This is a genomic window from Nocardia sp. NPDC057440 (genome assembly GCF_042802915.1).
Taxonomy (GTDB): Bacteria; Actinomycetota; Actinomycetes; order Mycobacteriales; family Mycobacteriaceae; genus Nocardia.
Window position 1 is genome coordinate 1 of the sequence record NZ_JBHVDF010000004.1, and the last position, 57101, is coordinate 57101.

General features: G+C 66.6%; 53 protein-coding genes. 30 read left to right on the plus strand and 23 right to left on the minus strand.

Going from position 1 to position 57101, the window contains the following annotated elements:
- Positions 1-463: 463 nt before the first annotated feature.
- On the minus strand, positions 464-1972 hold the full coding sequence (locus ACFU4Z_RS09035) for an aldehyde dehydrogenase family protein (RefSeq protein WP_379060896.1): 1509 nt from the start codon (positions 1970-1972) through the stop codon (positions 464-466).
- 181 nt (positions 1973-2153) lie between these two features.
- On the opposite strand from ACFU4Z_RS09035, the gene ACFU4Z_RS09040 reads away from it, so the two are divergent.
- Positions 2154-2963, plus strand: coding sequence for an SOS response-associated peptidase (locus ACFU4Z_RS09040; protein WP_379060897.1), 810 nt, complete (start codon positions 2154-2156; stop codon positions 2961-2963).
- Between the two features lie 35 nt (positions 2964-2998).
- Here the strand turns inward: ACFU4Z_RS09040 and ACFU4Z_RS09045 are convergent, their stop codons facing one another.
- On the minus strand, positions 2999-3310 hold the full coding sequence (locus tag ACFU4Z_RS09045; protein WP_379060898.1) for a hypothetical protein: 312 nt from the start codon (positions 3308-3310) through the stop codon (positions 2999-3001).
- Positions 3311-3384: 74 nt separating this feature from the next.
- Entirely contained in the window at positions 3385-3879 is a 495-nt protein-coding gene (gene ybaK / locus ACFU4Z_RS09050; RefSeq protein ID WP_379060899.1) for a Cys-tRNA(Pro) deacylase, read from the minus strand.
- 261 nt (positions 3880-4140) lie between these two features.
- Between ybaK and ACFU4Z_RS09055 the strand changes: the two genes are divergently transcribed.
- Together ACFU4Z_RS09055 and rsrA are read left to right on the plus strand one after the other, a co-directional pair.
- Positions 4141-4785, plus strand: a complete 645-nt coding sequence (locus ACFU4Z_RS09055; RefSeq protein ID WP_379061648.1) for a sigma-70 family RNA polymerase sigma factor — start codon at positions 4141-4143, stop codon at positions 4783-4785.
- Positions 4786-4858: 73 nt separating this feature from the next.
- A complete protein-coding gene (rsrA, locus tag ACFU4Z_RS09060) occupies positions 4859-5152 on the plus strand; it encodes a mycothiol system anti-sigma-R factor (RefSeq protein WP_379060900.1) in 294 nt (97 codons plus the stop codon).
- Between the two features lie 84 nt (positions 5153-5236).
- On the opposite strand, the gene ACFU4Z_RS09065 is transcribed toward rsrA, so the two are convergent.
- Positions 5237-5311, minus strand: a complete 75-nt coding sequence (locus ACFU4Z_RS09065) for a 50S ribosomal protein bL37 (protein WP_022597109.1) — start codon at positions 5309-5311, stop codon at positions 5237-5239.
- 90 nt (positions 5312-5401) lie between these two features.
- Here ACFU4Z_RS09065 and ACFU4Z_RS09070 point away from each other — a divergent pair, with 90 nt between their 5' ends.
- Both ACFU4Z_RS09070 and ACFU4Z_RS09075 read left to right on the plus strand, forming a co-directional pair.
- Entirely contained in the window at positions 5402-5617 is a 216-nt protein-coding gene (locus ACFU4Z_RS09070; protein WP_379060901.1) for a biotin/lipoyl-binding carrier protein, read from the plus strand.
- Between the two features lie 24 nt (positions 5618-5641).
- Positions 5642-7156, plus strand: coding sequence for a sensor histidine kinase (locus tag ACFU4Z_RS09075; protein ID WP_379060902.1), 1515 nt, complete (start codon positions 5642-5644; stop codon positions 7154-7156).
- A gap of 513 nt (positions 7157-7669) precedes the next feature.
- Here ACFU4Z_RS09075 and ACFU4Z_RS09080 read toward each other — a convergent pair.
- Both ACFU4Z_RS09080 and ACFU4Z_RS09085 read right to left on the minus strand, forming a co-directional pair.
- On the minus strand, positions 7670-7924 hold the full coding sequence (locus ACFU4Z_RS09080; protein ID WP_011211115.1) for a WhiB family transcriptional regulator: 255 nt from the start codon (positions 7922-7924) through the stop codon (positions 7670-7672).
- Positions 7925-8176: 252 nt separating this feature from the next.
- Entirely contained in the window at positions 8177-9121 is a 945-nt protein-coding gene (locus ACFU4Z_RS09085; protein WP_379060904.1) for a diacylglycerol/lipid kinase family protein, read from the minus strand.
- An 89-nt stretch (positions 9122-9210) separates the two neighbouring features.
- On the opposite strand from ACFU4Z_RS09085, the gene ACFU4Z_RS09090 reads away from it, so the two are divergent.
- Positions 9211-9648 carry a hypothetical protein gene (locus ACFU4Z_RS09090; protein ID WP_379060905.1) on the plus strand — a complete coding sequence of 146 codons (438 nt, stop codon included), beginning with the start codon at positions 9211-9213 and terminating at the stop codon, positions 9646-9648.
- 12 nt (positions 9649-9660) lie between these two features.
- On the opposite strand, the gene ACFU4Z_RS09095 is transcribed toward ACFU4Z_RS09090, so the two are convergent.
- The 5 genes from ACFU4Z_RS09095 to ACFU4Z_RS09115 form a co-directional block, all read right to left on the minus strand.
- Complete coding sequence (locus tag ACFU4Z_RS09095) at positions 9661-10341, minus strand: endonuclease V (protein WP_379060906.1); 681 nt, start codon at positions 10339-10341, stop codon at positions 9661-9663.
- A gap of 29 nt (positions 10342-10370) precedes the next feature.
- The gene (locus ACFU4Z_RS09100; RefSeq protein ID WP_379060907.1) at positions 10371-10868 is read right to left on the minus strand and encodes a GNAT family N-acetyltransferase; all 498 of its coding nucleotides are present in this window, start codon (positions 10866-10868) and stop codon (positions 10371-10373) included.
- Positions 10865-11476, minus strand: coding sequence for an acid phosphatase (locus ACFU4Z_RS09105; protein ID WP_379060908.1), 612 nt, complete (start codon positions 11474-11476; stop codon positions 10865-10867). Before ACFU4Z_RS09105 ends, ACFU4Z_RS09100 begins: the two co-directional genes overlap by 4 nt.
- 126 nt (positions 11477-11602) lie before the next feature.
- Positions 11603-12841: a hypothetical protein gene (locus ACFU4Z_RS09110; RefSeq protein WP_379060909.1), complete on the minus strand. Its 1239-nt coding sequence runs from the start codon at positions 12839-12841 to the stop codon at positions 11603-11605.
- A 27-nt stretch (positions 12842-12868) separates the two neighbouring features.
- Positions 12869-14641, minus strand: coding sequence for a DEAD/DEAH box helicase (locus tag ACFU4Z_RS09115; RefSeq protein WP_379060910.1), 1773 nt, complete (start codon positions 14639-14641; stop codon positions 12869-12871).
- Between the two features lie 417 nt (positions 14642-15058).
- On the opposite strand from ACFU4Z_RS09115, the gene ACFU4Z_RS09120 reads away from it, so the two are divergent.
- The 3 genes from ACFU4Z_RS09120 to ACFU4Z_RS09130 are packed head-to-tail and all read left to right on the plus strand — an operon-like array spanning position 15059 to position 17731.
- Positions 15059-15916, plus strand: coding sequence for a hypothetical protein (locus ACFU4Z_RS09120; protein ID WP_379060911.1), 858 nt, complete (start codon positions 15059-15061; stop codon positions 15914-15916).
- 56 nt (positions 15917-15972) lie between these two features.
- Positions 15973-17028 carry an alpha/beta fold hydrolase gene (locus ACFU4Z_RS09125; RefSeq protein ID WP_379060912.1) on the plus strand — a complete coding sequence of 352 codons (1056 nt, stop codon included), beginning with the start codon at positions 15973-15975 and terminating at the stop codon, positions 17026-17028.
- A 22-nt stretch (positions 17029-17050) separates the two neighbouring features.
- Positions 17051-17731 (plus strand): ferritin-like fold-containing protein, encoded by a 681-nt coding sequence (locus tag ACFU4Z_RS09130; RefSeq protein WP_379060913.1) that lies wholly within the window; start codon positions 17051-17053, stop codon positions 17729-17731.
- Positions 17732-17736: 5 nt separating this feature from the next.
- Here ACFU4Z_RS09130 and ACFU4Z_RS09135 read toward each other — a convergent pair whose 3' ends face one another.
- Positions 17737-18573, minus strand: a complete 837-nt coding sequence (locus ACFU4Z_RS09135; RefSeq protein WP_379060914.1) for a helix-turn-helix domain-containing protein — start codon at positions 18571-18573, stop codon at positions 17737-17739.
- A gap of 100 nt (positions 18574-18673) precedes the next feature.
- Here ACFU4Z_RS09135 and ACFU4Z_RS09140 point away from each other — a divergent pair, with 100 nt between their 5' ends.
- Both ACFU4Z_RS09140 and ACFU4Z_RS09145 read left to right on the plus strand, forming a co-directional pair.
- Positions 18674-19225 carry a YceI family protein gene (locus ACFU4Z_RS09140; RefSeq protein ID WP_379060915.1) on the plus strand — a complete coding sequence of 184 codons (552 nt, stop codon included), beginning with the start codon at positions 18674-18676 and terminating at the stop codon, positions 19223-19225.
- Positions 19226-19369: 144 nt separating this feature from the next.
- Entirely contained in the window at positions 19370-19597 is a 228-nt protein-coding gene (locus tag ACFU4Z_RS09145) for a DUF3107 domain-containing protein (RefSeq protein ID WP_379060916.1), read from the plus strand.
- A gap of 166 nt (positions 19598-19763) precedes the next feature.
- On the opposite strand, the gene ACFU4Z_RS09150 is transcribed toward ACFU4Z_RS09145, so the two are convergent.
- Positions 19764-20429: a TetR/AcrR family transcriptional regulator gene (locus tag ACFU4Z_RS09150; RefSeq protein WP_328405286.1), complete on the minus strand. Its 666-nt coding sequence runs from the start codon at positions 20427-20429 to the stop codon at positions 19764-19766.
- A 322-nt stretch (positions 20430-20751) separates the two neighbouring features.
- Between ACFU4Z_RS09150 and ACFU4Z_RS09155 the strand changes: the two genes are divergently transcribed.
- From ACFU4Z_RS09155 to ACFU4Z_RS09185, 7 genes are all read left to right on the plus strand, one after another.
- The gene (locus ACFU4Z_RS09155; protein ID WP_379060918.1) at positions 20752-21741 is read left to right on the plus strand and encodes a DUF3152 domain-containing protein; all 990 of its coding nucleotides are present in this window, start codon (positions 20752-20754) and stop codon (positions 21739-21741) included.
- Between the two features lie 130 nt (positions 21742-21871).
- On the plus strand, positions 21872-23056 hold the full coding sequence (gene moeZ / locus ACFU4Z_RS09160) for an adenylyltransferase/sulfurtransferase MoeZ (RefSeq protein ID WP_379060919.1): 1185 nt from the start codon (positions 21872-21874) through the stop codon (positions 23054-23056).
- A gap of 120 nt (positions 23057-23176) precedes the next feature.
- The gene (locus ACFU4Z_RS09165) at positions 23177-24028 is read left to right on the plus strand and encodes a TIGR02569 family protein (protein WP_379060920.1); all 852 of its coding nucleotides are present in this window, start codon (positions 23177-23179) and stop codon (positions 24026-24028) included.
- Between the two features lie 311 nt (positions 24029-24339).
- On the plus strand, positions 24340-26196 hold the full coding sequence (locus ACFU4Z_RS09170; protein ID WP_379060921.1) for an SCO2524 family protein: 1857 nt from the start codon (positions 24340-24342) through the stop codon (positions 26194-26196).
- Positions 26197-26200: 4 nt separating this feature from the next.
- Entirely contained in the window at positions 26201-27118 is a 918-nt protein-coding gene (locus ACFU4Z_RS09175; protein WP_379060922.1) for an SCO2523 family variant P-loop protein, read from the plus strand.
- 32 nt (positions 27119-27150) lie between these two features.
- Complete coding sequence (locus ACFU4Z_RS09180) at positions 27151-28206, plus strand: SCO2522 family protein (protein ID WP_379060923.1); 1056 nt, start codon at positions 27151-27153, stop codon at positions 28204-28206.
- A 1-nt stretch (position 28207) separates the two neighbouring features.
- The gene (locus ACFU4Z_RS09185; RefSeq protein WP_379060924.1) at positions 28208-29194 is read left to right on the plus strand and encodes an SCO2521 family protein; all 987 of its coding nucleotides are present in this window, start codon (positions 28208-28210) and stop codon (positions 29192-29194) included.
- Positions 29195-29199: 5 nt separating this feature from the next.
- Here ACFU4Z_RS09185 and ACFU4Z_RS09190 read toward each other — a convergent pair whose 3' ends face one another.
- The 4 genes from ACFU4Z_RS09190 to ACFU4Z_RS09205 form a co-directional block, all read right to left on the minus strand.
- Positions 29200-30060 (minus strand): hypothetical protein, encoded by an 861-nt coding sequence (locus ACFU4Z_RS09190; protein WP_379060925.1) that lies wholly within the window; start codon positions 30058-30060, stop codon positions 29200-29202.
- A 37-nt stretch (positions 30061-30097) separates the two neighbouring features.
- Positions 30098-30667 (minus strand): GNAT family N-acetyltransferase, encoded by a 570-nt coding sequence (locus ACFU4Z_RS09195; protein ID WP_379060926.1) that lies wholly within the window; start codon positions 30665-30667, stop codon positions 30098-30100.
- A gap of 159 nt (positions 30668-30826) precedes the next feature.
- Positions 30827-32311 (minus strand): MFS transporter, encoded by a 1485-nt coding sequence (locus ACFU4Z_RS09200; RefSeq protein WP_379060927.1) that lies wholly within the window; start codon positions 32309-32311, stop codon positions 30827-30829.
- A 148-nt stretch (positions 32312-32459) separates the two neighbouring features.
- Complete coding sequence (locus ACFU4Z_RS09205; RefSeq protein ID WP_379060928.1) at positions 32460-33146, minus strand: FadR/GntR family transcriptional regulator; 687 nt, start codon at positions 33144-33146, stop codon at positions 32460-32462.
- 65 nt (positions 33147-33211) lie between these two features.
- On the opposite strand from ACFU4Z_RS09205, the gene ACFU4Z_RS09210 reads away from it, so the two are divergent.
- From ACFU4Z_RS09210 to ACFU4Z_RS09235, 6 genes are all read left to right on the plus strand, one after another.
- Positions 33212-34474: a CynX/NimT family MFS transporter gene (locus ACFU4Z_RS09210; RefSeq protein ID WP_379060929.1), complete on the plus strand. Its 1263-nt coding sequence runs from the start codon at positions 33212-33214 to the stop codon at positions 34472-34474.
- Positions 34475-34804: 330 nt separating this feature from the next.
- On the plus strand, positions 34805-36301 hold the full coding sequence (locus ACFU4Z_RS09215) for a nitrate/nitrite transporter (protein ID WP_379060930.1): 1497 nt from the start codon (positions 34805-34807) through the stop codon (positions 36299-36301).
- Between the two features lie 26 nt (positions 36302-36327).
- The gene (gene nirB / locus ACFU4Z_RS09220; protein WP_379060931.1) at positions 36328-38877 is read left to right on the plus strand and encodes a nitrite reductase large subunit NirB; all 2550 of its coding nucleotides are present in this window, start codon (positions 36328-36330) and stop codon (positions 38875-38877) included.
- Positions 38878-38941: 64 nt separating this feature from the next.
- Positions 38942-39355 carry a nitrite reductase small subunit NirD gene (nirD, locus tag ACFU4Z_RS09225; protein ID WP_379060932.1) on the plus strand — a complete coding sequence of 138 codons (414 nt, stop codon included), beginning with the start codon at positions 38942-38944 and terminating at the stop codon, positions 39353-39355.
- Positions 39352-40572: a uroporphyrinogen-III synthase gene (locus tag ACFU4Z_RS09230; protein WP_379060933.1), complete on the plus strand. Its 1221-nt coding sequence runs from the start codon at positions 39352-39354 to the stop codon at positions 40570-40572. Before nirD ends, ACFU4Z_RS09230 begins: the two co-directional genes overlap by 4 nt.
- Positions 40572-41345, plus strand: a complete 774-nt coding sequence (locus tag ACFU4Z_RS09235; protein ID WP_379060934.1) for a sirohydrochlorin chelatase — start codon at positions 40572-40574, stop codon at positions 41343-41345. Before ACFU4Z_RS09230 ends, ACFU4Z_RS09235 begins: the two co-directional genes overlap by 1 nt.
- 246 nt (positions 41346-41591) lie before the next feature.
- Here ACFU4Z_RS09235 and ACFU4Z_RS09240 read toward each other — a convergent pair whose 3' ends face one another.
- Complete coding sequence (locus tag ACFU4Z_RS09240; protein ID WP_379060936.1) at positions 41592-42551, minus strand: GlxA family transcriptional regulator; 960 nt, start codon at positions 42549-42551, stop codon at positions 41592-41594.
- A gap of 140 nt (positions 42552-42691) precedes the next feature.
- Here ACFU4Z_RS09240 and ACFU4Z_RS09245 point away from each other — a divergent pair, with 140 nt between their 5' ends.
- The 4 genes from ACFU4Z_RS09245 (at position 42692) to ACFU4Z_RS09260 (ending at position 46357) form a co-directional block, all read left to right on the plus strand.
- Positions 42692-43633, plus strand: a complete 942-nt coding sequence (locus ACFU4Z_RS09245) for a saccharopine dehydrogenase NADP-binding domain-containing protein (RefSeq protein ID WP_379060937.1) — start codon at positions 42692-42694, stop codon at positions 43631-43633.
- Between the two features lie 115 nt (positions 43634-43748).
- Positions 43749-44573, plus strand: a complete 825-nt coding sequence (locus tag ACFU4Z_RS09250; RefSeq protein WP_379060938.1) for an AMP-binding protein — start codon at positions 43749-43751, stop codon at positions 44571-44573.
- A 396-nt stretch (positions 44574-44969) separates the two neighbouring features.
- On the plus strand, positions 44970-45947 hold the full coding sequence (locus ACFU4Z_RS09255; RefSeq protein WP_379060939.1) for an alpha/beta hydrolase: 978 nt from the start codon (positions 44970-44972) through the stop codon (positions 45945-45947).
- A 74-nt stretch (positions 45948-46021) separates the two neighbouring features.
- On the plus strand, positions 46022-46357 hold the full coding sequence (locus ACFU4Z_RS09260; RefSeq protein ID WP_379060940.1) for a TfoX/Sxy family protein: 336 nt from the start codon (positions 46022-46024) through the stop codon (positions 46355-46357).
- A gap of 9 nt (positions 46358-46366) precedes the next feature.
- Here the strand turns inward: ACFU4Z_RS09260 and ACFU4Z_RS09265 are convergent, their stop codons facing one another.
- A complete protein-coding gene (locus ACFU4Z_RS09265; RefSeq protein ID WP_379060941.1) occupies positions 46367-48070 on the minus strand; it encodes a metallophosphoesterase in 1704 nt (567 codons plus the stop codon).
- Between the two features lie 208 nt (positions 48071-48278).
- On the opposite strand from ACFU4Z_RS09265, the gene ACFU4Z_RS09270 reads away from it, so the two are divergent.
- Positions 48279-48725, plus strand: coding sequence for a cupin domain-containing protein (locus ACFU4Z_RS09270; RefSeq protein WP_379060942.1), 447 nt, complete (start codon positions 48279-48281; stop codon positions 48723-48725).
- 118 nt (positions 48726-48843) lie between these two features.
- Positions 48844-49293, plus strand: coding sequence for a VOC family protein (locus tag ACFU4Z_RS09275; protein WP_379060944.1), 450 nt, complete (start codon positions 48844-48846; stop codon positions 49291-49293).
- Positions 49294-49391: 98 nt separating this feature from the next.
- Here ACFU4Z_RS09275 and narI read toward each other — a convergent pair whose 3' ends face one another.
- Genes narI through ACFU4Z_RS09295 form a run of 4 tightly spaced genes read right to left on the minus strand, consistent with a single transcriptional unit; the run spans position 49392 to position 56278 of the window.
- Positions 49392-50132: a respiratory nitrate reductase subunit gamma gene (gene narI, locus ACFU4Z_RS09280; protein WP_379060945.1), complete on the minus strand. Its 741-nt coding sequence runs from the start codon at positions 50130-50132 to the stop codon at positions 49392-49394.
- On the minus strand, positions 50129-50809 hold the full coding sequence (gene narJ, locus ACFU4Z_RS09285) for a nitrate reductase molybdenum cofactor assembly chaperone (RefSeq protein WP_379060946.1): 681 nt from the start codon (positions 50807-50809) through the stop codon (positions 50129-50131). The genes narI and narJ overlap by 4 nt, the downstream gene beginning before the upstream one ends.
- The gene (narH, locus tag ACFU4Z_RS09290; RefSeq protein WP_379060948.1) at positions 50806-52521 is read right to left on the minus strand and encodes a nitrate reductase subunit beta; all 1716 of its coding nucleotides are present in this window, start codon (positions 52519-52521) and stop codon (positions 50806-50808) included. Before narH ends, narJ begins: the two co-directional genes overlap by 4 nt.
- 1 nt (position 52522) lies before the next feature.
- A complete protein-coding gene (locus ACFU4Z_RS09295) occupies positions 52523-56278 on the minus strand; it encodes a nitrate reductase subunit alpha (protein WP_379060950.1) in 3756 nt (1251 codons plus the stop codon).
- Positions 56279-57101: the final 823 nt, after the last annotated feature.

Consider the following 57101-nt stretch of genomic DNA (forward strand, 5'->3'; position numbering starts at 1 on the left):
GCTGATGCCCTTCGGCTGTTGCGGGGTGGGGACGAGCCGCGAACTCTAACGCTCGGATTTCGCTGCGCTCGGAAGGTGTCATCGTGCCTGGTGGGTGTGTTGGTAGCTGAGCGTGCGACCTTGGCTGATGCCCTTCGGCTGTTGCGGGGTGGGGACGAGCCGCGAACTCTAACGCTCGGATTTCGCTGCGCTCGGAAGGTGTCATCGTGCCTGGTGGGGGCGTGGGTAGCTGAGCGTGCGACCTTCGTTGATGCGCTTCGGCTGTTGTGGGGTGGGTAGGGCCGCGAGCTCTAGTGCTGGGTTCCGCTGTGCACGGAAGGTGTCATCGTGCCTGGTGGGGGCGTGGGTAGCTGAGCTTGCGACTTTGTTGGGTGCTGTTCGGTCGCCTCGGCACCCGCCGGCTCGGTGAGTGGCCGCCCGGCCACGGGCTTGTCTGTGGCCGGGCGGGTATCCAGGAGTCGGCTTACTTGTGGCGGCCGTGGAGGAGCGGGACTAGTTTGCGCAGCAGCTTCATGGTGGAGTCGGTGCGCGAGTAGCTCAGCAGCGCCATGCCGGGGATGGCGAAGCGCTGCACGGCGATCGAGTGCGGGCGGGAGAATTCGCGCAGGCCGGGCTCGCCGTGGATGCGGCCGATGCCGGAATCGCCCACGCCGCCGAAGGGCAGGCCCGCGATGGCGGCGAAGGCGAGCACGGAGTTGACCGAGGTGGCGCCGACGCGCAGCCTGCGGGCGATCTCCAGGCCGTTCTTCTTGGAGTACACCGCCGAGGACAGGCCGTATTTGGACTTGTTTGCCAGCTCGACCGCTTCGTCGATGCCGTCCACGGTGCGGATGGTGATGGTGGGGCCGAAGGTCTCCTCGCACACCGCTTCTGAGGTCTCGTCCACATCGACGAGCACCACCGGCTCGATGAACGGCGCCTTGACCGATTCGGGGCCGCCGAGCACCGCGGTGCCGCCGTTCTTCAACGCGTCCTCGATATGGCGGCGCACGATGTCGACCTGGCTCGGCATGGTCATCGGGCCGTAGGCGGCGCCCGCACCGGATCCGGGCTCGATGTCGGTCAGAATGCGCTTCACCTCGGCGACGAACGCGTCGCGCACCGAACGATCCACGTACACCCGCTCCACGCCCGCGCAGGTCTGGCCGCTGTTGGCGGTGGCGCCCCAGGCGACCGCGTCGGCCGCGGCCTTGATGTCGGCGTCACCAGCGACGATCACCGCGTCCTTGCCGCCGCATTCCAGCAACACCGGGGTCAGCGAGTCCGCTGCCGCGGCCATGATGCGCTTGCCGGTGGCGGTGGAGCCGGTGAACGCGAGCTTGTCCACGCCGGACTTGACCAGCGCCGCGCCGGTCGCGCCGAAACCGTTGATGGTCTCGAAAACGCCTTCCGGCAGTTCCGGATTGGCCTTCTTGAACGCCTCGGAGAGGAAATTGCCGATGCTGGTGGAGAATTCGCTCGGCTTGAACACCACGGTGTTGCCCGCGGCGAGCGCATAGGCGATGGAGCCGTTCGGGGTGTAGACGGGGTAGTTCCACGGGCCGATCACGCCGACGACGCCCAGCGGGCGCTGCTCGAGGCGGGCGGAGAAGTTCGACATCAACATGCCGGGAGAGATCTTCTTCGGCGAGAGGATCTTCTTGGCGTTCTTCGCCGCCCATGCGATGTGCTCGAGTGCGAGCATCAGCTCGAGAAAGGCGTCGTCGAGCGGTTTGCCGTTCTCCTTGTGGATCAGCGCGCAGAACTCGTCGGAACTCGTGACCAGCTGGGTCGACCAGCGCAGCAGGTGCTTGCGGCGCTCGTCGAAGCTCAGCGTTCCCCAGGTCGCGGCGGCGGTGCGGGCCTTTGCCACTGCCGCGCGCACCGCGTCTTCATCGGCGACGGTGTGCGTGGCGATGACCTCGCCCGTGGCAGGGTCGACCGACGTCAGCGCCGTGTCTGGCGCGGCCGGGGTGGTCTCGATGGTGGTCACGGTGGGTTTCTCCTCTTGCCGATAACGGCGGCCGGACGTGGCGGTCGGTGCGCATGCCGGAACGGGCGACGTAAGTTACCGTCCATTCCTTGAGAGAATGCTATGCCAGAACTCTCACGAGGTCACCTACTACCTCTCAATTGTTCCCGACTCTGTCGGCCCCCGGTGGGAGTATCGACATATGTGCGGACGATATGCGACGACCACCGATCCCGGCAGGCTTGCCGTCGAGCTGGACGCCATCGATGAGACCGATACCGGAACCGACGCGCGGACCGGCGGCTTCGCCAACTACAACGTCGCACCGACCACCCAGGTGTTCACGGTCGTCGAGCGGCATGCGCACGGAAACACAGACGACGATCCGCGGCTACGGATCCGGCGCATGCGCTGGGGCCTCATCCCGACGTGGACCAAAGCCGCCGAGCCGGGGGTGCCGGTCAAGGGCAAGCCGCTGTTCAATGCCCGCGCCGACAAGGCCGCCACCACCGCCTCGTTCCGCGATGCGGTGAAGTACCGGCGCTGCCTGGTGCCGATGGACGGCTGGTACGAATGGGTCGTCGAGCCCGACGCGCTCGCCGGGGCCAAAGGGAAGGTGGCCAAGCATCCGTTCTACATGTCGGCGGCCGACGGTTCCCGGTTGTACATGGCCGGTCTGTGGTCGGTGTGGCGCGATCGAACGCAGCCCACGAGCGAGTCGCTGTTGTCGTGCACGATTCTGACCACGGACGCGGTCGGCGAGCTGACGCGCATCCACGATCGGATGCCGTTGCCGATGCCGAAGCAACACTGGGACGCCTGGCTCGATCCGGACCATCCCGCGCCCGCCACCCTGCTGGAGACCCCCGGCGTCGACACGGTGTCCGGCATCGTGGCACGGTCGGTGCCGGATCTGGTCAACAGCGTGCGCAACAACGGTCCGGAACTGCTGGCCCGGGTATCGGGTGCGGCGGCGGACAACGAGCAGGCCGGGCAGATCAGTCTGCTGTGATCGCCCGGCCTGCGCGGTGTATCGCTAGCGGTGATTCAGAGCTGGCACTTGACGCTGGGCGTGGCGATATTCAGCCCGCACTTGATGACGCCGGTGATCAGGTCGATGATCTTGGTGGCGACTCCACCGCCGAGTTTCTCGGCCTTATCGGCCTTTTCATCCTTCTTCGGGGTGCTCTCTTTGCTCGGTGCGTCATCGGCGCCGAGCCCGTCGAAGGGGAAGTCGGCGATCTGAGTCGCCGAGGGACGGTCCGGGGCGGCGGCCGCCGCGGGGGCTTGTAGCGCCACCGAACCAAAGGCTAGGACCAGCGCACCGAACAGGGAGACGATCATGGTGCGCAGAGACATTTCGCATCACATCCTCGGGTCGGACGAATCTGGGTTCGTCCAGTAACGCACAGGTAGCCCGGAATTCGCGCCAATTACACCGATGTGACCGGCGCGGTGACCGCATTGGTCAGCCGAACCAGGTCACCGGGCGACACCTCGATCTCCAGCCCCCGTCGCCCCGCGCTGCACAACACCCGATCCCAAGTCAGTGCGGAGGCGTCCACCACGGTGGGCAACAGCTTGCGCTGTCCGAGTGGTGAGATGCCGCCGAGCACGTAACCGGTGACCCGTTCGGCCTTCGCCTTGTCCGCCATCGCCGCCTTCGGTGCGCCGAGCGCCGCGGCAGCCGCCTTGAGCGACAACGTATTCGGCACCGGAAGCACCGCGACCGCCAATGTTCCTGTCGACAGCTCGAGCACCAGGGTCTTGAAGATCTGCGCGGCGTCGATGCCGAGTTCGCCGGCCAGCGCGTCGACCGCTTCGATGCCGTAGGAATCGGCGCGCGGGTCGTGGGCGTAGGCGTGCACATGGTGGGCGACTCCGGCCTTGGTCAAGGCGCGGATCGCCGGGGTCGAGGCTCCTGCCATGCCGGACACCCTAGTGGTGTCACGGCACGGGAGGACAACGGCTTTTCGATGCCGTGACGTTGCCGTGGGAACACAGTCGGGGCCATGTCTGTTGAGCCAAATACACAAGCAGCCTTGTGCACGACGCGAAGGAGAAGTCGGGTGCCCGTTCTGATCGAGGAACGTCCGGTATGGACCGAGGTGTCGCCGACGAATGACCGGTTCCCGTTCGAAATGCCGCTGCCGGTAGATTTGGCAGGTACGGCGATCGAAGGGACACGTGTGACGAGCGACGACGATGTGGTGACCGACGGTGAGGTCGGCGCCGCGGTCGACGAAACCGCGCTGGCGCAGCGGTTCGAGCGGGACGCGCTCCCGATGCTCGACCAGCTGTACGGTGCCGCGCTGCGCATGACCAGGAACCCGGCCGACGCCGAGGATCTGGTTCAGGAGACCTACGTCAAGGCATTCCAGGGATTCAAGTCCTTCAAGGAGGGCACCAACCTGCGCGCCTGGCTGTACCGGATCCTGACCAACACCTACATCAACTCCTACCGCAAGAAGCAGCGTCAGCCCGCGCAGTACCCGACCGACGAGATCACCGACTGGCAGCTGGCGGCAACCGCCGAGCACACCTCGCAGGGTCTGCGTTCGGCCGAGGTCGAGGCGCTGGACGCGCTGCCGGACGACGACATCAAGGCCGCATTGCAGGAGTTGCCGGAGGAATTCCGGATGGCGGTGTACTACGCCGACGTGGAGGGCTTTCCGTATAAGGAAATCGCCGACATCATGGGTACCCCCATCGGTACGGTGATGTCCCGGTTGCATCGCGGTCGTAAACAGCTGAAGGGTTTGCTCGCGGACGTGGCGCGTGAACGTGGATTCAACCGCACCGAGGCGGAACGCCAGGAGGTCAAGCAGGCATGAGCGAGCGTAGCGAGCGAATCACAAGCACAGCACCTTCCGGTGCGACGGAGCCGAGCGCCAGCGAGGTGCAGTCGTGACTGAGCGCGACCCCGATATGGAGCTCGACTGCACGGCGGTGCTCGCCGATGTCTGGTTGATGCTCGACGGTGAATGTGACGCCGCGACCCGAGCCCGGTTGCAGCATCACATGGATCACTGCTCGCCCTGCATCGAGGCCTACGGCATCGAGGAGAAGATCAAGGGCCTGCTGAGCCGCAAATGCGGTGGCGACCGCGCACCGGACTCGCTGCGCGACCGGCTGACCGTGGAGATCCGGCGATCGGTGACGATCACCCAGATCGAATCGCCGCAGGCGACCGAATCCTGATCGCGGGCGACCCCCGAAACGACTGAGCGGCACGCTCTTCCGTCCTGGAGGAGCGTGCCGCTCATGTTCTGTCAGCAGAACGGCTCAGGCGTTAGGCCTCTTGCCATGGTTTGCTGCGTTGCCCTTGCGGCTGCGCTTCTTACGACCACGCTTACCCATCGGTAGTCTCCCTTCTGTTGAAGGCCATTGTTTCACGTGTGGTTGGCTGTACCTTCAGCGGATACAGCGCCGACTAGTGAATGGGGTGTCATGGCCGAGGAAGTGCGTGCGGAGATGGTGTCGACAGTGCTGACCGTGGAAGTGGCCATCGGCGACAAGGTGCAGGTCGACCAGACCCTGGTGCTGCTCGAGTCCATGAAGATGGAGATTCCCGTGCTCACCGAGGTCGAGGGTGAGGTCACCTCGATCGGCGTCAAGCCCGGCCAGGTCCTACAGCAGGGCGATCTGATCGCCATCATTTCCTGAGCGAACCGAAGCGGTAGACCGAACATGGCGACACTGAGCGAGCTCCTTGCCGAGCACACCGATCTACCCGGCGTCGCCGTAGACCATCTGCAGCGGGTGGTGGGGGACTGGCAGCTGCTCGCCGATCTCTCCTTCGCCGATCTGCTCCTGTGGGTCGGTGCGGGTCCCATCACCGACGGCGCGGACATCGTCTGTGTCGCGCAGTGCCGTCCGACGACAGCGCCCACCGTGCATCCAGAGGATCGAGTGGGCGGGCTTGCCCTCCAGGCCGAACATCCGCAGGTGTTCGACGCATTGGTGACCGGCAAGATCGTGCGCGCCGACAGCGATGTCGAAGCCGAAGGCGTCTACCACCCGCATCCGGTGCATGCCATTCGTGAGGCCATCCCGGTGCGTTGTGGCGACGACGTGATCGCGGTGCTGAGCCGCGACACCGACCTGCAGCGTTCCCGGGTGCGCAGCACCCTGGAGATCGCGTATGTGGCCTGCGCGGACGACCTGTGCCAGATGATCGCCGACGGCACCTTCCCGACCACGGAGGATCGCGCCGCGACGCACTCCAGTCCCCGCGCGGGCGACGGTTTCATCCGGCTCGACACCGAAGGCATCGTGGTTTACGCGAGCCCGAATGCGTTGTCCGCCTATCACCGTATGGGTCTGCAGGCGGATCTGGCAGGTCAGGATCTCGCTGTCACCACACGGTCGCTGATCACCGATCCGTTCGACGCCCAAGAGGTGGTCGGCGATATCCAGGCCGCGCTCGCAGGGCGGACCGGGCGGCGGATGGAGGTCGAGGCCCGCGGGGCGACCGTGCTGCTTCGCACGCTCGTGCTGCGCCCCCACGGCGAGCTGGCCGGCGCCGCGGTGCTGGTGCGTGACGTCACCGAGGTCAAACGCCGCGACCGGGCGTTGCTCAGCAAGGACGCGACCATCCGCGAGATCCACCACCGGGTCAAGAACAATCTGCAGACCGTGGCCGCGCTGCTGCGGCTGCAGGCGCGTCGCACCGAGAACGAGGAGGCGCAGGTCGCGCTGACCGAGTCGGTGCGCAGGGTTACCTCGATCGCGTCCGTACACGAGATGCTGTCGATGTCGGTGGACGAGGAGGTCGATCTCGATGAGGTCGTCGACCGGCTGCTGCCGATCATGGCCGATGTCGCCACCGTGCACACCGCGCGAATCAAGGTGCGCAGGACAGGCTCGCTCGGCGTCTTTTCCGCGGAGCGGGCAACGCCGTTGGTGATGGTGCTGACCGAGCTGGTGCAGAACGCCATCGAGCACGCCTTCGATTCCGGCGAGAACGGTTCGGTGACAATCCGTTCCGAGCGATCGGCGCGCTGGCTGGATGTGATCATCAGCGACGACGGCCGCGGCCTGCCGCCCGGCTTCAGCCTGGAATCCTCCGACCGTCTCGGCCTGCAGATCGTGCGCACCCTGGTCACCGCCGAACTGGGCGGTTCGATCGGCCTGCACCCCGGCGCCGACGTCGGCACGGACGCGGTGCTGCGAGTCCCGTTGGGCCGTCGCTCAGGTCGCTGACCTGGACAGTGACGTCAAACTCCCGGCGATCCCCTTGACAATCAACAACTTTCGATCCCTCCATGATCAACATCGGCCATTCGCAACCCGCCTCGCGATCGACGCAAGCACATCCAACAAGGTCAACCACCCTGACCGGGCACGTTGACGTCTTTCGAGCAAAGGCGAGAGCCGTCGGCCCGTCCCACCCGCAACAGGCCGAAGCACATCCATCACAGTCGCAAGCTCAGCCACCGACACCCCCACTCGGCACGATGATGTCTTCCGAGCGCAGCGAGACCGAGCCCTAGAGTTCGCGGCCCGTCTCGCTTCCGAGCGGCCGAAGCGCACGCGCCGAAGGCGCAAGTCTCGGCCGCTCGGAAGCGAGACCAAGGGGGCCGCGAACACGCAGCGCCGCAGGCGCTGCCAAAAAGACACTGCAGAAACAAATCAGCCCGGCACCTCGGAAGGTGCCGGGCTCAATGCGTTACCGGTCCGGGCTGAATGGCCCGGTAACGCTGGTCGTCTCGAGAATCAGACGACAGTGCGGGTGCGGGTGCGCGCGTTGCGACGCTTGAGCGCGCGGCGCTCGTCCTCGCTCATGCCACCCCACACGCCGGCATCCTGCCCGGACTTCAGGGCCCAGGACAGGCAGTCGGCGGTGACGGGGCAGCGAGCGCAGACCAGCTTGGCATCGGCAATCTGCGCGAGCGCAGGACCACTGTTACCCACCGGGAAGAACAGCTCGGGGTCCTCATCGCGACAGATGGCCTTGTGGCGCCAGTCCATTCCTCTGCTCCTTTGCTGGGCGCCGCAAAAAGGGCGCCTACGGTTTGTGGATCGTTCACTTGTGCGACTCGAATGTTTCCGCACGGTTGCTTGTGAATGCTTTCACGAACACCGTAGATGTCAATAGGTATCTGGTGCACCGTGGGGAAGCTCACGCTCTCAAGGTCCCCCTAGGGGAACCTGCCGGGTCCTTTGTACTCGCTCTACCCAGTTTTCGCAGCGCAAACGCGATGTTTTCCGCGCGTTTCGTGCTCAGGAAGGTCGGGGAGCGACGACATCGAGCACGTCGGGCACAGCTGTGAAATCCACCATGTTGCGTTTTCCGATAAAGTCGCCATCGATTTGCAGGCCGATGGGCTCCGCGGCGACGATCCGCACCGACGGAACATCGTCCTCGCGGAACAGGTTGCGAGACTTGGGGTCTCCATCGGTTGCCAGCAACTGGCGCGCGAGCAGGAGAGTCGGGACCACCGCCATCGACCGCACAGCGAACACGCCGAGGCCCGTCTCGAAGGTGGTGCCGGGGTTGGTGTGCACCGGCGTGGAGTTCAGGTAGGTCCATGGACTGGCGTTCGTTACGAATGCGTAATGGACACCGTCCACCGGCGCGTGTCCCGGGATCTCGATCCGGACGCTCGGCTCCTTGCCTTTTGCGCGGAAGAATTGGCGCACGGTGGTTCGCACGTAGTGTCCGGGCGTCGCCGCTCGGCCGTCGGCGCGGCTGGCGTCGATCGCCTCACACACATCGGCGTCGAGGCCGACCCCGGCGCTGAAGGTGAACCAGCGGTCGTCGGCGATGCCGAGGCCGATCTTGCGGTCGCGATCGAGTGTGAGCAGATCGATCAATTGGTTGGTCGCGGTCACCGGATCCGGCGAAATGCCGAGCGCCCGCGCGAAGACATTCGCCGAGCCGCCGGGGATCACGCCGAGCCGAGGCAGCCATGCCTGGCCGTCGTTGAGCTCGGGCAATGGCAGGAAGCCGTTGATGGTTTCGTTGACCGTCCCATCGCCGCCGTGCACCACGATCAGATCCATCTGATTGGTCGATGCCCACTGCGCCAATTCCGCCGCGTGCCCGCGATGCTGGGTATGCGCAACGGTCAGCTGGGTCCGGCTCTCCAGGGCGTGTGCCAGCAGATCCCGTGTCGCCGGTGTAGTCGAGGTGGCATTGGGATTCACGATCAGCAACGTCCGCACGCTTCGAAGCCTAATCGGGCGCTGTCGGAGGTGGTCCGGCGACAGCCTTGCGCTCGGGCGCGCGGACGGAGGCCGTTTAGGCTTGGCGCGTGGCTGAGACCGACAAGGGCGAGTTTTCCGGTGTGCCGACCACGGTGCGCGGTGCGGGTGGATTGGTGACGCTGGAGGGCAGCGTCGCGGTGATCGCGGCGATCGTGCTGGTGGTGCGCGGGCTGCTCGGGCACGACCAGAGCGCGACGAGCGGTTACGGCACCGCGGCGTGGTTCGCCATCCTCGGCGGCGCCGTGCTCGCCGCGGGCATCGGGTTACTGCTCGGCCACCGGTGGGGCCGGGCGATCGCGGTGATCGCGCAGCTGTTGTTGCTGCCGGTCAGCTGGTCGTTGCTCACAGACTCGCACCAGCCGGTCTACGGAGTCCTGCTCGGCGTCGTGGTGATCGTCACGCTGGTGCTGTTGTTCGCACCGCCCTCGTCGCGGTGGATGGCCCAGGAGTACGGCATCGATAGCGACGGGCCGCGGACCGGATAGCGGTGGCGCTGCTCAGGCTCCGGTGGCGGCGCGCAACGCCTGCCTGCAGAGCTGATCGGCCTGCCGAGTCGTCTCGGGTTGCCGGTAGCGCGGGGTGAGCGCCAGCACCTGGGCGCAGGCCGTGTCGAGATCGATGAGATGGCCGACCGATACGAAGAGCGGCTTGACCCCGCTCCTGGTGCGCAGCGCGCGGCCGACGATCTGCCCGTCGATGGTGATGTCGGAGGTCGCGCCGCGTTCGAGCCCCGGCTCGGTGTAGTCGCCCCACGCCGACTTGGCCACTCCGATGGTCGGCAGTCCGGTGAGCACACCGACGTGACAGGCCAGTCCGAACTGTCGCGGATGCGCGAGGCCCTGGCCGTCGCAGACCAGTAGATCCGGTGTGGTGGCGAGCTTTTCGAGTGCCGCGATGGTGGTCGGCAACTCGCGGAACGCGAGCAGGCCGGGCACATAGGGGAAGTTGACGGTGCCGTGTGCCACCGCGGTGTCGACGGGTTCCAATGTGGCGCTGTCCAATACGACGACGGCGGCGGCGAACGCGCCATTGTCGTGATAGGCCGAGTCCAGCCCGGAAACTGTCCGAAACTCAGCTGCACCAAGGTTTTTCGTGATAACCGACGGACGAAGCTCGTCCTGCATCGCCACTGCCTCGGCTGCCGTGGTCGGCCACTCGGCCGGGACGGTCACCCGCATACCGGTCCTGCTCTCGCCCCGCCGCGCGACTACTTGCCGCCGCGCCCGAGTGCGTCCAGTGCCTCGCTCTCGAGCCGGTAGCCGACCCACTCGTCCTGCCCGACGGCGCCGAGCGACTTGTAGAAATCGATGGACGGGGTGTTCCAGGTCAGCACCGACCAGTCGACCCTGCCGTACCCGTTGGCGACGGCTTCCTCGGCGAGCGTGGTCAGCAGTGCCTTGCCGTACCCCTTGCCGCGGGTCTCCGGCTTGACGTACAGGTCCTCCAGGTAGATCCCGTGCACACCCTTCCAGGTGGAGAAGTTCAGGAACCAGATGGCGCAGCCGACCAGTCCGGCGTCCTCCTCGACCACGTGCGCGAACAGGGCAGGCGTCGGACCGAAGAGCGCGGTGTGCAGCTGCTCAGCGGTCAATGTGCACTCGTCCCTTGCCTTTTCGTACTCGGCGAGGTCGTAGACCAGTTCGACGAGACCGGGCACGTCGGCGGGCGTCGCGCGGCGGATGACGCCGTCTCCGGATCTAGTCACAGGGTTGCTCCATTCGGTGCGGGAACGAGGTTGTGCGCCAGGATGGTTCGCACGTCGTGTTCGTAACCGAGGACGGTGATCGCCCCGGTCGACATGGTGAAGCGGCGGCCCTCCCCGAGGTCCAGCTCGGCCCAGCGGGCGATCAGCGCTCGGGAGAAGTGTCCGTGCCCCACCAGCACGATATCGCGGTCGGTCAGCGCGGGTTCCACGGAGGTCAGCACCCGGTCGGCCCGTGCGCGCACCTGGTCGGCGGGCTCGCCGCCGGGCACCGGACCGGTCCAGATGGTCCAGCCCGGGACGGTTTCGCGGATTTCCGCGGTGGTGCGGCCCTCGTAGTCGCCGTAGTCCCATTCGGCCAGATCGTCGTCGACGGCGGTGGCGGTGAGCCCCGCCAGCGCGGCCGTGTGCACGGCGCGTTGTCGTGGGCTGGTCAGCACCAGCGGATCGCGCAGCTTCAGCTCGGTCAGCAGCTGACCGGCTCGGCGGGCTTGCTCTTCGCCGCGCTCGGTGAGCGGCAGATCGGTGCGCCCGGTATGGCGGCGCTGGGTCGACCAGGTGGTTTCCCCGTGCCGGAGCAGCACGAGCCGAGCGTCATCGAGTGCAGACATGGTTGCTTCCCGCCTCTCCGCGTCTTCAGGCCAGACTAGCTACCGCGCCGGTGGCGTCGGCGCCCGGCGGTGCGGGTGCGTCGGCCGGTACCCGATGAGTTGCCCATGTGCTCGCGAAATCGGTTGTCACTGGCCGAGGGCGTACAGCTGCGTGCCGCGCTTTTCCAGCACCGTGGTGCCGAGTACGGCGAGCGAGATGGCGGAGTTTTCGGAGCCCTGGCGATTCACCGGGATGCGGGCCAGTTCGGAGCCCGAAGCGGGATCGAGGGCGGCGAGCGCTCCGGTCACCGGCACGAGCAGCCTGCCGGCCATGAACGCGGGTCCGCCGAGGGCGTTCGGCGTGGTCCACAGTGGGTCGAAAGTGCTGGCACTCAACGCGATCACGCTGTTGCCGGTGAAAACGAAGAAGGCCGAGCTGATTCGGGTTGTCGTCGCCTTGTCGGTCAGCGGCGCGGAAAGCTGGTGCACCATCAGTGGATTCCCGGTGCCGTCGTAGACGGCGAGCCGTGGTGTCGCGGCTTCCACACCCGGGGCCGCGGGCCCGCCGGGTAGGTACAGCACAATTCGGTTGTCCGACACCGCGATCACCCGGGCGTCGGCGGAATCGGTGCCCGGCCCCATCAGCACGTGCGAGCCGTGTTCCTCGGGGACGGTGTTGTCTTTCGGCGCCGGGTTGAGCACGGTCAGCCGGTCGGCAGGGTCTTCTGGGCAGCGTTCCAGCACCGCGAGTCGGGAGGCGCTCGACCCGGCCGACAGGAGCGAGCAGCCCTTGCGCGGTTGAGTTTTCACATTCACCGGCGCGTCGACGTAGCCGTATTCGAGGGTGCGCACCAGATCCGAGCGCCACATCTCCAGCCGCTGCGGTCCCTTGGCCAGCACGTAGGTGCCGTCGACGGACAATCGCAGCGTCTCGTCCATGTAGCTGCTGCGGGCGGTGCGCCGCGAGCCGTCCTCGCCGGCGAGCAGGGTGGCTTGGCTGCAGCCTCGCTGATCCCGGTACACCGCGACCACCGTGCCGAATTGCGACTCCACCCCGCACAACGGCATATCGCGGCGATACAGCCACAGTTGCGCGCCGGTCTGCGGATCGCGGCCGACGACGGTGCCGTCGTCGCCGGTGATCACCGCGCCACCGGCGACGAGGGCGCGTGCCGTCGCCCCGTCGGGCGCGTGCCACAGTTCGCGCAGGGCTGTCGGCAACTGGTCCGCAGCGGCCGGCGTCGGCACGGGGTGTTCCGCGGTCAGCGACTCGGTGCCGTTGGCGTCGCCGCGCGCCCACACCAACGCCGCCGCGATCGCCACGAGCACGGCGATCGCGACTGCGGAGATGATGTCGGCGCGCGTCCGCCGCTCAGGTACGAGCACGAATGCGAGAGTAGCGGATCCGCCGGGCTAGACGGATGCCGTGGCCGCGGCGCCAGTCTCTGCTGTGATGCCGTTGCCGTTCTCGACGCCGTTCTCGCCCGCGGGCTTGCGCCGACGACGTCGACGTCGCGCGGGCTGGTCGGCGGTCTCGGCGTCGCCACCGTTGTCCGCGCTCGCGCGCACCTCGGCGGTACCGTTGCCGGAGCTGTCGGCCGCGGCGTTGCCGTTGTCGGCGCTGTCGATATCCGCGCTCCCCGAGTCCGCGGTGCCGGTGTCCGTGGCTGCGTCGGCATCCCCCGCGGGCTTGCGCCTACGGCGACGGCGACGGGCGGGCTTCTCGGCGTTCTCGTCCTCGGCGTCGGCATTGTCGACGCGCGCCACGGTCTCGGAAGACGCTGCGACCGCGCCGTCCTCGGTGCCGGTGACATCGGCCGGATCGATCGGCTCCCCGGCCCTTGTCCGCCTGCGGTTGCGCTTGCGCGGGGCACGCGCGGGCCGCTCGACGACAACGGCGTCCTCGTCGCGCTCCACCTTCGGCTTGCGGACGGTGCCCGTCACGCCCTCCGGGATGCCGAGCTCCGAGTAAAGGTGCGCTGAGCGCGAGTACGTTTCCACCGGCTCCGGGATGCCGAGACCGAGCGCCTTATCGATGCCCGCCCAGCGATTGAGTTCATCCCAGTCGATGAGGGTGATCGCGACGCCGGTGCGCCCGGCACGACCGGTGCGGCCGATCCGGTGCACGTAGGTCTTCTCGTCCTCCGGGCACTGGTAGTTGACGACGTGCGTGACGTCGTCGATGTCGATGCCCCGCGCCGCGACGTCGGTCGCGACCAGCACATCGATGGCGCCCTTGCGGAACTTCGTGAGCGCCTTCTCCCTGGCGATCTGTCCGAGGTCGCCGTGCACCGCACCGACGGAGAACCCGCGCTCGGCCAGGTCGTCGGCCACCTTCTGCGCGGTGCGCTTGGTGCGGGTGAAGATCATCGTCGCGCCGCGGGTCTCGGCCTGCAGGATGCGGGCGATCAATTCGCTCTTGTCGAGCGCGTGCGCGCGGTAGACGAACTGCGCGGTGCGGTCATGCACGGCGGAATCGTGCGGCTCCTCGGCGCGGATGTGCGTCGGCCTGCTCAGGAAGGTGCGGGCCAGGGTGATGATCGGGCCCGGCATGGTCGCCGAGAACAGCATCGTCTGGCGCTGCGTGGGCACCATGCCGAGAATGCGCTCGATATCCGGCAGGAAGCCGAGGTCGAGCATTTCGTCGGCCTCGTCGAGGACGAGCACGCCGACCTTGCCGAGGATCAGGTGGCCCTGATCGGCCAGGTCCATCAGGCGGCCCGGGGTGCCGACCACGACGTCGACGCCGGAGCGCAGCGCGGCGATCTGGGACTCGTAGGGACGGCCGCCGTAGATCGACAGCACACGTAGCGGGCCCTGATGGTTCTTCAGGTACTTGCTGGCGTTCTCGAGATCCTGGGTGACCTGGATGCACAGCTCGCGGGTCGGCACGATGATCAGTGCTCGCGGGGTGCCGTCCAGCGGGGTGGTTCCGGTGTCGGCGGTGGCGATGCGGTGCAGCAGCGGCACACCGAATCCGAAGGTCTTACCCATGCCGGTGCGCGCCTGACCGATGAGATCTTCACCGGCGAGCGCCAACGGAAGGGTCAGTTCCTGGATCGCGAATGTGCGTTCGATTCCGATCTCGCCGAGTGCGCGCACGATTTCCTCGCGCACGCCTAATTCGGCAAAAGTCGGTGCAGTGTGGGTTTCGTCCAGTTCGGCGGTCAGCAGCGTGTCTGCCAAGCCCGGTTCCTGTTCGATAGTGATCTTGCTCAGGTTCGTGCCTTTCCTCGTTAGCGCGTCACGCGCGCACGAGGCGTGGGGCGGACCGGTCGGCCCGCGACAACCACGTATCCGCCTGTGATGCTCACTCCGGCTACAGCCTGATGTCAGCGGGTGCCGTCTATACGGCAGCTACCTGGAGACATCGGCGCGGCGCTGTGGTGATGCGGATCTGGTGCGCGCACATTTTCCTGGACGTCGAAAACCTCGCACCCGGTGCCCGTGTGACCATGCGATCCGGCGACTCGGTCGGGCGAAACTTTTCGTTGTCCGCAGTGATTGTAGCGTGATATTGTGCACGGCTCGAATTGCCGCCGCGATAAATTCGACACAAAAGTCCGGTTTCCTCGCGCGGCTCGCCGACGTACGCTGCGCCACATGGCAATTCATCTCGCGCGACGAATCTGGACCAGCCTCGAACCACTGCACGATGTGGTGTATTTCGGAGCGCCGATCAAGGACGCCGGAGTCGCGATCGGCCTGCGCGGATATTGGCAGACATACTTCGCATTCCGGGCCGCCCCGCTCGGCGCTGCGACGGCGGGCACTGTGGTCGCGACCTTCGCCGGGTTCCACCCCGACATGGTCGGCAAAGCGCTGCCGGATGCCTGGACCAGGGCGACCCCGCAGCAAAGCCTCGAGGCCAGGCTCGCCGTGTCGACCGGGCTGTTGCGCGGCGCGGGCGCGGGGAACGCCGAATGCGCGCGCGGCGTCGAGTTGCTGACACCGGTGCTGCGGGCGGCGGATCCGACCGGGCGGGCGCTGTTCGCGGCGAATGCCGAATTGCCGTTGTCGGAGGATCCGGTCGCCGCGCTGTGGCAGCTCACCACATCGTTGCGGGAACACCGCGGTGACGGGCACGTGGCCGCGCTGGTCGCGCACGGACTGACCGGCGCGCAGGCTTTGGTGATCCAGGTGGCCGCAGGCAAGGTGCCTGCGTCGGTCATGCGGTCCGCGCGCGGCTGGTCGGAGCAGGAGTGGTCCGACAATGCCGACGAATTGCGCGCACGCGGCCTGATCAAGGGCGAGCCGACGAGTCCGTCGCTGACGGTCGGCGGTGCGGAGCTGTTGCAGCGGGTCGAGGCGAGCACCGATGATGCCGCATGGAACGGCGCGCTCTCGACGTTGTCGCAGGATGCGAGCGCCGAGCTGATGTATGTCCTCGCGCCACTGGTGAAGCAGGTGCAGACATCGTTGGTGCCGCCGATCAACCCCATCGGAATGGGACAGGCGTAGTCGCCAACCAGACTTGCCTGTTACCGTCGGTACCACGGTGTGAGAGATTCTTGTCTGTGAGCCTCGCAGACACCGTCTCCATCGCCGCCCGCAATGCCTGGGCGCTGACCTTCGGCCCCGGCGTCGAAGCGCCGGACCCCGCCCCGTCGACGGTGCTTTCCGATGAACCGCACCGGCAGCTGCGCCGCTTCGAAGGACCCGAATCCGTCGCCGCGGCGCCAGGGTCGGCGGTCCTGCTCGTGCCGCCGCTCGCGGCGCCCGCCAGCTGCTTCGACCTGCGGCCCGATCAGAGCCTGGCCCGATACCTACTCGACACCGGCCGCACGCCGTATGTCGTCGACTACGGCGAGATCACCTTCGCCGATCGGCGGATGGGCTTCGAGGACTGGATCGACGACATCCTGCCCGAGGCGATCCTGCGCACCTCCGCCGATCAGGACGGTCGGCCGGTCGATCTCGTCGGCTGGTCCATCGGCGGGACGCTGGCGCTGCTCGCCGCCGCCGCACACCAGCAGCTGCCGATCCGGTCCATCACGGCGGTCGGCTCGCCGCTGGACTACGACAAAATGACCGGTATTCCGCAACTGCGCGCGGTCGCCGAACTCACCGGCGGGATCGCGACCTCGACGGTCGTACGCGCGGCGGGCGGCATCCCGGCCGCGCTGACGCGGTTCGCCTACAAGGTCACCGCATGGGACAGGGAACTCACCCGCCCGTGGTTCGTGGCGAGCAATATCGCGCGCACCGAAACCCTGGCGAGGATGGAGACGATCGACCGCTTCATGGCCGAGATGCCGGGATATCCCGGCCGCTTCTACGGCCAGCTCTGGGGCAGGCTGATGCTCAACAACGACATCGGCCGCGGCGTCGTGCACCTGGGCCGGCGACGGATCGAGCTGGCACAGGTGACCGCGCCGGTGCTGCTCGTCGGCGGGCCGAACGATGTCATCACCCCGGCCGCCGCGGTCGAGGCGGGCACTCGGACCCTCGCCGGCGCCAAGTCCGTGCGCTACGAAACGGCCCCGGGCAGCCACCTCGGCATCCTCGCGGGCCTGACCGCTCGCGACACCACCTGGACCTACCTCGACAAGTTCCTGCGGGAAGCTGCGTGAGTCGGGTACTAGGCTGGGTGGCATGGGAGCCCAGTCATCTGCCGCGCTAGATGTTTCGTCCATCGCCGCCGACCACTCGGGAGTCACCGAGCTGTTCGCGGTGCTCGCCTACGGTGAGATTTCCGCCTTCTATCGACTGGCCGAAGAGGCCAAGCTTTCCCCGACACTGCGAGGCAAGGTCGCGGTCGCGAAGATGGCGGCCGCGGAGATGCGGCACTTCGAGACCCTGGAGTCGGCACTGGCCGAGCGCGGCGTCGACATCTTCGACGCGATGGCGCCCTATGTGCGCGCGCTGGATGCCTACCACGACTCCACCGACCCCTCGACCTGGCTCGAGTCGATGGTGAAGTTCTATGTCGGCGACGGCATCGCCGCCGACTTCTACACCGAGATCGCGGGCGCCCTTACTCCCGAGGTCGCCGCCGTGGTCCGGGACGTGCTCGCCGAGACGAGCCACTCCGAATTCGTGGTGGAGGAGGTGCGGCGCGCGGTCGCGATCAGCCGCTCCGAACGTGACCGGCTCACCCTCTGGGGCAGACGGCTGCTCGGCGAGGCCATCACCCAGGCGCAATACGTGATGGCCCAGCGCGACGAACTCACCGAGTTGGTGCTGACCGCGACCGGCGATCTCAACGGCATCGCGGCGCTGTTCGAGCGCATGCAGGCCAGCCACGCCGAACGCATGGCTGTGCTGGGTATCTGATCCGGTTACTCGTTGACGGCGCGCTTGGATACGAGGCGCAGTTCGGGGACGCGGACCTGGGCGTGGTCGCTGAGCCAGACCATGATGCTCTGGTCGTTGCCCGCGTCCAGCGTCTCGAACACGACCTTCATGGCGCCGTGCTCGGGATGGTCGAGATCCAACTCGGCGGCGATGCGCTCCTGCAGGCGATGCGGCTGCCAGCGCCCCGCGAAATCGGGATGGTGATGCAACGCCTCGATCACCTCGAGTAGCTGTTCGTCGCCGGGCCAGCGTAGTTTGGCCCGGCACAGCTCGGCAGAGAAAACATCCGCCGCCTCCGACCAGTTCCGCACGACCTTTCTGGCCAGCGGGTGCATGAAGGTGTACCAGGCCAGATTCACCTGCGCCGGATCGTCGAGCAGGCCTAGCGGTGTCGCGAGGTCCTCCCATGCCGGATTCCAGCCGAGCACGTTGAGCCGGCGGCCGACGACGAAGGCCGGGGTGGGATGCAGCGCGCGCAGGATCGTCTCGATGCCTGGGCTGAGGGTTTCCTCCGCGGAAGGGGCCTTGGGGCACCGTTCCTCGTTGCTCGAGGTCAGGGCGAGCCAGCCGAAGTGGTTGTGGTCCTTGCCTTCCAGCAGCAGCGCCTTGGCCAGCGCATCGATCACCGCCACCGAGGGATTGGTGTCTCTGCCCTGTTCCAGCCGGGCCAAGTAGTCGGCGCTGACCCCGGCGCGGACGGCGACCTCCTCGCGGCGCAGTCCGGGGGTGCGGCGGCGGCCGCCCTCGGGCATCCCGACATCCGACGGCCGCAATTCGGCGCGGCGCGCGATCAGGAATTCCGCGAATCGGTTTCGTGCCATATTTCCATCGTGCCTCGTCCTGGGATGATTATCCGCGCCCTGTCAGGTCCAGGATAACGGCGGTCTGGCTACCCGCTCTCGACGCGACAATCGTCGAAGCATGACAATTTCTGAATCCAATACCGCAGCCGCCACTTCGCTCAGCACGGGTTCTTGGGCGCTCGATCCGCTGCATTCCTCGGTCGAGTTCAGCATCAGGCATCTCGGGATTTCCAAGGTCCGTGGTCGGTTCTCGCGCTTCGAGACCGAGTTCGTCGTCGACGAATCCGGCGCGGCCACCATCGGCGCCGTCATCGATCTGGACTCCTTCGACACCGGCAACGCTGACCGGGACGCCCACGTCCGCAACGCGGATTTCCTGGATGTGGCCAACCGGCCGACGCTGTCCTTCCGTGTCACCGAACCGGTCCTGATTACCGAGTCGTTCGTGGTGGAGGGTGCGGCGACGCTCGGCGCCATCACCAAGCCGATCACGCTCGAGGTCGAGTGGGGCGGGGTGCAGGAGTTCGGGGCAACCGGCGATCGGCACGCCGGATTCTCGGCCGCCGGCACGATCAAGCGCACCGATTTCGGCGTCGGCGGGCCGCTGCCCGGCATGCTCAGCGACACCGTGAAGATCGAACTGGAAATCCAGCTCATCGAGCCCAAGTAACCGTCGCGGCCCTGTTCGCTGAGAGCGCAGGCGGTCGTGTGCCTGCGCGATACGGCCCTGCACTAGCCTTGATCGGACAGCGAAGAGCGCTCGGGTGGACCAAGGTCCGCACGCCGCACAGGACTCTAGGTTCGGAGGTTGGCCGTGGAGGTCAAGATCGGTATTTCGGATAGCCCGCGGGAGATCGTGATCGTCAGCTCGCAGACTCCCGACGAGGTCGAGGCGCTGGTGTCCGGTGCGTTGAGCGGCGCAAGCGGCGTGGTGGCGCTGACCGACGAGAAGGGTCGCAAGTTCCTGATCCAGGCCGCCAAGGTCGCCTACGTCGAGATCGGCACGCCCACCGGCGGCCGGGTCGGTTTCGCCGCCGTCTGAGCTCATCCGCCGCGTATTCGGGGAGCAACCACCGGGTGTCGCAACTGTCGTTTCGAAGGACGACGGTTGCGGCACCCGCTGCGTTTCCGCGGACCTGCCGTACGAGCACACGAAATCGGTCGTCCCGGAAAACTCTCCGGAACGACCGACGAATGCGGGGAAACGCTCAGCCGATGGGGTGCAGCGGCACGTGTGACAGACCGCCCCATGCCAGCTGAACGGTGGTGTCGACCGCCTCTTCCTTCGGGATGGGACGGTCCGCCTCCAGCCAGTAACGGGCGGTGAACTGGCTGGTGCCGACCAGGCCGACAGCGAGGATCCTGGCGCGATAGGGGTCCAACCCGGAATCGTGCGCCACCAGATCGAACACCGCGTCGACACAGGCCTCGGTGGCCTGCTCGACCCGGCGCTGCACCTGCGGCTCGCTGGTCAGATCCGACTCGAAGACCAGCCGGAAGCCCTGCATCTCGTTGTCGACGAAGTCGAAATACGCCTGCACCGCGGCGCGCACCCGCTGCCGGTTGTCGGTGGTGGAGCGCAGCGCCTGCCGGACGCTCGACACCAGCATGTCGACGTAGTTCTGCAGCACCGCGAGGTAAAGCTCCAGCTTGCTCGCGAAGTGCTGATAGAGCACCGGCTTGCTGACTCCGGCGCATTGGGAAATCTCGTCCATACCTGCGGCGTGGTAGCCGCGCTGAACGAAGACTTCGCTTGCCGCCGCGAGCAGCTGTAGCCGTCGCTCGTCGCGTGGAAGCCGGGTACCGCGTTTGGTCGGTGCCACGGCGGCGGACGACGATCTGCGGGACGTCATCCGGTCCACGAGGTCAGTCATTTTCGGCTCTCCCAGTCGATGCCCCGGCAAGAGGGGATGTACACCGGGTATCCCAAGAACGATACCCGTTCATCGACCATATGCGGACCCGGGTTCCCACTCCTGCCCGCTGGTGAGAAATGTCGCAGCAAACCGCATCGGGAGGTGTGCCCGGCTTTCGGGTCTTGTGTGCTGTGAGAGTCTGGTGTGTGTGACCGACCGACCGGAAAGACCCGGCGGCGGGCGAAATGCGCACCGCCCCGCCGGCTCCGACGCGTCCGGTTCTGCAGGGGCGGGCCCCCTGGCACGGTCCCGAACCACCCGTGATCCAGGCGGGGTCGAGGTGTACGACCCGCTGGGTCTGAACCAACCCGCCGACCGATCCCACCAGCCGTTGCGGGCCCGCTGGGATCCCACCGCACCCGACGAGGGCCGTCAGCGGCCGCGGCCGGAACGCGATACCAAAAAGCAAAGTGCACTGGGCAGATTCGTGTCCACCTACGGTTGGCGCGCCTATGCGCTTCCGGTGCTGTTCGTGGTCACCGTGCTGGTGATCGTGGACGCGGTGCGGGGCGGACCGGACGCGGTGGGCACCGCGGGCAGCGCGCCGGGATTCGGGCGGCTGAGCCCCCACGCGGCATCCGCGGGCATCATCGGAGCACCGCCCGGTGACGGCCACTTCCCGACCGATCTGCCGTCCGGGGCACTGCCCGACGGCGGCGCGTTCACCGAAACCGGTACCGGCGCTTGGCATGTGGTGCAGGGAACCACCGGGCAGATCGGAACCGGCGCCGAGCTCGAGTTCAGCTACACCGTCGAGATCGAGGACGGAGTCGACACTTCCGCGTTCGGCGGCGACCAGTCCGTCGCCAAGATGATCGACTCCACCCTGGCCAACCCGAAGAGCTGGGCGCACGACAGCAAGTTCGCTTTCCGGCGCATCGATCAGGGCAGGCCGGACTTCCGCATCTCGCTCGCGTCGCGTGAATCCTCCCGCAAGGCATGCGGTTTCGACATCCCGATCGACTCTTCGTGCTTCAACGCCGACCAGCATCGGGTGGTGCTCTCCGAGGTGCGCTGGGTGCGCGGCGCGATCGCCTACGAGGGCGACATCGGCTCCTACCGGCAATACCAGATCAACCACGAGGTCGGTCACGCCATCGGCTACCACCAGCATCAGCCCTGCGAGACCGACGGCGGACTCGCGCCGGTGATGATGCAGCAGACCTTCGGCATCAAGAACAATGACATCGCCGCGCTCGATCCCGACGGCGTGGTGCCGATGGACGGCAAGCGCTGTCGCTTCAACCCCTGGCCTTACCCCCGCGGTTAGGGCGGCCCGCGAATGCGGGACGATGGGGCGGGAAGAACGGTCCGCTCGTCGGTGTTGGACAAAGAGGAGTTGCGCCAGGAGCGCAGCTACCGCACTGCGATCGGCCAATTCGATTCGAGGAGTCCTGGACGTGTCATCACCTAAGTCCCTCCCGCCGCTCGTCGAGCCGGCCGCGGAGCTGACCAGGGACGAGGTCGCCCGCTACAGCCGTCACCTGATCATCCCGGATCTGGGGGTGGACGGGCAGAAACGGCTGAAGAACGCCAAGGTGCTGGTGATCGGCGCGGGCGGACTCGGCTCGCCCGCACTGCTGTATCTGGCGGCCGCCGGTGTCGGCACCCTCGGCATTGTCGAGTTCGACGAGGTCGACGCCTCGAACCTGCAGCGGCAGATCATTCACGGCGAGTCCGACATCGGCCGCCCGAAGGCCGACAGCGCGCGCGACTCGATCCTGGAGATCAATTCCGGCATCGATGTCAGGTTGCACAAGATCCGGCTGGAGCCGGAGAACGCGGTCGAGCTGTTCGCCGAGTACGACCTGATCGTCGACGGCACCGACAACTTCGCCACCCGCTATCTGGTCAATGACGCGGCGGTACTGGCGGCCAAGCCCTATGTCTGGGGCTCGATCTATCGTTTCGAGGGTCAGGTCTCGGTGTTCTGGGAGGACGCCCCCGACGGCCGCGGCATCAATTATCGCGATCTGTACCCGGAGGCGCCGCCGCCCGGAATGGTGCCTTCCTGCGCCGAAGGCGGCGTGCTCGGCGTGCTGTGCGCGTCGATCGGTTCGGTCATGGTCACCGAGGCGATCAAGCTGATCACCGGCATCGGCGAGCCGCTGCTCGGTCGGCTGATGGTGTACGACGCACTGGACATGAACTACCGGACCATCAAGCTGCGCCGGGATCCGGAGCGTCAGCCGATCACCGAGCTGATCGACTACGAGGCGTTCTGCGGTGTGGTGTCCGAAGAGGGCATGGCCGCCGCGGCCGGTTCCACCATTACCGCGCGTGAGCTGAAGGAGCTCATCGACGCGGGCAAGGAGATCGAGCTCATCGATGTTCGTGAGCCGGTCGAGTGGGACATTGTGCATATCGACGGCGCCACGCTGATTCCCAAGGACCGCATCCTGTCGGGTGAGGCGCTCTCGGAGCTGCCGCAGAACCGGCCGATTGTGCTGCACTGCAAGACCGGTGTCCGATCCGCCGAAGCCCTTGCCGCACTCAAGCGCGCCGGTTTCTCCGACGCCACCCATCTGCAGGGTGGGGTTATCGCCTGGGCCAACCAGGTCGATCCGTCATTGCCGGTGTACTGACGCGCCTTCCGGCTCCGGCGCCGCCGGGTCCCGCCCTGGGTCCCGGCGCCGTCGTGGACGGGCCGTGATCCATCGGCGCGGCGTTCTTTATGGGGCAGATGCTGGGAGTACGGTACGGCCGTGACTTCTGTGGAACCTCCCGAGCACGTGCGCGCCACGTTCGGTCTGCGCGAAGTGACCCCGGTTTCGCTGGGAGATTGGGACGGCGGCTGGCGTCTCGGTGACGTGGTGCTCAGTCCCGTTGCCGATCATGCCCGAGCCGCGTGGTCGGCGAAGGTGCGCGAGACATTGAAGGTCGACGGGCTGCGACTGGCCCGCCCGGTCCGTGCGACCGACGGCCGATATGTCGTATCCGGTTGGCGCGCAGACACTTTCCTGGAGGGGATTCCCGAGCCGCGCCACGACGAGGTGGTCTCGGTATCGCTGCGACTGCATCAGGCCACGGCAAAACTCGAGCGGCCACGTTTTCTGGTGCAGCCGCCGGTGGCGCCGTGGGTGGACGTGGATGTCTTCGTCGCGGCCGACCGCGCCGCCTGGGAGGCGGTGCCGCTGCGCAGCCTGCGGGCCGGGGGCACGCCGCCGGCCACCTCGCCGGACGGCGTGCGCAGCATGGAGCTCATCGGCCAGTTGGCCACCTTGCGCAAGCAAGTGCAGTCGCCTGCCCAGTTGGTGCACGGTGACTTGTTCGGCACCGTCCTTTTCGCGGGCGGACTCACCCCTGGCCTCACCGACATCACCCCCTATTGGCGCCCGGCGCCATGGGCCGCCGGGGTCATCGTGGTGGATGCGCTGGCGTGGGGCGGCGCCGACGACGGACTGCTCGAGCGCTGGTCCGACCTTCCGGAATGGCCCCAGATGTTGTTGCGCGCGGTCATGTTTCGGCTCGCCGTGCATGCACTGCACCCGCGCTCGACCCCGGAGGCTTTCCCCGGTCTCGCTCGCACCGCGGACATGGTCCGACTCATGCTCTGAGGAGTTGTTGATCTTCTGCTTCGAGGCCCGCCGGGGGGCTGACTGTGGCCTGCGTCACGATTGCTCTATGCTCTGACAACCGCTGCGGTCCGGCGGCTGTGTTCCGCTTCGACGACTGCCCCGATTGTCCGGCGGTCGCCCATGCTCTGACGGTTGCACACCTGGCTCGGCAGGCGTCGGTGTCAGGTTGGATCTACCCTTGCGGAGGTCGCGCGAAAAGTGTGGCGCCCGTGCTAATTTGGACGAAGTCGCCGGTGCGGTAATCCGTTGGGTTGCTTGATGTCTGCGACATGGGGTGAGGACGGCGGCAGGTGAGAATTCAGCCTCGGGCACAGATCTTGAATGTTTGGAAGACCTTGATCGCCACCTGCTATAAGGACGGCGAGTGGCAGTGGGGCGGTCGGGACGGCACCAACTCGATCAGTGATGCCGAGCAGTTGCTGTGCCTGCTGTATCCCGCCACCGAAATCAATGTGCTAGCGCTCGACCGGCCGGACGATATGGCCGAGGACGTCAAGGACACCCTCGAGGCGATGGGCGGCGCGACGCGGATCGGTGAGGTCATCGTCCGCGTGCTCGAGGAGTACATCGAGAAGCACACCGACCCCGACGGTGAGCCCGAATTCGCTGCGGGAAGCTATCTTCGGGCCAACGGTGGCCTCGAGCCGACCTCCGCGCAACGCGAAATCGAGGTCGTCGACTCGTACTCCATGTCGCTGACCCTCAGCATCGCGTCACTGGGTTTCCTTCGTGTCTTCAGAGGGTTTGTGCAGGGACAGACCTACGATGAAGCCAAGGAGCTCGGCGAACGCATCCACGTGCTCAGCGAGAAGATCAGTATCCGGCTGACGTCGGCGATGGTCGGTCTGCTGCGAAGTTTCGTGGTCAACACGGTGTCGACGAAGTCGGAACCGGGCGAGACGATCATCAAAATGCTGAACCAGACCGGTCAGCCTCCGAAGGTGATGGCGGAAAACATCATTCGCGGTCTGGAGCCGGTGCGCACTCAGCTGCGCGGCATCAAGCTCGCCACCGTTCCCGGCGCCGAACTCGGTGCCGAGGACATGCTCTTCGAATGTGGTTGGACCTGGGGTATCGCCAAGAAGGCCGACAGTATTGATTTCGTGCAGGCCAAGATCGCCGATCAGCCCGGCAGCGCGGATCCGCGCCCCTATCTGTATTTCAGCGTCGTCGCGCTGGACGGCATCAACGACCTCACCTCGCAGCGGACCCGGCAGTTGGACCTGCTCGACGAGACCCAGCGCAGGCTGGCCGAGGCGTTGCAGACGCGCTGGCATCTCACGCAGCTCTACTGGTCGACGGTCGCCCGGTTCGGCGCCGGTCGCTGGCCGCTGGAAGACATCCCGTGGCGAACCTCCGACGGTCAGGAATCCGACTACTACAGCCTCGTCGTTTCCGCGGTGCTGATCCAGGATCTGGTCAACCGCACCGCCAATGACGAGGATCTGACACGAGCGGTGGAGATCTTCGACGAATTGGCCCGGCGCGGCCGAATTACCCGGCGCGTTACCAAGGACGACCCCTCGGTGGCTGTGCATGTGCCCGGGGTGCGGATGTCACTGGTCGGCACCGAGGACATCGGCGATGGCCCCAGACTGTCCTGGATCGTCTCCGACTTCGCGCCGGTGCTGCTCAAGCGAATTCTGCAGGCGGCCAGATTGTCCGGCAATGTGACCGCGCGCGACCGTTTGATGGAACTCGCGAAATCGGTGATGGAGCACCTGGACTCGCGGGTCATCCAGGACGGGCCCGCCGCCGGCCTGTGGGACGATTCCGCACGCGCGTTCGGTCTGACGGACATCTCGCCGTCGCAGCCGTCGTGGTATCTGACGGAGCGGGTGATCGAGGGTCTCGTCACCGCCGACCGTACCTATCGCTCGCTGCCACTGCGTCCGGTGACACTGGTCGACGACGCGGTGGCGCTGCTCAACGAGGCCGAACATTTGCTCAACCGTGAATTGCTCGAGGTCAATGCCGCCGACTTCACGGCCAACCGAAGGGCGCTCGCGCGGATCGAGCGCCATCTCGACCGAGCACGACGGTTGATCGACGAAAGGCCGGGAACCGCAGTCGTTCTCACGATGCGAGCGCTGGACCAACTCGACGAGTTGGCCTACGCCGACCAGGACGCGATGAGGAGCAACTGACGCCATGCTCGTGTTCTCGACCTCCGACAAAGGTGGCACCGGCCGTTCGGTGACCAGCTGCAACATCGCTTTTCGGCTGTGTATGAGCGGCAAGAACGTCGCGTATCTGGATTTCGATTTCGGCTCGCCGACCGCGGGAGCGCTGTTCGAGATCGGAGCCGTGGAACGTGGTATCTCCGACGGCACCGGGCTGCACTCCTATCTGCTGAACGAGAACGAGACGACGACCAGAATCGATGTGCGCGCCAAATCCGATCGGGTCGAACTGTGTCGCATGCCGATGCGTTCCGGAAAGCTCGTATTGTTTCCCGGCGACGAGGGCGGTGCGGAATTCCCGACAACCGGAACCGCCATGGTCGAGCAATGTGTGAAGCTGCTTTCGAAGGTGATGGGTGAATTCCATGTCGTCATCGTGGATCTCAGCGCGGGGCGTTCGGCGGCGGCACAGCTCGTGCTCGAGGCCACAGCGCACCCGCAGCTCGCCGAAGAGACCATCCGCTGGTTGATCTTCCACCGCTGGACGCGACAGCACATCATGGCGGCCAGCGCGCTGGTGCACGGTCCGAGTGGCCTGCTGGAGTCCGGCGTCGGGTACGGGCACGACGAGAAGACTCTGCGCGAGTCGATTCGGTTCATTCGAACGGCGGTCCCCAACCCGTTCACGCAACCGGGCAACGACGAATCCGCCCAGGCCCGATGGCTGCTGAAACAGAATGCGGCGCTCAAAAAGCTGGCGTCCACCAAGCGACTCGGCCAGAGCACGCTGCTCGGGGAAACGCCGATGGAGCCGATGCTGCAGTGGCGTGAACAAGTGATCCTCGACGCCGATGTCGACGCGAAGATCGCCAATATCGAGACCACCACCGCTTTCGGCGAACTGGCCCGTCAGCTCACCGATGACGCTGTGTGGGAAACGTTCTGACCCACCCCTTCCAGGAAGGATTTCGATCGCCAGTGGAGACCGCTGCGGGCTACAGCGAGGCGACGGCAAGCGCGACGATCACGTCGGCGCCGCTTTCGCATCTGTCTATCGAGGTCGGGCATTTCTACATGAACGACCTCACCAATGGCGAGGATCGGATCAGGGCGCAGTTCAAAGAGGTCAAAAGGCGACTCGACTCGAATATCGGTTATGCGAAGGACGAATTCGGTCCGAAGGCCAAGGTGAGTACGTGCTTTCTGATCGATGACTACTTCGGCCCCGACACCGACCCGGGGCAGATCATCGGAAAGTTGCTCAAAGCCGCCGATGAATGCGGTATGACGATCGACTATCTGGCCCGTGAGGAAGGGTGCTTCGAGTCCCCGGTGTACGTGGACGGCGTCGCGACCGGTGCGCGGATCCCGCTCGCCGAGATGGTCGCCTCCTGGATCGTGCCGGAACCGATTCTGCGGACGACGGGCCGCAGGCCGCCCACTGACGTGTCGGGCTGGCTGTGCAATGGTCGCCGATCCTCGGACTACGACACGGTGCAGGCGATGCGCAGCGGTGAATACCGGTCCGCCGAGGAGTACGGTCGCCGCGAGCATTCGATCTTTCTCGACACCCAGCTGTGGGCGGTGCCGACCAAGAAGTCTCGGGTTCGCGCGGACGCGGACCGGGTGTGGGCCTGTCCCTTCCTGGCGTCGGTGTGGCAATTGATGCGCTTGGATCTCCTGCGCTACCACGGCGCTCCGGTGGCGCAACCGCAGCTGTGGCCCGTTTCCGACGACTCCGGCGAATTCAGCTGGCCGAAGGCGTGGCGTGATATGCCTGCCGTGGTGCAGTTGAATCCCGGCGCGCACCCGTTCGCCGCCTATCGGGCGGTGTCGATTCTGCCGCGCACCTACGTCAGCATCGAGCACGCGGTCGAGGTCATCCTCGGCCACCTCGAGATCGACGACGAGGTGATCGACCTCGCCGTGCGCAGCGGCGTCAAAGACGGTGTCACGGTGCCGCGCCCGGTCAGCCATCGGCTCGAGCACTTGTTCGTCCCAGAAACCTGGGCCGGCCAGGCGACGACCGCCTGAGATGGCCGATGCGATGGTCCTTCCGGAGCGCACGCTCATCGTCCTCGGCGAAGTCCGCACCTGCTTGGTGCCGGCCTCGGGGGCATTGAGCCGTGTCGAGGTTCGTAATCTGCTGGCGTTGAAGCCAGGTCGTCCGGTGCGGTCGTGGGAGCGGCCCATTCCGATGGCGATCTCGCCGACCATGCTGGTCGGCGTGGATTGTCTGCTGGCGACAGGCACCGGCGCCAAGGCGGAGGCAAGGGGCACGGTGGCCACCGATGCCGTGGTGGTCGGCGGCCGGGTGCTGCAGAGTTCGGTGCGCACGGCAGTCGTGCGCGCCGCCAGGCCGCAGCGCGAGAAGTGGGAGCACTATCTGCGCAGGGGCGGGGTGACCGAGGTGATCAACAAAATCAGAAGTGACATCGGGACAGACCTGGTGCACGGGTTCCTGCACCGGCCGATGGGGTCGGACACCTTGGACCTCGGTTCGATCAGCGAGCGGCTGCTGGCCAAGGTGCGGCTGGATCGCGGATTGGATCAGCGGTCGCCGCTGCTGGCCGGTTCGACTCGGTTGCGGTGGACTGCCCGGCTCGGCGCTGTGGAGGTCCCGCATGTCGAGTTCCGGCTCGAGGACGACGAGGTCCGCACCGTGCAGATCATTGTCCGGGATGTCGAGGATCTGGCTGTGGCCCAACAGTTCTGCGCCGACCTCGCGATGCACGACTGGCTGCTGACCGCGGTCGTCAACGCGGTCGAGGAGGCGGATCGATTCGACACGGCGAGCCCGGATTCCGCGCGCGTCCTCGCCGCGGTCCTCGAACACCTCGCGCATCTGTGGATGCCGGGTGCGCACACGCCACCGCGGTTCCTCGGACTGTGGCAGCAGTTGGAGCTCAGGCCGGGGTTCACTCGTGATTGGGACAGCCGGGTAGGTCAGTTGCGTAACCGTCTTTCGGTGGCGACGCTGGCCGCCCTGCGTGAAGCCAAGGTGTCCACGACGAACTGGTAGCCGTTTCACAACCGGAACCACCTGCGGACGAGCAGGGCGAAGAACACCGAGGTCGAGACCGTGCCGACGTACGCTTCGATCACCAGCAGGGTCTGGCCGACACCGCCGATGTCCGTGGTGTCGCCGACGCCGATCGGATTGAGGAAGTTCATCAGGCACAGATAGAACGTCGCGGGGACCTCCACGCCGGCGATGAAGCTGATCGTGAGCGTGAACCCGACCAGCAGCAGAGCCATCCAGGCGAGCAGCCGGTATGGCTGATATCCATAGCCGCACAACAGGTCCGAGATATGGCCGCCGGTCCGGCGCCAGCTGGGCGGGAGGGCCTCGTATCGCGCGCGAGCCTGGGCGAGGCCACAGCGGTCGGCATCGTCGTCGTCTTCGTTCTGCCGGTGCAGACTTCCCGCGCGCCGGAACGCGAGCGCCGCGTGGCCGGGCAGCCAGGCTGAGCGCAGGCAGTCGCCGAGGCGTTCGTATGCCTCGGCGAGCATGGTGTTCTGGGTGCCGCTGAGCCGCAGCGGGCCGCGGAACTCGACTTCGGCGGCCAGCAGGGCGGCCAGGAATTCGAGCGGAACGGTGCCGTGTTCGTCGTCGTCGGCGTGTGGTTCGCGGGTGGCGGCATAGAGATCCGCGAACACCAGGCTGTCACCACGCCGCCGGATACCGGGTGGTTCGTAACTGGCGACGACGGTTTCGACATGCGTGTTGAAGGAGTCGAGCAGCCGCTCCTCACGCGGCTGCCGGTGCCGGCCGTCGAGACCGGCGAGGTGGTCGATGATCTCTTCCGCGTACACAGCGGCGTGCCGATGGATCCGGGTTGTCATCGACGCGACGAAAGTGGATGACAGATCCGGTTGATCGGTCATGGTAAATCTCCCCCGGGAGTGACACGTCGGCAAGACGTTATTTCCACCATAGCAATGGAATTCGGCTATTGGTTGGCTCCGGCGACGGCTTGAGCCATCGCTTGTCGTTCGGTCCGGCGATCGGTGGGCCGAGGGGAGTGCGCTGGATTCGGTGCATCAGCACGTCGCGCGGTTCGTCGTCGCCGAAATACCGCCGATCGTGTCCGACCCACTCGAATCCCGCGTTCTTGTACATGGCGGCGGCGCGCTGATTGGTCGGTCGCACGGTGATGAAGATCCGGTCGACGCGGGCGGCGCGGCAACTCGAGATGGCCCGCTCGAGCAGCGCGGTGCCGAGTCCGCGGCGCTGGTGGACCCCGGCGACGGCCAGCCCGAGCACCCATGCCAGCTGTGCCGCGTTGATGCCGACGATCGCGTATCCGCAGACGCCCCCGCCGATTTCGGCCACCACCCAGTGCGATCCGTGCAGATCGAACAACTGGCGCAGGATCACATAGGAGCAAGCCAGGTCCCCGAGCTGTTCCTTCTCCAACGCGGCGATGTCGGCAAGGTCCTCCCGCGTCGCAGTCCGATAGACCGGTGTCTGCGACTTCTTGCTGATATCCAAATGCTCACCTCTGTCACCCCGATGTGAGTCCGCTTTCCAGCGTAAAGCGTTGGCGCCGTGCGGGGGTCGAGACGGGTGAAAGCCGAACGCCACACCTCGGGTCCCGACCTGAGTCGGAACGAGCGGTGTGGCGCTCGGCTTGTACTGCGGCGCTGGTGGTTACACGTTGGCGTAGGCCAGCGAGGAGATCCGCTGGACGCCGAGCGAGGAGCGCAGGTAGAAGAACCAGGTGACGGTGGCCATCACCAGGAATGCGGCCGCGTAGGTCCAGAACGCGGGGGTCATGCTGTGGAAGTTGATGTTGGACAAGCGAAGTGCCTGCTGCAACAGGTACCCACCTGCCGCGCCGACCGCGCCGATGACACCGATGGCGGCGCCTGCCTGCCGCCGTGCCGATGCGACAGCGTCGGTGGCATCCAGACCGTGCTCCGAGGCGTACTTCTTGGCCTCGGCGCTGAAGATGGACGGGATCATCCGGTAGGTCGAACCGTTGCCGATGCCGGCGAGGACGAACAGCAGCAGGAACGAAATCAGGTACAGCGGGAAGCTTTTCAGCTCCACCGCGGCCACGATGAGCGCGCACGCCACCGTCATGCCGCCGAAAACGTACACCGTGATCTTGGCGCCGCCGACCTTGTCGGACACCCAGCCGCCGAACGGGCGGCTGAAGGAGCCGACCAGTGCGCCGAGGAACGCGAGGTTGCCGAGCGTGGTGATCCAGCCGATCTTGGCGAGGTCGGGGAAATTGGCCTTGATCAGGGTCGGGAAGGCGAAGGAGAACCCGATGAACGAGCCGAAGGTGCCGATGTAGAGGAACGACATCACCCAGGTGTGCCGGTTGGTCAGCGCCAGCTTGTAGGACTTGCCATCGGATTTGGCGGTGCTGATGCTGTCCATGTACCGAAGCGCGCCGAAGGCCGCGATCAGGATGAACGGCACCCACACCAGGACCGAGAGGGTGATGCCGAACCGGTAGCCCGCGGCATCCTTGGCCATGATGTGCGTGCCGAGCGTGATCAGCAGTGGCAGCACCAACTGGGTCTGGGCGACGCCGAGGTTGCCGCCCGCGGCATTGATGCCGAGGGCCGCACCCTTTTTGCCCTCGGGGAAGAAGAAGTTGATGTTGGCCATCGAGGACGAGAAGTTGCCGCCGCCGAAACCGGCGAGCGCGGCCAGGATCATGAACACCCACATCGGTGTGCCGGGGTGATTGATGAAATAGGCCAGGCCCAAGGTCGGGATCAACAGCATCGCCGCACTGAAGGCGGTGAAGGCTCGCCCGCCGAACTTGGGGATGGCGAAGGTGTAGGGAATGCGCAGCGCCGCGCCGACCAGGGTCGGGGTGGAGGTCAGCAGCAGGGCATTGCTCACCGCGGTCGGGTTGCCCTTGCCGAGACCGGCCAGGAAGTCGAAGCCCGCCAGGCCCATGCTGGTCACCACGGTGCCCCAGATGACCCAGACGCTGAAGCCGAGATTCTCGGCGAACACGGAGAAGATCAGGTTCTTACGAGCGGTGAGTTTGCCGCCCGATTCCCAGAATTTTGCGTTGTCAGGCTCCCAGGTATCCAGCCAGCGACCACGCTTCTGGTGCTCGAAAGTTGTTGTGTCCGACTGCTGGCCGGTGGCAGCTACTGTGGCGGTCATCGGCTTCCTCTCGATTGGGCTCGGCTTGTTGCCCAGCTACGGTCGAGACAAAGGTAGAAGCCGGTTGTTGCGTGCGAGTGGCCGTCGGTGACGTTCCCGGCAATTCCGACTCACATGGTGGGAAGACGCCCGGTGACCACTCGGTTACCTACCGTGCAGTTTCGTCACGCGCGGGATATTCGGCGATGAGCGTGGCGAGGAAACAGGTCGCCGCCTGAGCGGCCCGATCGGGGTCGCCGTCGATCACGGCCTGCACCAACTCGTTGTGCTCCGCGTCGAACGCGTCGTCGGATTTCTTGGTCCGCGCGCGGATCACCTGTTCGATGGTCGGCAACAGTGAGTCGTAGAACTCGAGGTACACCGCGTTGTGGCTGGCGACCACGATCGCGCGATGCAGTTCGACGTCGGCCTCGATGGCCGCCACGTTCTCCGCGTTCCAGCGCTCCTGGTTGCGTTCCTCCAGCAGGCGACGCAAATTCGCGATGTCGGAGTCGTCGCGGCGGCGCGCGGCCAGCGCGGCGGCGGTGGAGTCGAGGGCCTGGCGTAGTTCCAGGACGTCGCGCTCCTCCGCATCGGCGAAGTACTTCGCGAGCGTGCCGCCGACTTCGGAGGCGGCGATCACATAGGTACCGGAGCCTTGTCGGCGCTCCAGCATGCCTGCGTGGACGAGCGCTTGGACCGCCTCGCGCACGGTGTTCCTACCGGTGCCCGTTAGCTCGGTGAGCTCCGGTTCGGTAGGGATGCGAGAGCCGATAGGCCAACGGCCGGAACGGATTTCGGCACGCAGCTGTTCGGTGACCTGGGCTATGAGGCTGGTGCGCCGGACTGGTTGCACCGGAACAGAGTACCGCCCATCACAAATGGTTGCCTCCTATCATCGGGTCATCCTATGATTTCTCGGTGACCGCAACCCTCGAACAGACGACAACTCGCCTGGCATCCGACCAGGTCGAGCAGCGCCGACGTGCACTGACCGAGGGTCGCCTGCTGGTACTCGCCGCCATCGTCGTGTCCGCGCTCACCCTCCGCGTCGCGGTCACCGCATTCAGTCCGCTCGCCGAGCGAATCGGCGCCGACATCGGCTATTCGACCGCCGCGATCGGCGTCTTCGGCATGATCCCGACCGCGATGTTCGCGGTGTCCGGTCTGCTGACGCCGATCTCTGTACGCAGGCTCGGGCTGGAACGCACTGCCATGGTCGCCATGCTGACGGCCGGGCTCGGCATGTTGATCAGGGCAACCATCGGCAGCACCGTGGCCATGTTCGTCTTCTCCGCCCTCGCCCTCGCCGGCATGGGCATCGGCAATGTGGTGATTCCGCCGTTGGTGAAGCGGTACTTCCCGGACCGGCTCGCGGTGGTGAGCTCGCTGTACATCACCATGGTGCAGCTCGGCACCGTCGTGCCCGCACTTATCGCGGTGCCCGTCGCCGAGGCGCACGGCTGGCGGATCTCGCTCGGCTTGTGGGCGGTGCTCGGATTCGCCGCCGCGCTGCCGTGGATCGGTGTATTGCGCGATCGCCGCGGCCGCGACGTGCGCGACTCGACCGGCTTGCCCGCGGCGGGGCAGGAGCCCAAGGGCAAGGCGTGGCGCTCGCCGGTGGCCTGGGGCATGGCGGGCATGTTCGGCATGACCTCGCTGACCACGTACTCGATGTTCACCTGGTTGCCCAAAATCCTCGGCGAGGCGGGCGCGAGCGCCGCGTTCGGCGGCACAATGGTCGGGCTCTTCGCGCTGGTCGGGCTGGTTTCCGCGTTCACAGCACCGACCATCGTCGCGCGCTTCCGCAATCCGTTCCCATTCGTGGTCGGCTGCGCGCTGTTCTTCTTCATCGCGTTCTCCGGGCTGCTGATCGCACCGATGAGCGCACCGGTGCTGTGGGTGGTGCTGCTCGGCCTCGGCCCGAGCACCTTCCCGATGGCGCTCACGCTGATCAACCTGCGCACCAGAACCCCGCAGGGCTCGGCCTCGCTGTCGGGCTTCACCCAGGGCGTCGGTTACGCCGTGGCCTGTGTCGGGCCGCTGCTGTTCGGCATGCTGCACACCGCGACCGATGGTTGGCTCGCGCCGTTCGCGATGCTCAGCGTCGCGGTGCTGGTGCTGCTCACCGGCGCGTGGCAGGCCTGCAAGCCGCGGATGCTCGAAGACACCTGGAATCACTAGCGCCGGCGGGCGCCGGGACCCAGCCGTGATGCACCCTCATCCCGTCACGGCTGGGTCCCGGCGTTCGTCGCGGCTATCGAAATCTCACGTCGAGTTGCGAGGTCGTGACGGGGCGAGCATGCTGTGCGTCACACCCCGCACTGGCCGCCGATATCAAGGTCGGCTGTTTGTGACGCGTGGAAACTGTTGCGTCACATGCCCGAAACATTCGGTGGGTTCTCACCCCTGCGGCCGGGTAATCGTGAGCAACCGTTGATTTGACGGTCATTTCGCGCAGCATTTCGGCAATACCCGTTTCCTACGGTTGGGCTAACCGATTTTGGGAGGCCCTTGTTGAGCACGCTGACGCGTAACCACAACATCGAGCGCTGGGATGCCGAAGATGTCGCGGCCTGGGAGGCAGGCGGCAAAGATGTCGCCAAACGAAACCTGATCTGGTCGGTCTTCGCCGAGCACGTCGGTTTTTCGGTGTGGTCGATCTGGTCGGTCATGGTGCTGTTCATGCCCACCGACACATTCGGCATCGATCCGGCGGGCAAATTCTTTCTTGTCGCGGTGCCGACCCTCGTCGGCGCGATCCTGCGGATTCCCTACACCGTCGCGACGGCACGGTTCGGCGGTCGCAACTGGACCATTTTCAGCGCGGTGTTGCTGCTCATTCCGACGCTGCTCACGCTGTATTTCATCAACCAGCCCGGCACCTCGTACACGACCTTCCTCGTCGTCGCGGCCTTCGCCGGTTTCGGTGGCGGCAATTTCGCCTCTTCGATGACCAATATCAATGCCTTCTACCCGCAGCGGCTCAAGGGCTGGGCGCTCGGCCTGAACGCGGGCGGCGGAAATATCGGTGTTCCGGTCATCCAGCTGCTCGGCCTGCTGATCATCGCCACTCTCGGCAATGGCTACGCCTCGCTGATCTGCGCCGCCTACCTGGTGCTGGTCGCGCTGGCGGGTGTCGGCGCCGCGCTGTACATGGACAATCTGAAGAACCAGAAGGCCGACCTCTCGTACATGATCACGGCGCTGCGGGTGCCGCAGTCCTGGGCGATCGCGTTTCTCTACATCGGCACCTTCGGCTCCTTCATCGGCTACAGCTTCGCCTTCGGTCAGGTGCTGCAGATCAGCTTCAAGGCCGGTGGCGATACCGCGGCGCAGGCGGCGCTGCATGCCGCGCAGATCGCGTTCATCGGACCGTTGCTCGGGTCGCTGGCGCGTCCCTACGGCGGCAAATGGGCCGACAAGATCGGCGGCAGCAAGGTCACCATGTACGTCTTCGGGGCGATGATGGTCGCGGCCGTCGTCGTCGCGGCGGCCAGCACCGTCGGTGATCGCAACGGCGGTGTGCCCAGCGGTGCGGTGATGGTCACGCTGATCGGCGGGTTCATCGCGCTGTTCGTGCTGTCCGGCATCGGCAACGGATCGGTCACCAAGATCATCCCGTCGGTTTTCGACGCCAAGTCCAAGAGTCTGGACGTGAGCCAGGCCTCCCAGGCCGCGTGGTCGCAGAACACCTCGGGCGCCCTCATCGGTTTCGTCGGCGCCATCGGCGCGCTCGGCGGGGTCGGCATCAACCTGGTGCTGCGGTCTTCCTACGCCTCGACCGCGTCGGCCACGACCGCGTTCTGGGTCTTCATGGCCTTCTACGTGGCTTGCGCCGCGCTGACCTGGGTGGTCTTCCTGCGCCGCCCGAGCATGCGGTCGGCGTCCGCCGCCGCGAGCCTCGATTCCGACGTCGTCGTCGAGGCGGAGGCACTCGTCCTCGAGGCCGAAGCCGTCGACTCGACCAGCACCAAGTCCACGTCCGCCAGCCCGTCGGCCCGAGCCTGACGCCGAAATACCAACGGAGGACAGTCATGAACTCGACAGTCGAACCCGCTCAGCGCAAGATCGCCGTGGTCGTCGGCCACGGCATGGTCGGGCACCGCTTCGTGGAGGCACTGCGGTCCAGGGACGAGGCAGGCCAATGGCAGGTCGTCATCCTCAGCGAGGAGCGGCTGCCCGCCTACGACCGCGTCGGTCTGTCCTCCTATGTCGGCGTGTGGGACACGAGCGCGCTCGCATTGCCCGGCAACGAGTACGCGGGTGACGACCTGGTCGAGTTGCGGCTCGGTCAGCGTGCCGACGCCATCGACCGGGCGGCTCGCAAGGTCACCACCTCCGCGGGCGACACCATCGCCTACGACGCGCTGGTGCTCGCCACCGGGTCGTACCCGTTCGTGCCGCCGGTGCCGGGCCACGACCTGCCGGAGTGCTTCGTCTACCGCACCCTCGACGACCTGGACGGGATCCGGGCGACTGCGACGGCGGCCGGCCCCGGCGCGGTCGGTGTGGTCGTCGGCGGTGGTCTGCTCGGACTGGAAGCGGCCAACGCGCTGCGGTTGCTCGGGATGACTCCGCACGTGGTGGAGTACAACGCCAGGCTGATGCCTGCCCAGGTCGACGAGGGCGGTGGCGCCATCCTGGAGCGCCTGGTCTCCGACCTCGGCCTGGAAGTGCACACGGGCGTCGGCACCTCGTCGATCGAGGCCGATGCGGACAGCACGCCGGGCGGCCGATTGAAGGTCACCCTCTCCGACGAGACGGTGATCGACGCCGCGCTGGTGGTGTTCTCCGCCGGTGTCCGCCCGCGCGATCAGATCGCCCGTGACTCCGGTCTGGAGGTCGGCCCGCGCGGCGGCATCATCACCGACCTCGGCTTGCGGACCTCGGACCCGAACGTTTACGCGATCGGCGAATGCGCTGCCGTCGAGGGCACCTGCTATGGGTTGGTCGCCCCCGGCTACACCACCGCGGAGATCGTCGCGGACCGATTGCTCGGTGGCGCAGGCGAATTCCCCGGCGCGGATATGTCGACCAAGCTCAAGCTGCTGGGTGTCGATGTGGCCAGCTTCGGTGATGCGCACGGCACCACGGAGGGCGCACTGTCGGTGGTGCTGCACGACGCCGCCAAGGGCACCTACGCCAAACTCGTTGTCTCCGACGATGCCAAGATCCTGCTCGGTGGCATCCTGATCGGCGACGCCACCGCCTACGCGGCACTGCGTCCGCTGGTCGGTCGCCCGCTTCCTGCCGAGCCCGCCGCGCTGATCTCCCCGGCCGGTGCCGAACTCGGCGCGGACGCATTGCCCGATGACGCCCAGATCTGCTCCTGCAATAACGTTTCCAAGGGCGCGATCTGCGGTGCGATCGGCGACGGCGCCTGCGATGTGCCTGCGATCAAGAGCTGCACCTCCGCTGGAACTTCGTGCGGCGGTTGCGTTCCCATGCTCAAGAAGCTGCTGGAGCAGTCCGGCGTCGAGATGTCCAAGGCGCTGTGCGAGCACTTCGGCCAGTCGCGTGCCGAGCTGTTCCAGATCGTCCAGGTCACCGGCATCCGCACCTTCTCCGCCCTGATCGCCAAGCACGGCAAGGGCACCGGCTGCGATATCTGCAAGCCGACGGTCGCCTCCGTCCTGGCCTCCACCTCGAGCGAGCACATCCTCGACGGCGAGCAGGCCGCACTGCAGGACACCAACGACCACTTCCTTGCCAACCTGCAGAAGAACGGCACCTACTCCGTGGTGCCGCGGATGCCAGGTGGCGAGGTCACCGCCGACCAGTTGATCACCATCGGCGAGGTGGCCAAGGAGTTCGGTCTCTACGTCAAGGTCACCGGCGGTCAGCGCATCGACCTGTTCGGCGCGCGGGTCGAACAGCTGCCGCTGATCTGGAAGCGCCTCGTGGATGTCGGCATGGAGTCCGGCCACGCCTACGGCAAGTCGCTGCGCACCGTGAAGAGCTGTGTCGGCTCCACCTGGTGCCGCTATGGTCAGCAGGACTCGGTCGGCATGGCCGTGCTGCTGGAGAAGCGGTACCGCGGCCTGCGTTCGCCGCACAAGCTCAAGCTGGCGGTATCCGGGTGCGCTCGGGAATGCGCGGAGGCTCGTGGCAAGGACGTCGGTGTCATCGCCACCGAAAACGGCTGGAACCTCTACGTCGGCGGCAACGGTGGTCTCACACCCAAGCACGCGGTGCTGCTCGCCGGTGAGCTCGATGACGAGACGCTGATCAAGTACATCGACCGATACCTGATGTTCTACATTCGCACCGCCGACCGCCTGCAGCGCACCGCGCCGTGGCAAGAGGCCCTCGAGGGCGGTATGGACTATCTCAAGCAGGTCGTCTGCGAGGACAGCTTGGGCATCGCCGATGATCTCGAGGCCGCGATGGCTCAGCATGTCGCCGGCTACCGCGACGAATGGGCCGCGGTGCTCGACGACGAAAAGAAGCTGTCGCGTTTCGTCTCCTTCGTCAACGCCCCCGAAGAGTCGGATCCGACCATTTCGTTCGACGACAGCGGGGAACGCAAGGTGCCGGTGTTGCTCGGGATGCCGGAACTCCCGGTCGCCTCGAGCGGGCAATAACCGCGTAACCCCCTAGAAACAGGACGCCGGTACCAATGGGTAAGGCGTTTGGAGGATGACACCGATGACCGTGATCGATACCCCCGGCTTTAGCGCGGCAGCCACCACCGGGTGGACGCAGGCTTGCCGGCTCGACTACCTGATTCCCGGCCGCGGCGTTGCGGTGTTGCTCAAAGGCGGCCGGCAGGCCGCCTTGTTCCTGCTATCGGACGGCACACTCGCTGCCGTCGGCAATATCGATCCGATCGGTCGAGCGGCCGTGATGTCGCGCGGGATCGTCGGTGATCGCGGCGGTATTCCCGTCGTGGCCTCACCGCTGCTGAAGCAGGCGTTCTCGTTGCTCGACGGGCATTGCCTCGACGACGATTCGGCAGCGCTGCCGGTGTACGCGGTGCGGGTCTACGACGGCATCGTTTCGATTTCCAACGAGCCGGTCGCCTCCGAGCTCGACTCCTCCACGGACGGTCGATCGGCATGACAACAATCGACGCGGGCGCCTGCCTGGCCGGATTCACGGTCGGCATCACGGCGGCCAGGCGAGCAGACGAGTTCGCCACGCTGCTGGTTCGACGAGGCGCCGGTGTCGTCTCCGCCCCGGCCATTCGGATCATTCCACTCGCCGACGACACCGAATTGGAGCGGGTGACCCGGCTGCTCGTCGAGGATCCGCCACAGATCGCGGTGGCCACCACCGGAATCGGCTTCCGTGGCTGGATGGAGGCTGCCGAGGGCTGGGGGATCGCCGAAGATCTGCGCGGCACGCTGGCTTCGGTCCGGATGCTCGCGCGCGGACCGAAGGCCAAGGGGGCCATCCGCGCCGCGGAACTGCGCGAGGAATGGTCGCCTGCCTCGGAGTCCTCGGCCGAGGTGCTCGACCATCTGCTCGCCGAGGGCGTCGAAGGCGTGCGGATCGCGGTCCAATTGCACGGCGCCACCACCGAATGGGAGCCGGTCCCCGACTTCTGTGAGGTATTGCGATGTGCGGGAGCGGATGTCGTTCCGGTCCCGGTGTATCGCTGGATTCCGCCGGAGGATCAGGGTCCGATGGACAACCTGATCGAGGCCATCGTCACCGGAAACCTGGACTGCGTGACCTTCACCAGTGCGCCTGCCGTGGCGTCACTATTGATGCGCGCCAAGGAAACCGGGCTGATCGAGGGGGTGCTGCACGCGTTGCGCGGCCGGGTGCTGCCTGCCTGCGTCGGGCCGATCACGGCGGCGCCGCTCGAGGAACTCGGTGTGCCGACCACGATGCCGGGCCGGGCCCGGCTGGGTGCGCTGGCCAGGCATGTCGCCGAGGAGCTGCCGCGGCGTGCGAATCGAATCTATGCGGCGGGGCACACGATCAGCGTGCGCGGCGCGTGTGTGGTCGTCGACGGATCGGTGCGGCAGCTCGCGCCCGCGCCGATGGCGTTGATGCGGTCGCTTGCTCGCCAGCCCGGTCGGGTCGTGTCCCGCGAGGACCTGCTCGCGGCGCTGCCCGGCGGCGGTGACGACACGCATGCCGTGGAAACCGCGATCGCCAGGCTGCGTGCCGGGCTCGGCACCCCGAAAGCGATCCAGACCGTGGTCAAACGGGGCTATCGCCTGGCGCTGGACGCCGTCGAATGCACCGACAACTATCCGCGCCCGGAGCTGTCCGGTATCGCGACACCGGTGCGGGCGGCGCGATACGCACAGATCACGGGGCGCTGATGACGGCTCCGGCCCTGGTTCTGGTGGCGCACGGCACCAGGAGCGCCAAGGGCGTGCAGATGATCGCCGCGCTGGCCGAGGCGGTGACGCGGGAACTCGGCGCCGCGGTTTCGGTGCGCGGCGCCGGTTCTCCCGGTACCTCGGATTCCGAGCCGCCCGTGGTGCGCACCGCATTCGTCGATGTGCTCGGCCCTTCGCCGTCGGAGGTCCTGGGTGACCTCACCGATGCCGCAGGGGAAGCCGTTGCGGCCGTGGTGGTTCCGGCCTTCCTGGCCTCCGGGTACCACGTGTATCACGATGTGCCGCGGGAAGTGTCGGACAGCGGCCACCCCGCCGTCGCCGTCACTGCGGCCATGGGTCCGGACCCGGCGCTGGCGCGGGTCATGGCCATGCGCTTGCGCGCGGCAGGTTGGCGTCCCGGTGATGCGGTGGTCTTCGCCGCCGCGGGATCCTCCGATGCCAGGGCTCGCCAGGATGTTCGGCGTGCCGCGGCGATGCTCGCCGAGCACCTCGGCGCACCGGTTCGCATCGGCTATGTCGCGACCGGAGCGCCACGCGTTCCGGACGTGGTTGCCGCCCTGCGCGACTCGGGCCCCCAACGAGTCTTCATCGCCTCCTACCTGCTGGCGCACGGCCTGTTCCAGCAGCGGTTGCACGACGCGGGAGCTGACGGCGTCGCCGAGCCGATCGGCGTCCATCCGGCTGTCGTCCGCCTCATCGCGAACCGTTATCGCAGCGCCGCACGCGAATTGGTCCGCGTCCGCGCGCTCTGATCGCACCTTCGGTCGCTGTCGCCATCTCGGCGAACGATCGCCTACGACGGTGGTATCAGCGCGTCCCGATTCCCGTTCCGCCAGAAGATCGGACTGTCCGGAATCGGCCGACCGTGACTCTGCTCGTCGGCGCGCGCACGACCTCGGCAATGGATTCCAACGTCTTGCCCGGTGGTCTGCGTGCGATCGTGGGGCCTCGGAATTCGCCGCACGAGGGCGCCGGTCGTGCCGGATCGGGAACCGTCTTCACACGGACCGGCGCGGCGTCCGGGTGAACGAGGCCCGGTAGACGGTCGGCGGGATACCGACGTGGCGGATCATGTGCTGACGCAGCGATTCCGCGGAGCCGATGCCGCTGTGCCTGGCCACCTGATCCATCGGAAGTGCGGTGGATTCGAGCAGTTCCCTTGCCCGCTGGATGCGTTGGTGCAGAAGCCATTTCTGTGGGCTGAGTCCGGTCTCCTCGTGGAAGCGGCGGGTGAGGGTGCGCACGCTGGTGCGGGCGTGGCCGGCCAGCTCGTCGAGGGACAGGGGCGTGTCGAGGCGTTCCATGGCCCAGTTGCGGGTGGCGGCCAGGGAAAGGCCGTTCTCGGGCGGCAGTGGGGCGTCGACGAATTGGGCCTGGCCACCGGGGCGAACCGGCGTGACGACGGCGGCGCGGGCGGCCGCGTTGGCGATGGTCGCGCCGTAGTCGCAGCGAATCAGGTGTAGGCACAGGTCGATTCCGGCGGCAGCCCCCGCTGCGGTGGTGAGCGGTCCGTCCTCGATGAACAGGGCGTCGCTGCGGACGGTCACGTCGGGGAACATCGTGGCCAGCTCGTCGGCGAGTCCCCAATGAGTGGTCGCGGTGCGGCCCGCGAGCAGGCCCGCCTGGGCGAGCACGAAGGCGCCGCTGCAGATGGAGGTGACGCGTTTGCCCTGGTCCACGGCGCGCCGCAACGCCGCCAGGGTGGCTTGGTCGGCCGTGCCGCGACTACCGGTGCTCGGCACGATGACCGTGTCCGCCTCGTCGATGGCGTCCAAGCCGCGCGCCACCACGACATCGAAACCGCCGAGGGTGGCCCGCACCACGCCAGGCTCGGCGGTGCACACCACTATCCGGTACCCGGGCTCGCCGTCCGTCGTCACCGCACCGAGCAGTGTTTCGGGCATGGCGAGGTCGAAGGCCTTCACCGGCGCTACCGCGACAACCGCCACAGTCTTCATGGCCTGATCCTTGGGATAGATGGCTAATCGGCCACTAGCCTACCTCCCGCGCGGCGGGCACAGTTGATCTCACGCGCTCGGCAACGGCATCCGAGCCTCCGACGATCGCGTGAATTAACTTGTCTGAGAAGGGAACTCGCATGCCAACGCATGTCATTATCGGCCGTGGCGGCACCGCATCGGCCACCGCGGTTCGGCTGGCCGAGTCCGGCGACCAGGTACGGGTGGTCAGCCGCAGCGGGACAGGTCCGGAGCACCCGAATATCGAACGGATCGCGCTCGACGCTGGTGATACAGCCGCCCTCGCCGCACTGGCGAAGGGCGCCGACACCGTGTTCAACCTGGCCATGCCCCCCTATCACACGTGGCCAGAGACGGTGCCGCCCTTGTTCGGGTCTATCCAGTCGGCCGCGGAGCAGTCCGGAGCGAACTATGTGATGCTCGGCAACCTGTATGGCTACGGCCCGTCGAACAGCGTCCTCACCGAAGACGCACCGCTCGCGGCGACCGGGCCCAAGGGCCGGGTGCGCGCGCAGATGTGGCAGGACGCGAAGGTCGCGCACGATGCGGGCAGGCTGCGCGCGACCGAGGTGCGGGCCGGGCAGTTCCTCGGCGCGGGCGCGGCGTCGCTGTTCTCGATCGTGGTGCAGCCGAAAGTCCTTGCCGGACAGCTTGCGCTGGTGCCTCAGGAACTCGACCTGCCGCATACCTACACCGCGATCGGCGACGCCGCGGCCGCGCTGGTCGCGGTGGCCCGTGACGATCGGGCGTGGGGCAGGGCCTGGCTGGCGCCGAGTATCACATCTACTGTGCGTGAGGTCGCCGAGCGGTTCGCCGCCGCGGCAGGCGCGCCCGCGCCGCACCTGTCGGTGATGACGGATCGGGAATTGACGCTGCTGGGCAATACCGATCCGTTCTGGGGTGAGTTGTTCGAGACCTACTACATGTCGCACCGGAAGTTCACCGTCGACGATTCGGCGATTCGGAACACTTTCGGCGTCACCGCCAGCGATCTCGACGACGTACTCGCGGAGGTGGTAGGCGTAATCGGCATCCGGCCGGGCCCGACGGTTCCGGCGTAGCCCCAGCCAGGGCGACATCCGGACGGCGTGGAATACCAGCACCTCCCCAGCGGATGCCGTAGGTTTGCCCGGACATTCTTCAGCAGCATACTTTCCGATATAGCGGGGAGGCGTTGTGACGGGATTCGGCGACGACACCGTGCCGGAGGCTCGGCGAAGCGTGCGCGCCGACGTCGCGCAGACCGGATTGCTGCCGGAACTGCTGCAGGCAGGGACCGCTCCTGACGCGGTCGCCCTGCGTGATGGTGAGCGCAGCATGACCTACCGGGAGTTGGACGAGGCGTCCTCGCGTTGGGCGCGGGAGCTGATGGCGGATGGTGCGGGGCCCGGGGAGTTCGTCGTAGTCGCGGTGCCGCGCTCCCCGGAATCCGTGCTGGCGCTGTGGGCCGTGGCCAAGACAGGCGCCTGCTTCGTGCCGGTCGACCCGGTCGAGCCTGCCTGCCGCATCGCCGCGGTGATCGCGGATTCCGGTGCACGCCAAGGACTCACGATCGCCACGGTACGGCCGAGCCTGCCCTGTTCCGGTGAATTCACACCTCGCCAGGGCGTCGGCGTCGCCGCCGGTGATGCGGCCCGATATGGCACGGGCATCGCACCACGGCGCGGAGCTGATGATGCGGCGCAGTGTGATATCGCCGCGGCGCGTTCCGACGGAGCAGACCACTGCGGTCGGCACCGCATCGATTGGCTGGCGCTCGACGATCCCCGCGCGGTCGGGAGGGCCGCAAGGCAGGCGGGCTCCCCGGTGGGCAATGCCGATCGGGCGCGTGCGCTCCGGCCGGGTCATCCCGCCTATCTGATCTACGCCTCTGGCAGCACGGGAACGCCGAAAGGTGTTGTCGTCACACATCGTGAGCTCGGAGCGCTGACCGGCTACATCATCGATCACTATGGCGTACACGATGAGTCCGTTGTCTTCCCGATATCGGGATTCACCTGATGGGCGGTTCGGACCCCGTCCATGGTCCACCCGGGGTGTCGGCCGGGAGCGGAAGTGCGAGCACGATGATCTGTCCTGTCGTGCGGTCGCGCCTCGGGTGTATCGCCGAACCTGTGGGCGCCATCAGCAGCGGACCATGACAACACCCGATTCTGCTTCGGCGAGCCGATCAGCACCGGCTTCCCGTTCCTCGTCGCAGGCGCGGAGTGGCTGTACGCCTACCCGTCGTAGGCCGCACAGGGATCGGCCGCGCAGCTGCGCTGATCGATTGCTGGATGGATGCGACGCGCGGACCTAACCTGCGATAGCAGCACCGACATGCGGGCGTATTCGACATGAGAACACGCGCGCCGAATGTCCGAGCCTCCAGCATTCCGATGCGCAAGAATCCAGGATATGTACCGGCTGCTGCGATGCCTGGTTTCCCTCCTTGCCCTTTCCGCTGCGATAGTCCCAGCTACGGCGGCTGTGGCCGACCCGGGCGGCTCCAGCATCCTCGATGTGCGCCCGCTCGGTGGACGGCAACTCGAGGTGGTGGTCCACTCGGCGGCGATGAATCGTCCGATCACGCTGTGGATGTCGCATCCTGGTCCTGGCGCGCCTGCTCTGTATTTGCTGAATGCCGTGGACGGCGGCGAAGAGGGCGGCCCGTGGACAAACCGCACCGATGTCGCGGACTTCTTCGCGGACAAGAACGTCAACGTGATCCTTCCGATGAGCGGGCGGGCCAGCTATTACACCGACTGGCTGCGCGACGATCCCGCGCTCGGCCGCAATCAGTGGACCACCTTCCTGACCAGGGAGCTGCCCCCGCTGCTCGAGTCGCGTTTCGGGATGACCGGGCGCAATGCCGTTGCGGGACTGTCCATGTCCGCGACGTCCGCACTGAACCTCGCGATCGGCGCACCCGGCTTCTATCAGGCCGTCGGCGCTTACAGCGGGTGTCCGCGGACCAGCGACCCGGCGGCGAATGCCTATGTCCACGCCTCGCTCGCGCCGTTCGGCGCGAATGCCGACAACATGTGGGGCGCACCCGACAACCCGTTGTGGGCCGAGCACGATCCGATGGTGCAGACCGAGCGCCTGCGCGGCGTCGCCCTCTACGTTTCGGCGGGCAACGGCGCTCCCGGCGTGCACGAGACCCTCGGTGACCCTGGCATCAACGGCAATCCCGCGCGGCTGGCGGACCGCATGCTCGTCGGTGGCGTCATGGAAACCATCATCGGCGGCTGCACCCGCCCCTTCACCGACCGCCTCGCCGCGCTCGGCATCCCCGCCGTGGTGAATTTGCGCCCCGGCACGCACGCCTGGGCCTACTGGCAAGACGACCTGCACGAGTCCTGGCCGATGTTCGCCGCGGCTATCGGCGCATAACCGCAGGCGAGCGGGGTCACCGCGCCGGAAGCGATGCCGCGAACCTGTCGGTACCCGGGGCGACAATATGACCTATGGCATACGACGTGGAACTGGCCGACCGGATCCGGGAGCTCATCGAACCCGGACCCGATCTGACCGAGAAGAAGATGTTCGGCGGTCTGGCATTCCTGATCGGCGGCAATATGGCGGTGGCGGCCAGCAGGCAGGGCGGGCTGCTGGTGAGGGTCGATCCCGAGCAATCCGACGAACTGCTCGCCGACGACTTCGTCGAGACGATGGTGATGGGCGGCCGGTCGATGCGCGGCTGGCTGCGGGTCACCGACGAAGCGCTGGCGAGCGACGAGGCGCTGCACGAGTGGGTGCAGCGCAGTGTCGACTACGCCCGCTCGTTGCCCGCGAAGAAGTGATGCGTCGAGCTACGGCCTGGCCAGCCGCCGGAAGGTGACCCGGTCGAACTCGCGACCGTATTCGTCCACGGCGACCACCTCCATTTCGCTGGAGAAGATGCCGGGCCGGACATCGACGCGCAGGAACGAGTAGTTGCGGAAGCGGACTCGCGACCACGGGGCCGATTCGTCCTGCTTGTCGCCGCCGGGTGTCCACACGTAGCTGTTGGGCACGGTGGTCTCCGGCAACTCGTTGCCGCGGAACGATTCCCGGGAGCCGTGCTGGAAGTCGTAGCGCGGCCGTCCACCGCCGCCGACGGTGTAGTAGACGGTGCCGTCGGTTTCCGGATAGACCAGGGAGTTGTCGCCTGCGACCTTCGTCGCCGCGCCTGCGCGAATCGGGTCGGTCCGTTCGTAGACATGGTTGTGGCCCTGCAGCACCAGATCTACCTGATACCTGTCGAACAGCCCGGTCCAGGCATCGCGGACGCCGCCGTCGCTGGCGTGCGCTTCGGTGGTCGAGTAGGCGCAGTGGTGGAAGAAGCAGACAATGAAGTCGATGTCCGGGTTCGCGCGGTAGCCCGCGAGGGTGCGTTCGACCCAACTCGTCTGCGCCCCACCGGAATACCCGGTGTTCGCTCGAATCTCATAGGAGACGTCGTTGGCGTCGAGCGAGAGCACCGCGACATTGCCGTAGGTGAACGAATACGCCGAGGGGCACCCGGCCGGGCCATTTCCGGGGAAGTCCAGGCGTGCCAGATGTCCGGCGTAACCGTGGCTTCCGTAGGTCGCTTCCATATCGTGGTTACCCGTGGCGAACAGCCACGGCGTCTGAGCGGCGCTGAGCTCGATGGCGCCGAAGTAGACATCCCACACATACGGATTGAACTTGTCGAACCCGCTCGGTAGTTGCGCGCCGTGGGCTACGAACTGATTGGGCTTTCCGGCGCCCGAGGGATCCGCATAGGCGATATCTCCGGCGAGGATATGGAAATCAGGTGCGGCGGAGGCGATCTGGCGCAGCACGTTGGACGCGTGCGGCGCTGTCGGGTCGTTGTCCGGCTTGTAGTACTTGTCGTCGTAATCGCCCGCCGCGACACCGATCGGCTGTCCCGGAGTCGCGTCGGTGCCCTGGTCGCCCATCATGGTGAAGCGGAACGGCACGATCGCGGCGCGCGCGGTGGGCATCGCAGGGGCCGCGGTCCGGATGTCGCCGAGGAAGCCGTCCGCGGTCCGCCACCGGTAGAAGTGCGGCAGTCGCCCCGGCAGCCCGTCCACCGGCGCGTGCACATAGAACTGCTCCGCGGCGAGCACCCCGCCGTCACTCGACGGCACCTGGGTGAGCAGATTGCGGACCTCGGCCTCGACGGTCCCGCCGAGTGCGGGCGTCGGCCCGTGGTCCAGAAAAACCTTCGCACCCGCGGGCGAACGGGACAGTTGGCCGGAGAACCGGAGTTGGCTCGCCGCATCCGCCCCGTATCCGACGTGCCGCCCGCCGACCGCGAGCTGCGCCCCTTCGGCATAAGCCCGCTTGCCGAACGGGGAGGCGCCGACCGCCGCGACCGCCGCCGCGGCGGCCGCACCGCGCAGGACATTGCGCCGGGATACCGCGTGGCGGCGCAGGAAAGCCCGATGCCACGCGTGCTGCTCGGCCATCGTCATATGGGCGGCCGAGCCTGCTGGTATTCCGGTGTCCGGGATGTCACCCGCTGGATTCAAGGAATTCGACGGCATGGCATCCGATGCTGGACGTCCGCGGCGCGTCCAGCAACTCGACACCAGCAAGCCGTACGCGAATAGTGGGTGAACTCGCACACCGTGAGCCACGCCGATTACGACATATCGGATAATCGGTGCAAATTGGCCGAATACTTCAGTGGCCCAGAAGCTCTCGGCCGTTCGGCCCTTCCCCGTGGCAGGCGCCGATGATTAGGCTGCCTCGATGACGCCATTCATACGTGCGGGCATCGCGGTGCTGATGCTGGGCGGTTCATCCTTGGGCGCGGCCACCGCGCACGCCACCCCGGGGTCGGACATCACCGCGGTCACCTTGGCTCAAACCCAGATACCGGCCGGGTTGCTGCCTTTCGTCGCGGGAACGGACCTCGTCGTCCGCGAAATCACCATCGGCCCAGGCGGTTCCACCGGGTGGCACTACCATGACGGCCCGGTCTTCGCCTTCGTTCGCTCCGGCACCCTGACCCACCCCGGCCCGGACTGTGTCGCCCCCGTGTACCGAACGGGCGAGTTCATCTACGAACCTCCCGGCGCGTGGAATGTCCATATCGGGCGGAACCTGGGCACCGAACCGCTGGTCCTCGACGCGGTCTATGCCCCACCCGCCGGCAGACCGCTCTTCCAGGACGCGGACGCCCCGCCCTGCGCTTGACCCGCACTGAGCGCCCGCGAAAAGAATCTCGAGAAATCTCCCCGACATACGTCGAAGCGCGGCAGACGGCTACGACCGAAGGGTGACAGTAAGTCAGCCATCGAGCAAGGAGCCCCCCATGACCGTCACCACCTTCTTCTGGTTCGACAGCCAGGCCGAGGAAGCCGCAACCCGCTACGCCGAGATCGTGCCGAACTCCCGCGTCGTCGAGGTGACCCGCCACCCGGATGGTTCGGCGTTCATCGTCGCCGTCGAACTCGACGGCCAGTCCTACACCCTGATGAACGGCGGTCCAGGGCACCCGCTCACCGACGCCGTATCGGTGCAGCTCATCGTCGACACCCAGGCCGAGGTCGATCGCCTGTGGGACGCGCTGGTGGAAGGTGGCCAGCCGGGGCCGTGCGGTTGGCTCACCGATCGCTACGGCCTGTCCTGGCAGGTGGCCCCCGCCGCGCTCGCCAAGATGATGGGCGCCGATCCCGCCAAGACCGCCGCCGTCGCCACCGCACTGCGCAGCATGTCCAAGATCGACCTGCAGACTCTTCAGGACGCCTACGACCAGGCCTGAGCCCGGATAGGGCCGCCAAGGACAGGAGACAGCCCCGCCCCTCCGAAGTGGCGGGACGGGGCTGTCGGGCATCGGGTGAGAGGACCCGAACTCGGGGGTCAGCGCCAGTGTTCCGGCGTGACGGGGGCATCCCAGGCGCGGGCATAGCGGCGCTTGTCGGGGGCGTTGGATTCTTTGCTGCGGTAGACGATGTAGGGACGGGTGAGGTAGCCGACGGGGGCGCTGAACATGTGGACCAGGCGGGTGTAGGGCCAGATCCCGATGAGTGTCAGCACGACAAGGCCGTGGACCTGGAAGGTCCATGGGGTGCCGACCATCAGATCGGGCTCGGGGCGGAGTGTGAAAAGGCTACGGAACCAGGGGGAGACGGTCTCGCGGTAGTTGTAGGTGCCCCACAGCAGGTTGCTGCCCCAGGTGTTGAGTAGGCCGGTGACGAGAGCTGCGGCCAGCAGTGCGTACATGAGCTGGTCGTTGCGGGTGGTTGCCTTCCGGACGGCGGGCACGGTGACGCGGCGGTAGAGCAGGATGCCGACGCCGAGCAGCACGGCGAGGCCGGCGACAGAGCCCGCCGACACCGCGACCACGTGGTAGGTGTGCTCGGAGATGCCGAGGGTGGCGGTCCAGGACTCCGGAATCAGCACACCGAGCACATGCCCGCCGATCACGCCGAGCATGCCGAAGTGGAACAACGGGCTGCCGAGACGCAGCAGACGACTCTCATAGATCTGTGATGACCTTGTGGTCCAGCCGAATTGGTCGTTGCGATAGCGCCACAGATGGCCGAGCAGGAACGAGGTGAACGCCACATAGGGCAGCGTCATCCAGAAGGTGGTCGTCATCGGCGGCCTCCTGATCCGTCGAACAGCGCGGGGTCCATGGCAAAGGTGTCGAGCCCGACCTCTTCCTCCGGTGGGCCCTGCGCGGCCAGTTCGGCGATGCGCCGCCGGTCCGCGGTGGTCAGCGGCGGCAGGGTGGCCACCACGGCAGACAGCACCCCCGCATACGGGGAACCGTTGTCGGCCAGCGACAGTCGTAGCAGTTCTATCACCGGCACGTGCTCGCCGAGCAACCGTTCGCCGCCGATCGGGTCGACGGTCGCCGCGAACTCCAGCAGCACCGGCAGATGGTCGGGCAATTCCTCGTCGCCGAGCTCGACGCCCGCATGCCGGTAGGCGTGTTTGAACCGCAGCAGCGCCATCCCGCGCTTGCGGGTGTCGCCGTAGGCGTAGAACGTCAGGTGCATGCTCGACCTACGCCGCATATCGAAGGTCTCGACGTACTTCTTCGCCAGCTCGAGCTGCGCGACGCCGCGCAGATGGGCGAGGAAGTCCAGCAGGTGCGAGCGGACCTCGACGGGCAATTGTGCTGCGGCGTCGGAAATCTGGTCGATATCGGCCAGCAGCTGCTCGCCGGGGTAGTCGAGCAGCAGTGCGGCGATCCGCCATACCAGGCGGCGGTCCCGCTCGGGCATCGGGACGACCGGCTCGGGTCGCCTGCGCACCTTCAGCAGACTCATCGCTGTGCTCCGGTCGGCGTGGTGGCCGAAGCATCACGTGTCGCACCGTTGGTTGCCGCGCCGTTCGTGCCATGGCCGTTCGTGCCATGGGGATCGGCGCCGTTGCCATGGGCGGCGTTCGCGGCGGGAACCAATCCCTCGGTGTTGCGCCCGTCCCAGTTCAGGAGGTTGATGCGATTCGACTTCTCCTGCGGCGCAGCGCCATTGGTGTCGGTGAGATGGAACTTCTCGACCATGGTGTCGAATGCCGTCATGCCGGGCCCGCCGTCGGTGTCCAGGCTGCAGCCGGTAGCGAGGGAGTCCAGCTCGTGCGCCTGGGTCCCCGCACCGGTCGGAATCACATAGCGGTGTTCGTATTTCGCGATGGCCAGCAGCCGGTACATCGCCTCGATCTCCTCCGGCTCCAGTCGCACCGACGGTGCGATCGAAGGATCCGGTTCCACACCGAGATTCACCGAGCGCATGAAAGACCGCATCGCCGCGAGCCGCTGGAGCGCGGCGCGCACCGGTCCGACCTCACCTGCGGTGAAAAGCTCGGCGAGGTATTCGATCGGGATGCGCAGTGCGTCGATGGCGCCGAACAGGTTCGAGGCGTTCTCGCCGTCGTGACCGGTCTCCGACAGCACGTCCACCACCGGCGACAGCGGTGGCACGTACCAGACCATCGGCATGGTCCGGTATTCCGGATGCAGCGGAAGCGCGATCTGGTAGTCGACGATCAGCTTGTACACCGGCGAGTTCTGTGCGGCATCGATCCATTCCGGTGAGATCCCGGCGCGCTCGGCTTCGGCGACCACTCGGGGATCGTGCGGATTGAGGAAAACGCCCAGCTGCGAAGGATAGAGATCCTTGGTGTCGGTGACGGACGCGGCCGCGAGCACGGCGTCGGCGTCGTACAACATCACGCCGATGTAGCGCAGCCGCCCGACACAGGTTTCCGAACACACCGTCGGCATGCCGACTTCCACGCGCGGGTAGCAGAACGTGCACTTCTCGGCTTTGCCGGTCTTGTGATTGAAGTAGATCTTCTTGTACGGGCAGCCGGTGACGCACTGCCGCCATCCTCGACACTTGTCCTGATCGACCAGCACGATGCCGTCTTCGGAGCGCTTGTAGATCGCGCCCGAGGGGCACGAGGCGACGCACGACGGGTTGAGGCAGTGCTCGCAGATCCGGGGCAGATAGAACATGAAGGTCTGCTCGAACTCCAGCTTCACCTGGTCCGACAGCCGCGCGAGCAGTGGATCCTTGCCGACCTGCTCCGGGCCGCCGCCGAGGTCGTCATCCCAGTTCGCGCCCCAGGTGATGTCGGTGTTCTTCCCGGTGATCAGTGATTTCGGCTGCGCAACCGGTGTGGTGTCCATGGCGGGAGCCGACAGCAGGTTGTCGTAGTCGTAGCTCCACGGCTCGTAATAATCGGTCACCGTCGGCAAGTCCGGATTGGCGAAGATGTTCAGCAGCCGCTTCATCCGGGAGCCGGATTTCAGGGTCAGCTTGCCGCGCCTGCTGAGTTCCCAGCCCCCCTTCCACTTCTCCTGGTCCTGGTACTGCCGTGGATAGCCCTGTCCTGGACGGGTTTCCACATTGTTGAACCACATGTATTCGGTGCCACCACGATTGGTCCATGCCTGCTTACAGGTGACGCTGCAGGTGTGGCAGCCGATGCACTTGTCGAGGTTCATCACCATGGCCATCTGTGCCATCACGCGCATATCAGTACTCCACTTCCTGCGAGCGGCGACGGATCGTCGTCACTTCGTCGCGCTGATTTCCGGTGGGGCCGTGGTAGTTCAGCGCGAAGGATTGCTGCGCGTAACCGCCGATGAGGTGTGAGGGCTTGATCATGATGCGGGTGAGCGCGTTGTGGATGCCGCCGCGCTTGCCGCGTGCATCGTTGACTTCGGAGCTTGTCTCGATGCGTGGCACACCTACCGCCCGGTCCTGGGCGTGATACATGAACACGGTGCCTTCCGGCATCCGATGGCTGACGATCGCGCGTGCGACGACTATGCCGTTGCGGTTGACCGCTTCGATCCAGTCATTGTCGGCCACACCGATTTTCGCGGCGTCCTTTTCCGACATCCAGATCGATTGGCCGCCACGGGAGAGCGTCAGCATATGCAGGTTGTCCTGGTAGGCCGAGTGGATCGACCACTTCGAATGCGGCGTGAGATACCGGACCGTCACGCCGCTCGCGCCGACCTCGCCCACATCCGGCTCGCTGAACAAGGCCGTCATGTCCAAGGGCGGCCGGAAGATCGGGAGTTGCTCGCCGAGTTCGACCATCCAGTCGTGGTCGAGATAGAAGTGCTGGCGCCCGGTGAGGGTGTGCCATGGCTTGAGTCGCTCGGTGTTGATGGTGAACGGCGAGTACCGCCGGCCGCCGGTTTCGCTGCCGGACCATTCCGGCGAGGTGATGACCGGCACCGGCCGGGCCTGGGTGTCGGCGAAGGTGATTCGCTTGCCCTCGTGCTCGGCGGCCAGGTCGGCCAGCTCGGTTCCGGTGCGCCGCTCCAGCGCCTGAAAGCCTTCGACCGCGAGCCTGCCGTTCGTCGTGCCGGACAACGCGAGGATCGTCTCGGCGGCGTGCGTATCCTTGGCCAGCGACGGGCGACCCTGCGCCACACCGGAAACCACGGTGCCGTTCACGCCGGTGAGGTAGGCGACCTCTTCTTCGGGGTGGGTGGTGACGCCCTTGGTCGTGAGACCGAGTGTTTCGACGAGCGGTCCGAGCGCGGCCATTTTCTCCGCGATCTTCGAGTAGTCGCGCTCGACCACCACGATCTTCGGCATGGTCTTGCCCGGAATCGGCTCGCACTCACCGGCTTTCCAGTCCAGCACCCGGCCGCCGACCTGCGCGAGCGCATCGGGCGAATCGTGCTGCAGCGGCACCGCGACGATGTCCTTGCGTGTGCCGAGATGCTTCTCGGCCATCCAGGAGAAGCCGCGTGCGATCCGGTGGAAGGCGTCGAAATCGGTCTTGGCCTCCCACGGCGGGGAGATGGCGGGGGAGAACGCGTGCACGAAGGGATGCATGTCGGTCGAGGACAGGTCGTGCTTCTCGTACCAGGTCGCGGCGGGCAACACGATATCGGAGAACAGGGTGGTGCTTGTCATCCGGAAGTCGAGGGAGAGCAGCAGATCGAGCTTCCCGGTCGGTGCGTCCTCGCGCCAGACCAGCTCTTGCGGCCGCACGCCGGTGTCGTCGGTGGTCTGCAGGTTGGAGTCCGCGCCGAGCAGATGCCGGTGGAAGTATTCGTTGCCCTTACCCGAGGAGCCGAGCAGGTTGGCGCGCCATACGGTCAGGCAGCGCGGGAAGTTCTCCGGCGCGTCGGGATCTTCGCAGGCGAAACGTAGCGCACCCGACTTCAGGCTGTCCACCACATGGTCGGGGGCGCTCTTGCCCGCCGCGTCGGCCTCGTCGGCGAGGTCGAGTGGATTACGGTCGAAGGTCGGGTAGCTCGGCATCCAACCGAGTCGGCTTGCCAGCGCGATATTGTCGGCGGCGGTGCGTCCCGCGAAGGCTCCGCTGCTCAACGGGGAGGCGAAGGCCTCTGCGGTGAACGGGTCGTAGCGCCACTGGTCGTTGGTCAGGTACCAGAACACCGTGCCCTGCATCTGCCGTGGCGGGCGCTGCCAGTCCAGGCCGAAAGCCAAAGTCGCCCATCCGGTTACCGGGCGGCACTTCTCCTGGCCGACATAATGCGCCCAGCCGCCGCCGTTGACGCCTTGACACCCGGTGAGCAGGGTGAGCGTGAAGAAGGCACGGTAGATCTGATCGGAGTGGAACCAGTGGTTGGTGCCCGCCCCCATCAGGATCATCGAGCGGCCGCCCGATTTGTCGGCGTTGTCGGCGAATTCGCGGGCGATCCGCTCGGCCTGTGCGGCGGGAACGCCGGTGATGGCCTCCTGCCAGGCCGGGGTGTACGGCTTGGAGGCGTCGTCGTAGCCGGTCGGCCAGTCACCGGGGAGTCCGTCCCGGCCGACGCCGTACTGCGCCAACAGCAGATCGAAGACCGTGGTGACGCGCCTGCCGCCGATCATCGTGGTCGGCACGCCACGCACCAGGACGCCCGGCTTGTCGGAATCGAAGCGCGGCAGCCGCACCGTGATCGGCTTCTGGTCCGGTCTGCCGTGCAGCGTCAACAGCGGATCGACACCTTCGAGGTCGAGGTTCCACTTGCCCGCATCGCTCGCGCTGAAGCGGTGTCCTAGAGAACCATTGGGCACCACGGGCTTTCCCTCGCCGTCCAGCAGCACCGGCTTGTGCTCCACACCCTCGCCGGTCCGGCCGAGGTCGGCGGCGGTGAGGAACTTCCCGGGCACCGCGCCGTCGTGGTGATAGACGCCGTCGGCGTCCCAGCCTTCCGGGTCGTCCACGCACACCAAGAACGGCAGGTCGGTGTAGCGCTTGATGTAGTCCAGGAACCGCGGCGTGCCGCGATCGACAAAGAACTCCTTCAGGATGACGTGCCCCATCGACATGGCGAGGGCCGCGTCGGTCCCTGGACGCGCGGGCACCCATTCGTCGGCGAACTTGGTGTTGTCGGCATAGTCGGGCGACACCACAACGACTTTCTGCCCGCGGTAGCGGGCTTCGGTCATGTAATGCGCGTCCGGCGTTCGGGTGACCGGCACATTCGAGCCCCACATGATCAGGTAGCCCGCATCGAACCAGTCGGCTGATTCCGGAACATCGGTCTGGTCGCCGAACACCTGTGGCGAGGCCACCGGAAGGTCGGCGTACCAGTCGTAGAACGACAGCATCGAACCGCCGAGCAGGGAGATGAACCGGGCGCCGACAGCATGGCTGACCATGGACATGGCGGGGATGGGTGAGAAGCCCGCCACGCGGTCCGGACCATAGCGTTTGATGGTGTGCACGTGCGCGGCCGCCGCGATCTCCGCGGCCTCCCACCACTCGGCACGCACGAAACCACCCTTGCCGCGAGCGGACTTGTAGCGCTCGGCCTTGACCGGATCCTCGACGACATCGGCCCAGGCCAGCACCGGATCTTTACGGCGTTCCTTGGCTTCCCGGTACATCTCGAGCAGCACGCCGCGCACATACGGGTAGCGCACTCGCGCCGGGGAGTAGGTGTACCAGGAGAACGAGGCACCGCGCGGGCAGCCGCGTGGCTCGTACTCGGGCTTGTCCGCACCGACCGAGGGATAGTCCGTCTGCTGGGACTCCCAGGTGATCACGCCGTCCTTGACGTAGATCTTCCAGGAGCACGACCCCGTGCAGTTGACCCCGTGCGTGGAGCGCACGACCTTGTCGTGTGACCACCGATCTCGGTAGAACTCGTCGGCGCTGCGCCCGCCGACCTGATGCAAGCTGCGTTGATCGGCGGAGGCCTCGCCACGCCGAAAGTATTTGCCCAATCGAAGGAGCGCATCGCCGGCATCGAGCGATGGCCGCTCGGCCGAATCGGAGGGCGCGGAGCCCTGAGTGCGTGAATTAACCACGACGCCCCCTTCGAGCTGTGAAATCGGGCTGATGCTCCGACTGTAAGGAGGTCGAGTGGCGCGTCAAAATGATTCTCTCACAACGCTCGCCAGTGCTCGGTGAGCTGTGAGGTCGCGGCAATATGACGGTCACCGTGCGGTAGCGGCGAATCGCTGCTGACCTGCGGGTGACCAGCGTCGATGTGGTCTGACCGGCTGAAACGCCACCGCGAGCAAGTGTTTCGGGGGCTTGCCGGTGAAGCTTTGGAAACCGCTGGTTATTATTTGCTTTACATTTGTTAACACGTTCTCGACGGGTGCTGTGGATGGTTTTCCATGCCCCGTGGTCCCGCGGATATGACGTGCGGAGCGATTATTGCAAGCGCCGCGCCGTGTCGCTGTGTATTTGCCGATAATTTCGGCGGCCGTCATGTCGGCGGATTATTCTTCGTACGTGTAGAGGTTCGAAGCCGCGATCGAATCGGCCACGGTGGCGGTGCCTGTGTGGCGGCGCGTGCTGCCGCCGATCACACGGTCGAGATGCCGGAAGGATCCCTCCGCCGCCGCGCCGGCGGAGGCGGAGTGCGGTCGGCTTCGATGGGCAATCCTGCTCGAAGCACGTGGTGATTCGGTCACCGCGATCACGACAGTCGAGCGTTCGGAACGCGGCGGTCGCTGGATCGGCAAGGGCGTCGCGGCGTCGAGTGGATTTCGTGGCCTGCAACCGTTCAGCGAGTCCAGCCGGCCGGGCGACCGTGGCGGTGTCATGGCTCCGGCTGGGCTGCCGATGCGGGTCTCGACAGTCCCGAATGTTGGTGGAAGCGAGCCGGATTCGGCCCCGAAG

What these genes read in the sequence shown, in the direction of transcription:
- ACFU4Z_RS09040 (WP_379060897.1), top strand. Translation starts at nt 2,154, where the DNA reads ATGTGCGGACGATATGCGACGACCACCGATCCCGGCAGGCTTGCCGTC.
- ACFU4Z_RS09045 (WP_379060898.1), bottom strand. Translation starts at nt 3,310, where the DNA reads ATGTCTCTGCGCACCATGATCGTCTCCCTGTTCGGTGCGCTGGTCCTA.
- ybaK (WP_379060899.1), bottom strand. Translation starts at nt 3,879, where the DNA reads ATGGCAGGAGCCTCGACCCCGGCGATCCGCGCCTTGACCAAGGCCGGA.
- ACFU4Z_RS09070 (WP_379060901.1), top strand. Translation starts at nt 5,402, where the DNA reads ATGGCCGAGGAAGTGCGTGCGGAGATGGTGTCGACAGTGCTGACCGTG.
- ACFU4Z_RS09075 (WP_379060902.1), top strand. Translation starts at nt 5,642, where the DNA reads ATGGCGACACTGAGCGAGCTCCTTGCCGAGCACACCGATCTACCCGGC.
- ACFU4Z_RS09080 (WP_011211115.1), bottom strand. Translation starts at nt 7,924, where the DNA reads ATGGACTGGCGCCACAAGGCCATCTGTCGCGATGAGGACCCCGAGCTG.
- ACFU4Z_RS09095 (WP_379060906.1), bottom strand. Translation starts at nt 10,341, where the DNA reads ATGCGGGTGACCGTCCCGGCCGAGTGGCCGACCACGGCAGCCGAGGCA.
- ACFU4Z_RS09105 (WP_379060908.1), bottom strand. Translation starts at nt 11,476, where the DNA reads ATGTCTGCACTCGATGACGCTCGGCTCGTGCTGCTCCGGCACGGGGAA.
- ACFU4Z_RS09120 (WP_379060911.1), top strand. Translation starts at nt 15,059, where the DNA reads ATGGCAATTCATCTCGCGCGACGAATCTGGACCAGCCTCGAACCACTG.
- ACFU4Z_RS09130 (WP_379060913.1), top strand. Translation starts at nt 17,051, where the DNA reads ATGGGAGCCCAGTCATCTGCCGCGCTAGATGTTTCGTCCATCGCCGCC.
- ACFU4Z_RS09135 (WP_379060914.1), bottom strand. Translation starts at nt 18,573, where the DNA reads ATGGCACGAAACCGATTCGCGGAATTCCTGATCGCGCGCCGCGCCGAA.
- ACFU4Z_RS09140 (WP_379060915.1), top strand. Translation starts at nt 18,674, where the DNA reads ATGACAATTTCTGAATCCAATACCGCAGCCGCCACTTCGCTCAGCACG.
- ACFU4Z_RS09150 (WP_328405286.1), bottom strand. Translation starts at nt 20,429, where the DNA reads ATGACTGACCTCGTGGACCGGATGACGTCCCGCAGATCGTCGTCCGCC.
- ACFU4Z_RS09175 (WP_379060922.1), top strand. Translation starts at nt 26,201, where the DNA reads ATGCTCGTGTTCTCGACCTCCGACAAAGGTGGCACCGGCCGTTCGGTG.
- ACFU4Z_RS09185 (WP_379060924.1), top strand. Translation starts at nt 28,208, where the DNA reads ATGGCCGATGCGATGGTCCTTCCGGAGCGCACGCTCATCGTCCTCGGC.
- ACFU4Z_RS09190 (WP_379060925.1), bottom strand. Translation starts at nt 30,060, where the DNA reads ATGACCGATCAACCGGATCTGTCATCCACTTTCGTCGCGTCGATGACA.
- ACFU4Z_RS09200 (WP_379060927.1), bottom strand. Translation starts at nt 32,311, where the DNA reads ATGACCGCCACAGTAGCTGCCACCGGCCAGCAGTCGGACACAACAACT.
- nirB (WP_379060931.1), top strand. Translation starts at nt 36,328, where the DNA reads ATGAACTCGACAGTCGAACCCGCTCAGCGCAAGATCGCCGTGGTCGTC.
- nirD (WP_379060932.1), top strand. Translation starts at nt 38,942, where the DNA reads ATGACCGTGATCGATACCCCCGGCTTTAGCGCGGCAGCCACCACCGGG.
- ACFU4Z_RS09230 (WP_379060933.1), top strand. Translation starts at nt 39,352, where the DNA reads ATGACAACAATCGACGCGGGCGCCTGCCTGGCCGGATTCACGGTCGGC.
- ACFU4Z_RS09235 (WP_379060934.1), top strand. Translation starts at nt 40,572, where the DNA reads ATGACGGCTCCGGCCCTGGTTCTGGTGGCGCACGGCACCAGGAGCGCC.
- ACFU4Z_RS09240 (WP_379060936.1), bottom strand. Translation starts at nt 42,551, where the DNA reads ATGAAGACTGTGGCGGTTGTCGCGGTAGCGCCGGTGAAGGCCTTCGAC.
- ACFU4Z_RS09245 (WP_379060937.1), top strand. Translation starts at nt 42,692, where the DNA reads ATGCCAACGCATGTCATTATCGGCCGTGGCGGCACCGCATCGGCCACC.
- ACFU4Z_RS09255 (WP_379060939.1), top strand. Translation starts at nt 44,970, where the DNA reads ATGTACCGGCTGCTGCGATGCCTGGTTTCCCTCCTTGCCCTTTCCGCT.
- ACFU4Z_RS09260 (WP_379060940.1), top strand. Translation starts at nt 46,022, where the DNA reads ATGGCATACGACGTGGAACTGGCCGACCGGATCCGGGAGCTCATCGAA.
- ACFU4Z_RS09265 (WP_379060941.1), bottom strand. Translation starts at nt 48,070, where the DNA reads ATGCCGTCGAATTCCTTGAATCCAGCGGGTGACATCCCGGACACCGGA.
- ACFU4Z_RS09270 (WP_379060942.1), top strand. Translation starts at nt 48,279, where the DNA reads ATGACGCCATTCATACGTGCGGGCATCGCGGTGCTGATGCTGGGCGGT.
- ACFU4Z_RS09275 (WP_379060944.1), top strand. Translation starts at nt 48,844, where the DNA reads ATGACCGTCACCACCTTCTTCTGGTTCGACAGCCAGGCCGAGGAAGCC.
- narI (WP_379060945.1), bottom strand. Translation starts at nt 50,132, where the DNA reads ATGACGACCACCTTCTGGATGACGCTGCCCTATGTGGCGTTCACCTCG.
- narJ (WP_379060946.1), bottom strand. Translation starts at nt 50,809, where the DNA reads ATGAGTCTGCTGAAGGTGCGCAGGCGACCCGAGCCGGTCGTCCCGATG.
- narH (WP_379060948.1), bottom strand. Translation starts at nt 52,521, where the DNA reads ATGCGCGTGATGGCACAGATGGCCATGGTGATGAACCTCGACAAGTGC.